Consider the following 55,013-nt stretch of genomic DNA (forward strand, 5'->3'; position numbering starts at 1 on the left):
AAACGCCAAGCTCTGCTAGTCAGGCGCCGACCCCACTTTCATGGAAGGCAAGGCACGCATGATCCCGCGCTATTCGCGGCCGGAAATGGCTGCAATCTGGTCGCCAGAAACCAAGTTCCGCATCTGGTTTGAAATCGAGGCGCATGCCGCAGACGCGATGGCCGAGCTCGGCATCGTGCCGAAGGAAGCCGCAAAGACCATCTGGGACAAGGCCGGCAGCGCCACGTTCGATATCGACCGCATCGACGAGATCGAGCGCGAGACGAAGCACGACGTCATCGCCTTCCTGACGCATCTGGCAGAGATCGTCGGACCCGAGGCCCGCTTCGTCCACCAGGGCATGACCTCCTCCGACGTGCTCGACACCTGCCTCAGCGTCCAGCTCGTGCGCGCCACCGACATCCTGCTCGACGATCTCGACAAATTGCTCGCCGCCCTCAAGAAGCGCGCCTTCGAGCACAAGGACACCGTCACCATCGGCCGCAGCCACGGCATCCATGCAGAGCCGACCACATTCGGTGTCAAGCTCGCCCAGGCCTATGCCGAGTTCGAGCGCTGCCGTACCCGCCTCGTCAATGCGCGCGAAGAAATCGCCACCTGCGCCATTTCCGGCGCCGTCGGCACCTTCGCCAACATCGATCCGAGCGTCGAGGCGCATGTGGCCAAGAAGATGGGCCTCAAGCCGGAGCCCGTCTCCACCCAGGTCATCCCGCGCGACCGCCACGCCATGTATTTCGCCACGCTCGCCGTGATTGCCTCCTCCATCGAGCGGCTCTCGGTCGAGGTGCGTCACCTGCAGCGCACCGAGGTTCTGGAAGCCGAAGAGTATTTCTCGCCGGGCCAGAAAGGCTCGTCGGCCATGCCGCACAAGCGCAACCCGGTCCTGTCGGAAAACCTGACCGGTCTTGCCCGCATGGTCCGCGCCTATGCGACGCCCGCCATGGAAAACGTGGCGCTCTGGCACGAGCGCGACATCTCGCACTCTTCCGTCGAGCGCATGATCGGCCCGGATGCGACCGTCACGCTCGACTTCGCGCTCGCCCGTCTGACCGGCATGATGGAAAAGCTGGTGGTCTATCCCGAGACGATGGACAAGAATCTCAACAAGTTCCGTGGCCTCGTCCATTCGCAGCGTGTGCTTCTGGCGCTCACCCAGGCAGGTGTGTCGCGCGAAGACGCCTATCGGCTGGTGCAGCGCAATGCCATGAAAGTCTGGGAAGAAGGTGCAGACTTCCTTGAGGAACTTCTGGGCGACAAGGATGTGCGTGCGGCTCTCTCGGAAGACGAGATCCGCGAAAAATTCGATCTCGGCTACCACACCAAGCATGTGGACACGATCTTCGAGCGCGTTTTCGGCGAAAGCTGATCTTAACGCCCTGAAACGTGAAAACGCCGGCACATCACCCGATGCGCCGGCGTTTTTCTTTGTCTGGCTGGAGCAATTCCAGGAAAGCTGGAAACGCTCCAGGCGGATGACGGCTTCCTTCTCCCCGCGAGCGGGGAGAAGGTCCCGGCAGGGGGATGAGGGGCCGACGCCGCGCATGAAAATTTTGCCGTATTGTGGGTTCGCAGAACTTCGCGCCCGCCCCTCATCCTCACCTTCTCCCCGCAAGCGGGGAGAAGGGGGCCTCGAAGTCGGCGTCTGAAGCAGTTCCGGGAAAAGCGGGAACCGGTTCTCCGCGTTTCAGCGAAAACGGAAATGCTCTAAAACCGTGCCGCGTCAGTTTGACGGTGCGACCCGCACGACCGTGCCCCACGGGTCGGCGAATTCCTTCTCCGCCGCCGCATTCCTGCTCTTCAGTTCAAGCCAGGAAAGACCCGTGCGGTTCGGGTTGCGTTTGCCCGCCCCGGCGCTGCGCCAGCTGTTCGCGCCGATATGGTGGTGATAACCGCCCGTCGCCAGAAACACCGCCTGCGATCCATAGCGTGTCATCGTGTCGAAGCCCTGCGCCTCATGCCACCAGGCTTCCGCCGTCGCCGGGTCGCCGACGCGCAGATGCACATGGCCGATCACCGTGTTGTCCGGCGCGCCCTGCCAGCCCGCATCGCCATCGGGCACCGTGGAAAGCAGGCTGCCGAAATCGAGACGCTCGGTCGCCATGGCGATCCCGTCTGCCGTTTTCGTCCAGCTTTCGGGCGCACGGTCGGCATAGACCTCGATGCCGTTTCCTTCCGGGTCGGAAAGATAAAGCGCTTCGCTCACCAGATGGTCGGACGCGCCCTCAAGGCGCATGTTGCGGTCGCGGGCAAAGAGCGACCAGCGCGCCAGATCGGCCCGCTCCGGCAACAGGAACGCCGTGTGAAAGAGCCCGGCCTCACGCGGATCGTCCGGCTCCGCCGACCGGTCCTCGGCAATCTCCAGAAGGGTGCGGCCACCGACACCCAGCGCAATCGCGCCATTGTCGCCGTCCATCTCCTGAAGGCCCAGAATGTCTGAATAGAAAGCCGCCAGTTTCTGCGCGTCGCGCGCTTTCAGGCCGACACGGCCAATGCTGACCGGCGTGGTTGCGGCAAAGGGAAACCCACTCATCGCTTTATCTCCTGCGAAGCGGCAGCCGGCCTCTCTGGCGGGCGGCCTCATGTCCCCCTGAAACTGGCGTGCCATCCCCCTCTGCGCAAGCGTCCTCCCGGCGAACACGCTGTTCACCAAATAAAGCACAATTTTCAAAAACCGTTCGAAAAGCTTGCAATTCGCATCACAAACCGCACCAGCGCTTGCATGCCTCCGACACGATGGCTACATGGCCGGCCATGAAAGCTTCAGACGCCGACATCCTCATCATCCCCGGCTACACCAATTCCGGGCCCGATCACTGGCAGACACGCTGGCAGTCTCGCCTGTCCACCGCACGGCGTGTCGAACAGGAAGCCTGGTCGAAGCCGGTCCGCGAGGACTGGGTCGCCAATGTGGTGACGGCCGTCAACGAAGCGGAAAAGCCCGTCGTTCTGGTCGCCCATTCGCTCGGCGTCGCCACCGCCGTTCAAGCCATCCCCGAATTCAGGAAGCCGGTTGCGGGCGCATTCTTCGTCGCCCCGCCCGACGTTGCCAACAGCAGGATCCGGCCAAAACACCTGATGACATTCGGCCCCTATCCGCGCGATCCGCTGCCGTTTCCGTCGATCACAATCGCCAGCCGCAACGACCATTTCTGCGCATTTGACGTCGCGGAAGACATTGCCGCCGCCTGGGGCTCGCTATTTCTGGACGCGGGCGAATCCGGCCACATCAACGCCGAATCCGGCTTCGGCCCCTGGCCCGAAGGTTCCATGACCTTCGCCAAGTTCATCCAGCAGCTCTGACTTCTCTTAGGGTCAGGACCTGTTAATATGGCCCTGCCCCTAACTCTGGATGGAGTCCCGCGCAGCCTGCAGCATGGCGGGTGCGCCCTGTGCCATATAAGCTGCTTCCGACCCCATGGCGAACAGCCTGTACCCCATCGCATAGAAGCGACCGACCAGCCGTGGATCGACCACGTAGATCGCCGCATGTTTGCCGATCGCCCGCGCCTTTTCCGCAATCGTTGCAATCGCCGGCATCATGTCTTCGAGAGCCGGATCGACCGTCCTGCCGTTTGACCAGGCGATGGAGAAGTCCGACGGGCCGACCAGCACACCGTCGATGCCTTCCACTTCAAGAATGTCGTCAAGTGCCGTGAGCGCCTGCCGTGTCTCGATCATGGCGAAGGCGACCGTTCCGGCATTGGCTGTCTCGAGCCAGGTCTGCCCGTCAGTCGTTCCCGCGCGCGGCATGGCGAAGCTCGGCCCCCAGGATCGCAGCCCGACGGGCGGATATTTCATCGCGGACGCGAAGGCGCGGGCATCCTCCAGCGAGTTCACCATCGGGGCGATCACGGCTTCCGCGCCCATGTCGAGCGCCCGGCTTGCCATGTCGAAACGCCCGACAGGGATACGCACCAGCGGGTGCCTGCCGTTCAAACGGATGCCGCCAATACCGCGCAGGACGCTGTCTTCGTGATGCCCGCCATGCTGCATGTCGAGCGTGACGGCGCCGAAATCCAGTCCGGCAACGAGCTCGACTGTCTGCGAATCGGGGATGGAAGACCAGGCGGAGAAGACGCTCTCCCCCGCTTTGAGACGTGCGGCCAGCGACGGGATCGACAAGGACCTACTCGCCGTTCTTGATCTGCTCGAGCGCGGTGGCGAGCAGTTCATCCATGGTGCGGCGGATCTGGTGATCCGACTGCTGGATACCGGCTGCATCGAAATCCTTGCGCACCTTGCGGAACACGTCCTCGTCGCCGGCTTCCTCGAAATCCGAGTTCATCACTTCACGGGCATAGGCGTCAGCATCGTCACCGCTCTTGCCGAGCTTCTCAGCGGCCCACAGGCCCAGAAGCCTGTTTCGGCGTGCCATGGCCTTGAATTTCTGGGTCTCGTCGTGAACGAATTTGTTCTCAAACGCGTCTTCACGGTCTTTCATGTTGGCCATCTAGCAAATCCTCCGGCTCGGGCATCGCCTGGCGATGCGGAAACAACTGTTTGGCAAGCAAAAACCAGAAGCCCCGCTCCGGGTCAATACGCTCGTTTGGCGCATCCGCGCTTTGCCAGCAGGGCACAAACACGTTGGCGATGACAAATGGCAATTGTGGTATGAGTGGGTTTGCGCTAGAGACCGCGTGAAACGATGCATCTATGAAACTGCCGCATTGCGGAACTTCCGCGCGAAGTTTCCCTGTCTAGGCAACGGACCAGGAAAAGCCATGAACCGTCGTCGCCGCATTTATGAGGGCAAGGCCAAGATTCTTTATGAAGGCCCGGAGCCCGGCACCTTGATCCAGTTCTTCAAGGACGACGCCACAGCCTTCAACAAGAAGAAGCACGAGATTGTCGATGGCAAGGGCGTGCTCAACAACCGGATCTCGGAATACATTTTCGAGCATCTGAACCGAATCGGCATCCCGACCCACTTCATTCGCCGGCTCAACATGCGTGAGCAGCTGATCAAGGAAGTGGAGATCATTCCGCTCGAGATCGTCGTGCGCAATGTTGCGGCCGGCTCGCTCGCCAAGCGGTTGGGCATCGAGGAAGGCACCGTGCTGCCCCGCTCGATCATCGAGTTCTACTACAAGGCCGATGCGCTGGACGACCCGATGGTCTCCGAAGAGCACATCACGGCCTTCGGTTGGGCAAGCCCCCAGGAGATCGACGACATGATGGCGCTCGCCATCCGCGTCAACGACTTCCTGACCGGCCTCTTCCTTGGCGTCGGCATCCAGCTCGTCGACTTCAAGATGGAGTGCGGTCGCCTTTGGGAAAACGACATGATGCGCGTCATCGTAGCGGATGAGATTTCGCCCGATTCCTGCCGCCTGTGGGACACCACCACGCAGGACAAGATGGACAAGGACCGTTTCCGCCGCGATATGGGCGGGCTGGTCGAAGCCTATCAGGAAGTCGCGCGCCGTCTCGGCATCATGAACGAGAACGAACCGCCGCGCGGCAATGGCCCGGTCCTCGTATCCTCCAAAGACAACAAGACGCGCCACTAGGCCGTTTCAGGACATGCAGGGAGCAGCAAAGTGATCAAGGCCCGCGTCACCGTGACGTTGAAGAACGGCGTTCTGGACCCACAGGGAAAAGCCATCGAAGGCGCGCTCGATGCACTCGGCTTTTCCGGTGTCGGCTCCGTGCGTCAGGGCAAGGTTTTCGATCTGGAGATTGAGGGCGCTGACAGGGCCAAGGCCGAGAGCGACCTCAATGCCATGTGCGAAAAGCTTCTGGCGAACACTGTGATTGAGGACTACACTGTCTCCGTTACCTAAGGTTGCATAGGGAGACACACCATGGCGGAGGCGACGAACGAGTTCATGTACGAACTGCTCAAGAAGATGCAGGAGCGGTTTGACAAGATCGATTTCGCCTTGAGCGACATAAAGGCCGAGGTGAACAATCTGAGGGGCAGCATGGTCGCAATGCATGGCGACATCCATAATATCTATGGCACGCTCGCGCGTCAGGATCAGCGCCTCGACCGCATAGAACGCCGCCTCGAACTCCGTGAAATGGCCGAAGGCCCGCAAAAACCCTACGATCCCAGCCCAAGCGATCAGACCCCATGAAATCAGCCATTATCCAGCTTCCCGGCCTCAATCGCGACCGCGACATGATCGCCGCGCTCACCCGGATTTCCGGCAAGGCGCCAGTGACGGTCTGGCAGACGGAGACCGAACTGCCCGATGTCGACCTTGTGGTCATTCCCGGCGGCTTTTCCTATGGCGACTATTTGCGCTGTGGCGCCATCGCCGCGCGCATGCCGGTCATGCAGGCCGTGGCCGAGAAGGCCCGCCAGGGCGTGCTCATCATGGGTGTGTGCAACGGCTTTCAGGTTCTCGTCGAAATGGGGCTCCTGCCCGGTGCGCTGATGCGCAACGCCTCGCTGAAATTCGTGTGCCGCGAGGTGAAGCTTGAAGTCACCAACGCCAACACCGCCTTCACGCGCGGCTATCAGCCCGGTCAGATTATCCGTTGCCCGGTCGCCCATCATGACGGAAACTATTTTGCGGACGCCGAGACGCTGAAGCGTATCGAGGGTGAAGGTCAGGTCGCCTTCCGGTATGCCGAAGGCACAAACCCCAATGGCTCGGTCAACGACATTGCCGGCATCGTCAGCGACAGCGGCAATGTGCTTGGCATGATGCCGCATCCCGAAAACCTGATCGAAGCCGCCCATGGCGGCGATGACGGCCGCGCGCTGTTTGCCGGCATTCTTGGAAAGGCCGCCTGATGGGGCGCGCCGGTCCTTCCGGTCCGAACGTGCAATACCTTCTTCGCTGCGCCGCCGGCGCAGCGCTGATGTCGGTCCTGTTTCTGCTCTCCGCCTGCCAGACGGAACCGATGGGCGGCGTTCTCAACCTTCAGGTCGAGGCTCCGAGCCCCGTCGCGGCCCTTCAGAAAATCAACAGCAATGGCGCGAAATGCTGGATGCGCTCGGGTGACCGGCGTTTCCGCGATCTTCACATGATCCCCGAGCTCGACACGCGCGTCGGGCGGCCGCGGCTTCTGATCATGCGCAGCAAGAGGCAGCAGGGCCTGCCGCTCCTCGTCATCGAAGCCTCCGGCTCACCAACGACAATATCGACCTATGGTCCGCTGGCTTCGACGCACGCCGGGGCACAGATCAACGCCGACATCATGCGCTGGTCCGGCGGCGAGGCGAACTGCTGAAGCAGAACACGGGCGAAAATGGCGTAAAATGCGATTTCAATCGCTTTAAGCCTAAACTTTAAATTTAGATTCTCGAACTATTGCAAGCGCTCGGAACATTTCCCGGGGGAAACCGCATGGCAAAAATCCTGAATGTCGCCGGCCTTGTCGTCGGACTGTCCGCCCTTGTCGTGCAGTTTGCCCTGACGATACCCGCTTCCATGGAAGCAGGGCGCAGCCTTGCCGGTTCCGTCATCCACTATTTTTCGTATTTCACGATTCTCACGAACATTCTGGTGGTTCTTGTCCACTTGGCTGCGCTGTTGGGTGCACCACGCTTCTTCACGCAGGCCTGGGTGCGTGCCGGCGTCGCCGTATCGATCCTTCTGGTGACCATCGTCTACTGGCAGCTTTTGTCTGCGCTCTGGCAGCCGGAGGGCCTGTTCCTCCTCTGCGATATCGCGCTTCATTACATCGCACCGGTGATTTACCTGGTCTGGTGGCTCACGGCCGGCACGGATGGCAGCCTTTCCTGGCGCCACCTGCCGCTGTGGCTCGCCTATCCGCTGATCTATGTTGCCTATGTTCAGGTCCGCGCACCGATTGCGGGCGAGGTTCCCTATTATTTTCTGGACGCCCGCCTGAACGGGTGGCCGAGCGTTCTCGTCTATCTCGCCGCCATGTTGCTGACCTTTGCATTCCTCGGCCGCCTCGCCATGCTGGCAGACCGCATCATTGCCGGCGGAAAGCCCGCCCGAAAGGGCGATGCCATCGCGCCGACCAGAACAGCGTCCTGAAGCCCCGAGGCGGTCTTAACGCCCGGAATTGCACTGAAGCAGAGACGCTGAACCGTTCATCGTTTCACGGAAACGGTGAAGCTTCTAGTCCCAGAACGGGCGGAGCCCTTCCCGGCGCGCCTCGTCGCGCGAGATACCGACATCGCGCAATTGCTCGTCCGTAAGCTGCAGCAGCGCCAGCCTGCTGCGTCGCTTGCCGAGCCAGTTCTCCACCCGTTCCAGAACAGACCGCAGTACGAAGCCGGAAGCCCTTCGCCCCAATGGCGGCGCAGACGGCCTGCGCCCATTATCGATTGTCTTGATTGCACCCATTGCATCACTCCTTTTTTCTTGAATGGAGCGATTGAACCTATGCATTGACTCAAAAAACGGCGCAATATAGATAATTGTCACCATGACAAATTGGCTTCCGAACCTTCAGCGGGGCGCTGGCCCCCTCTATGTGCGCCTCGCCGACCAGATCGAGCGCGACATCGAGAACGGCACGCTCCCGCCCGGCACAAAGCTCCCGCCGCAGCGCAACCTCGCCTATGATGTCGGCGTCACGATCGGCACCGTCAGCCGCGCCTATGCGCTTGTGCGCCAGCGCGGTCTTGTGTCGGGCGAGGTCGGCCGCGGCACCTATGTTCTCGAGCGCATCCGTTCTTCCCGGTCCGCCGGGGCGAACGGCGAGCCATTCGGTGGCACCCGCGCCTCGGTGCCGGAGCCCGGCAAGACCCGCATGGATTCCACTGCAGCGCCCAATGTCGGCCAGGCCGACGCCCTGACGCGGATCACCGAGAGGATCGCCCGCGATCATCCGGCCGACATTGCAAGCTATACGCGCTCCCTGCCCGCGCGCTGGCTCGATGCCGGCAGCCAGTGGCTCGCGCGCGGCGACTGGACCCCGCATCCCGACAGCATCGTTCCCACGCTTGGCGGCCATGCCGGCATTCTGGCAACCATCGCCGCCATGACCGTGCCGGGCGACCGCATCGCCTTCGAGGAATTCACCTATTCGCACATTGCCCGCAGCGCCACGGTGATCGGCCGCCGCCTGCTTTCGGTCGCCATCGACGAGGAGGGCATGGTGCCGGAGGATTTTGAACGGGTCTGCGCCCAGCAGCATCCCCGCATGGTGTTTCTGGTTCCCTCGCTCCACAATCCGACGCTCGCCATCATGCCGGAGACACGCCGGCGCGCCATTGTCGAGATCGCCAGAGTGCACAATGTCTGGCTGATCGAGGACAACATCTACGGCGCCCTCCTCGACAGCACTCCGCCACTCTTCGCCACTCTGGCGCCCGAGCGCACCTTCCATGTGGGCAGCCTGTCCAAATCCGTTGCGGCCGGCGTTCGCGGCGGATGGGTCGCCACACCCCCGCCCTATGCCTCGCGTGTGCTCACCGCCCACAAGATGATCACGGGCGGCATCCCCTTCCTGCTTGCCGAGCTCGCCGCCCAGCTTGTGCTGTCGGGGGAAGCCTTCGACATTCACGACCGTGTGCGTGCGGAGATCGGCGCGCGTCAGGCGATCGCCGCATCCCTCTTCGCCGGCAGGGATTTCACGTCGCATCCCAACGCGCCGTTCCTGTGGCTGAAACTGCCTGAACCCTGGCTGTCGAGCACGTTTAAGCAGGCGGCCATGGAAGAAGGTGTGCTGATCGACGATGAGGACGAGTTCAAGGTCGGCCGTGCCGGCGCCACGCTCCACCGCGCCCGCATCGCCTTCACCGTGCCCGAGAGCCACGACAGCGTGACGCGCGGACTGACGACGCTCAGGAGCCTTCTCGACAACCCGATCAGCGGATTTGACAATTACGGTTGATGAAAACCGGCATTGGGAAGTGGATTATCGGGCCGCAATACTGTAACGCAGCCTCGAGACAACCGTTGCAACCCCTTCGCAGGGACCATGCCGACCACATGACCATTCCCAATCGCATCCCCATCACCGAAGACCTCATCGCCGCCCACGGCCTGAAGCCCGACGAGTATCAGCGCATCCTCGACCTCATCGGCCGCGAGCCGAGCTTCACGGAGCTTGGCATTTTCTCGGCCATGTGGAACGAGCACTGTTCCTACAAGAGCTCGAAGAAATGGCTGCGCACACTTCCCACAAAGGGGCCGCAGGTCATTCAGGGTCCTGGCGAGAACGCCGGCGTGGTCGACATCGGGGACGGGCAATGCGTGGTCTTCAAGATGGAGAGCCACAACCACCCCTCCTACATCGAGCCCTATCAGGGCGCGGCCACCGGCGTCGGTGGCATTCTGCGCGACGTGTTCACCATGGGTGCGCGCCCCGTTGCGGCCATGAACGCGCTGCGCTTCGGCGCACCCGACCACCCGAAGACAAAGCATCTTGTGGCCGGTGTCGTTTCCGGCATTGGCGGCTACGGCAATTCGTTTGGCGTTCCCACCGTCGGCGGCGAGGTCAATTTCGACGCCCGCTACAATGGCAACATTCTGGTCAATGCCTTTGCAGCCGGCATCGCCGAGACCAACGCCATCTTCTACTCCAAGGCCGAAGGCGTTGGCCTGCCCGTCGTCTATCTCGGCGCCAAGACCGGCCGCGACGGCGTCGGCGGGGCGACCATGGCCTCTGCCGAGTTCGACGAAGGCATCGACGAGAAGCGCCCCACCGTTCAGGTCGGCGATCCGTTCACCGAAAAATGCCTGCTCGAAGCCTGTCTGGAACTGATGGCCACCGGCGCCGTCATCGCCATTCAGGACATGGGCGCTGCCGGCCTCACCTGCTCTGCGGTCGAAATGGGCGCCAAGGGCGATCTCGGCATCGAGCTCGATCTCGACTGCGTGCCCGTGCGCGAAGAGCGCATGAGCGCCTATGAGATGATGCTGTCGGAAAGCCAGGAGCGCATGCTCATGGTGCTGCGCCCTGAAAAGCGCGACGAGGCCGAGGCCATCTTCCGCAAATGGGGGCTCGATTTCGCCATTGTCGGCAAAACCACCGACGATCTGCGCTTCCGCATCCTGCATCAGGGCGAGGAAGTGGCAAATCTTCCCATCAAGGAGCTCGGTGACGAGGCCCCCGAATATGACCGCCCTTGGGTCGAGCCGAAGCCGCAGGCACCGCTCGCTGGCCCGGTGCCGGAATCCGATATTGCCGAAAGCCTTCTGAAGCTTCTCAATTCGCCCGACCTCTCCTCCCGCCGCTGGGTTTGGGAGCAGTATGACACGCTCATTCAGGGCAATTCGCTTCACCTTCCAGGAGGTGACGCCGGCGTGGTGCGCGTCGACGGACAGGAGAAAAAGGCCCTCGCCTTTTCCTCTGACGTCACGCCGCGCTATTGCGAGGCCGATCCCTATGAAGGCGGCAAGCAGGCCGTGGCCGAATGCTGGCGCAACATCACCGCCACCGGCGCCGAGCCGCTCGCTTCCACCGACAATCTCAATTTCGGCAATCCGGAGAAGCCCGAAATCATGGGCCAACTCGTCCACGCCATTAAAGGCATCGGCGAGGCCTGCACCGCGCTCGGTTTCCCCATCGTGTCGGGCAATGTGTCCCTCTACAACGAGACGCTTGGCGAGGCGATCCCGCCCACGCCCACCATTGCCGGCGTCGGCCTGATCCCGGACTGGCAGCAGGCATCCCGCGCCGCCTTTGCCGCTGCGGGTGAATCCATTGTCCTGATCGGCGCACCGGAAGGCTGGGGCACCCATCTCGGGCAGTCCGTCTATCTGCGCGACATTCATGGCCGCGCCGAGGGCCCGCCCCCACCGGTCGATCTCGCCCACGAGAAGCGCGCCGGCGATCTGGTGCGCGGCCTGATCCGTTCAGGTGCATTGACCGCCACCCATGACTGCTCGGATGGCGGTCTTGCCGTCGCACTTGCGGAAATGGCGATTGCCTCTGGCATCGGCGCCACCATCGATGCCCCCGAAGACGCCATCCCGGCCTTCTTCGGTGAGGATCAGGGGCGTTATGTCGTGACCACGGCAAATGCCGATGCCGTTCTTTCAAAAGCCGAAGCAGCCGGCATATCCGCCGTCGTGATCGGCGCAACCGGCGGTGATGTGCTCGCACTGGGCGGATCGACGCCTGTCGCGGTCACGGCCCTGAAAGAGGCACACGAAGCGTGGTTCCCGAACTTCATGGACTGACCCGGCATCTTCCCCGGCTCCCACAGAATGGAGCCGGGGCGCTTTGCGCCACCAATTGACCTTGCCCCCCGGAATCGCCATATCTCAGGGGAACGGACTGTTTTGGAGAATCGCCACCCCATGGCTATGAACGCTGCCGATATCGAACGCCTCATCAAGGAAGGTATCCCCGACGCCCAGGTCACGATCCGCGACCTGGCCGGTGACGGGGACCATTATGCGGCGGAGGTCGTGGCGGAAAGCTTCCGGGGCAAGTCCCGCGTTCAGCAGCACCAGATGGTCTACAATGCCCTGAAGGGCAATATGGGCGGAGCGCTCCATGCACTCGCCCTTCAGACCAGCGCTCCGGATTGAGTGGACCCAAAAGTTTTTATCGGGTGGCGTTGCACCTCAATGGATGGTGCAATACATAACGGTTAACGAGTGAAACGCCGGGCCTTTACCCCGGTCAGATGAGGATTTGCGATGACCGGCATCAACGAATTCATCGATAACGAAGTCAAAAGCAGCGACGTTGTTCTTTTCATGAAGGGCACGCCCGGTTTTCCGCAGTGTGGCTTCTCCGGGCAGGTGGTCCAGATTCTCGACTATCTCAATGTCGAATATAAAGGCGTCAACGTTCTGACCTCGGACGAACTGCGCCAGGGCATCAAGGATTACTCCAACTGGCCCACCATCCCGCAGCTTTACGTAAAGGGCGAGTTCGTGGGCGGATGCGACATCATCCGGGAAATGTTCCAGGCCGGCGAACTGCAGGCCTTCCTCAATGAAAAGGGCGTGGCTGCCAAAGGCGCCGCCTGATTTAACACCGGAATAGCGCCCGCCCGCCGGGCGCCTCCTTTTTTCAAGATGCGTTGGCACCCGCCAGCGCATTTTTTCGCGTCGCTGACATGTTCGAACATCTCTGCCGGCGTTCATTGCGGTTCAGGGCTGGATTTCCGCCGCCTGTAGCACTTCCAGGAGAAGTGAAATCGCTCTTGTGAGGCTGACGCCTTGCACCTGCCGTGCCGCCGTGGAACTGCGTCGGCACCGGCGTTTGTTGCGCATGCCTGATGTTCGTTGGAGAGAGATATGGACAAGCCTGTTTCGGATGAAGCCTTACAACCGCAGAAAACGCTGGGTCGTGCGGAATTCATCGCGCTTGCGGCCGCGCTCATGTCGCTCAACGCGCTTGCCATCGACATCATGCTGCCGGCATTGCAGCAGATTGGCGCTGAACTCGGCGTGGATGACGAGAACGCGCGGCAATACATCGTCACCGCCTATCTGGCCGGCCTTGGCGGCGGGCAGCTCATCTTCGGCCCGATTTCAGACCGTTTCGGCCGCCGCGCACCGCTTTTCGTCGGCCTCGCACTCTATGTTTCCGCAGCGCTGATCGCAGCCATATCTCCCAGTTTTGCCGTCATTCTGGCGTTGCGCTTCCTGCAGGGAATCGGCGCGGCGACGACGCGGGTCATTGCCGTTTCGGCGATCCGCGACGTTTTTGGCGGACGCCAGATGGCCGAGGTTCTTTCCATGGTCATGATGGTCTTCATGGTCATACCGGTCATTGCCCCCAGCATCGGCCAGCTCATCATGATCTTCGGCGACTGGTCGGAAATCTTCATTGCCATGGCGGTGCTCGCCATCGTCTTCGGCACCTGGGCTGCGATCCGCCTGCCCGAAACCCTCGCACCCGAAAACCGGCGAGAGCTGACCTTTTCCTCGGTGACTCGGGGGTTCGGCTATGTGCTCACGAACCGCATCGCGCTCTGCTATACGCTGGCAACCACCAGCATTTTCGGTTCGCTGTTCGGCTTCATCAGCTCCGCGCAGCAGATCTACACCGACACGTTCGATCTGGCGGACTGGTTTCCGATCCTCTTCGCAATCGGTGCCGGCCTGATGGCGATCTCCTCATTCACCAATTCGCGCCTGGTCGGCCGTATCGGCATGCGCCGCCTCTCCCACACGGCCCTTGTGGGCTTCACCGCAGTCAGCCTGCTCTGGCTGGTTCTGGCCTCTATCGGCTACATGCCATTTGCCCTGTTTTTCGTGCTGTTCTCGGTCGCCATGTTCCAGTTCGGCTGGGTCGGCGCAAACTTCAATTCCATCGCCATGGAGCCGCTGGGCCATGTGGCAGGCACGGCGGCTGCGACACAGGGCTTTCTTACCACGCTGGGCGGCGGGTTGATCGGCGCCTTTGTCGGTCAGATGTTCGATGGTTCAACGGTCCCGCTGGCCGCCGGTTATTTCATCACCGGGTCAATCGCCATCGTTCTCGTCCTGATCGGCGAGCGCGGACGCATGTTCCACGCCGTCAATCCGCCCGTGTGAGGCCCGCGAAATCGAAAAGCCTGCGGTCGAGAAGATGAGACGGGCGCGCATTTGTCAGCGCCCGGATCATCGTGTCCTTGCGGCCGGGCATACGGGTTTCGATGTCCGTCAGCATCGCCTTCATGGCATTGCGCTGCAGGCCATCCTGACTGCCGCAGAGATCGCAGGGAATGATCGGGAATTTCATCGCCTCGGCAAACTTCGCCAGATCCGGCTCCGCGCAATAGCTGAGCGGGCGCAGCACCATCACGTCCCCCTCGTCATTCAGAAGCTTGGGCGGCATTGCCGCAAGCCGCCCGCCGTGAAACAGGTTCATGAAGAAGGTTTCCAGAATGTCCTCGCGGTGATGCCCCAGCACCAGCGAGGAGCACCCCTCCTCCCGCGCGATGCGGTAGAGATGTCCGCGTCTTAAGCGTGAGCAGAGCGAGCAGTAAGTGCTCGATTCGGGCAGTTTCTCCGTCACCACCGAGTAGGTATCCTGATACTCGATGCGGTGCGCAATGCCGATGCTGTCGAGATAGTCAGGCAGAATGTGCTTTGGAAAATTCGGCTGCCCCTGATCCAGATTGCAGGCCAGAATTTCCACAGGCAGAAGCCCGCGCCACTGAAGCTCCATCAGCACCGCCAGGAGCCCGTAGGAATCCTTGCCGCCGGAAAGCGCAACCAGCCAGCGCTCGCCGGGCTTCACCATGGCAAAGTCCTCGATTGCCTGCCGCGCCTGGCGCAGAAGGCGCTTGCGCAGTTTGTTGAACTCGACCGAGGAAGGCATTCCCTTCATGAAGGGGGGCGTGTCTTCGGCAGCGTCCGCCCCCGCTTCCGCGACATCGATCGGTTCTTTCGGTTGCGCCAAGGTGCTATGCATGGGCACGCCTCTGTCGGTACATGTGATTTCGCGCCTTCCTATCAGAAGCCTTGCAGCAAGGCGACTTAACGAATAGGCATTTTCAACTTTCAGCGGGCATAACACGGTTCGAAGGAGATTGCGCGCGTGGCCAAACGGCTCGACATTCTGGTTCCCTTTCTCAACGAAAGGGAAAGCGTTGCCGGGTTCAGTGCCCTGGCGGGCGACCTTGCCGCGCAGGTCAGGGAGCGGTTCGATCTCGACACGCGGTTCATCTTCATTGATGACGGCAGCACGGATGAAGGCGGTGCGCTTTATGGCGAGCACATGGCGGGCAACTGGTCGCTGATCACGCTTGCGCGCAATTTCGGCAAGGAAACGGCCATCCTCGCCGGTCTCGACCATTCCGAAGGCGACTATGTGCTCCTCATGGATGCAGACCTTCAGCACACGGTGGACGTCGCGCTCGACATGATCGGCCGCATCATCGCCGATCCCGATCTCGACATGGTCTATGCCGTGCGCTCAGACCGCGCCGAAAGCCGCACGCTCGGGCGCTATCTCGCCAACGGGTTTTACTGGCTGATCAATATGGGACAGCGTTACGAAATTCCGGCCAATGCCGGCGATTTCCGCGTCATGACCGGCCGCTTTGCCACGGCACTGCGCCAGTTGCGCGACCAGCGCCGCTTCAACAAGGGCCTTTATGCCTGGACCGGGTTCAAGCAGGAGCGCATCCTCTACAAGCCTGCAGAGCGGCAGGGTGGCGAAAGCAAATGGTCGCGGCGGCGGCTGATTGCCTTCTCGCTGGAAGGCTTCACCTCCTTCTCCGTCGTGCCGCTGCGCATGGTGTCGCTTTTCGGCACCGGGGTTGCGATGCTTGGCTTTCTCTACGGAATCAAGATTCTGCTGGAAGTGCTCTTCACCGGCGTCGCCGTGCCCGGCTATCCGAGCCTGATCGTCGCGGTGCTCGTTCTGGGCGGTCTCAACCTGGCCCTCACGGGCCTCGTCGGCGAATATGTCTGGTCGGCGCTCAGCGAGGCGAAGAACAGACCCAATTACATCGTCAAATCCATCACGGGCTCCGATGCCGCGCCCCGTGCGAAGCCGGGCAAGACGCGCAAGGCGGCCCATGGCTGATCCCGGCGCGCGCTCGATCTGGCTGATTGCCGACGATTACGGCTTTTCTCCCGGCGTCAGCGAAACCATCCGCACGCTGCTTGAGGCCGGTCGCCTGAGCGGCACGGGCTGCATGACGCTGTTCGACGACTGGCGGGATCATGCGCGCGCCCTGGCGGCGACGGATGGCCGGTTCGTGATCGGCATGCACCTCACCCTCACGGACTTCGCCGCCCTTTCCACCGGCCGGACCATGCCGGACCTGAAGCGGCTGCTCACCGACCACGACGTCGAGGCAATCGGCATGGAAGCCAACGCACAGCTTGCCCGCTTCCGCGAATCCTTCGGTCGCGATCCCGACTTCATCGACGGCCACCAGCACGTTCATTTCCTGCCTCCCGTGCGGCAGTGGCTTGCAGGGCGTTTTGCCGATCTTCCGACCGCAAAACGCCCATGGCTGCGCGGTGCGCCGACTCTGCGGGCAGCGCCTGCTCTCGTAAAGGCAAAGGTCATCGTCGCCCGCCTGCTGGCCCGCGGCTTCGATGCCGAGATGCGCCGGCATGGCTTTGTCGTCGAGGGACCGCTCTGCGGCTTTTATGACTGGCGCCGGCCCGGCGCCTTTGCCCGGGCGCTCGATCTCTTCATTGACAGGGCGCCCGATGGCAGCGTCGTCATGTGCCATCCCGGAACGGTGGACGATGTTCTGCGCCGGCGTGACGTATTCACCGATGCCCGCAATGAGGAGCGCGACGCCCTTGCCTCGGAAGACTTTCCGCAGCGCCTTGAAAGCGCATCGCTTCGCCTGAAGCGAGCGGCGTCATGACCGAAGAGGGAAACCGCGGGCTTTCGACCAAACTCAGCCGCTTTGCAATTGTCGGCATCCTGAACACGGTGATCGACTTTGCCACCTTCAGCGCTCTTGTCGCGCTGTCATTTCCGGCACTGGTCGCCAATTTCCTCGGCTGGGCCGTCGCCGTGAGCTTTTCCTTCGCGGTCAATTCACGCTGGACATTCGAGCGCGGCGAACGTTTCAGCCTGCACAGGGCGTTTGCGAAATTCGCTGTCAGCGGCAGCATCATCTCGCTCGGATCCTCGACCCTCGCGGTCTATCTCCTGCCGCCGCTGACGGGCCTTTTCGCCGCCAAGCTCATCGGCATTCTCGTCGGCGCGATCCTCAATTTCTTCGCTGCCCGCTGGTCCATCGAAAACCGGGTAATTTGAAGCGGTTTTGGGCGAAACGAGAGGGTTTCGTCTCGAATTTCGTGAAAACAGAGCTTTTTCGGGAAAAGCGAATTACGTGCCGAAACCGGCCGGCGGCACGAAGAAAACGCGCACTGTCCAGCGTCGTTCTCCACCAAACCCGGGGACGGTCAGGTCCTGCGTATCGGCCCCAACGCCCGACAGTTCCACCGCCCTGGCAAGGCAACCTTTCTGGCCATCGAAACAGGCGATCGCCATGCCCTTCACGGCCACATCCTCGGGCGTAATCCACGGTGTCAGTGCGTAGGAATTCGCTTGCATCGAATAGGGGCGCGACGCGGCATAGAAGGTCGTGCCGCTGGCCAGAATCTTGTCTCCGGCAACATAGGCGAGTGGTGTGTCGTAGCGGGCATTCCACGCATTCTCGATCTCACCGGCGAGTGCACGAACCGGGACGTCGTTATAATGCGAGGTGTTCTGCGCCTCCTGCGCATAGATGAGCGGCGACAACGCCAGAAGACAGGCACCGTAGAGCACGACGGCAGCGGGAATGGCAGGTTTCTGCACTTCCAGGCGCCCGGGTTTCACAAACAGTATGAGGAAAATCGGCGCCGAAAAATAAAGCGGCAGCGCCCAGACCGAACTGAACTGCACGGTGAACACAATGCCGAGAAGAAGCGTGAGCGCCAGCGCGCCGAACCCGGTCCATAAGAGCGCCCGCCCCTCCAGTGTCTCCCGCAGGGCGAGGAACGGTGCGGTGTCGAACCAGGGGCCGCGCCCATTGCGCAGGATCGCGATCAGAAGAACGAGGACAACCGGCAGAAGATAGGCCAGCAGGGCAGCCAGGAACCGGGGCGTGGATGTCACTCCGATAAGCGCCGACCCGTCTCCCTGCTCGGAAACGTAGGTCAGCGGCAGAAAATCGTTTCTGAACAACCAGATCAGGTGGGGGGTGATCAGTGCGATGAAGACAAGACTTGCCACCCAGACGCCGGGCTTCAGGAGCAGCGAGCGCGCCTCTCGGTCGAACAGGACATGAAGGCAGATGGCTCCCAGAAGCGCTGCTGAAAAATATTTGATCAGCATTGAAGCAGCGGCAAGGGCACCGAGAATCACTGCATCGGTGAGGCGGCGCTTTTCCAGAAAGCGCAGATAGAACCACACCGTCGCCGCCCAGAACGGCAGCATGGCCGAATTGGCGTTGTACTTGATGGCGAGAAATGTGACCGGCGGCAGAAAGAAGAAGAGTGCCGTCGCCAGGAAGGCCCGCCACGGATCGAGAAACCGCACCGCGATCCGCCAGCTCGCAAACATGAGCGCCGCGCCGTTGACCGCCGACAGGAGATAATAGGCCCAGTCGACGTTTGGGAACACTGCAAACCAGGCTGCCGTGATCCAGGCGAAGAGCGGCGGATGCTTGTAATAGCCCTGCTCCCAGGCGATGCCCCAGGAGTAGTTTTCAAGCATGTCGCCAAAACCGTCGAGATTAAGCTGGGTCAGGCTGGCATAGACCGTCCACAAGGCGACGAAGAAGGCCAGCAACAAGCCCATTCGCACACTGGACGCCCTGGCCAGTCCTGTCATGACAGTACCCCGCGAAACCCGTGAAAGACAAAAAAGAAGGCGCCCGGCCAATGGCAGGACGCCCCCTTTCCGAATTACCTGCCGAAAGGTATCAGCGCGAGTAATACTCGACAACCAGGTTCGGCTCCATATGCACCGCATAGGGCACGTCGGAGATCGAAGGCATGCGCAGATAGGTGGCGACCATCTTGTTGTGGTCGACTTCAACATAGTCCGGCACATCGCGCTCGGCGAGCTGCACAGCCTCCAGAACGATGGCGAGCTGCTTGGACTTTTCCTTGACCTCGATCACGTCACCGGCCTTGCAGCGGTAGGACGGGATGTTGACGCGGCGGCCGTTGACCAGAATGTGGCCGTGATTCACGAACTGACGCGCAGCGAAGATCGTGGGAACGAACTTGGCGCGGTAGACGATGGCGTCGAGGCGGGACTCCAGGAGACCGATCAGGTTCTCGTTGGTGTCGCCCTTGCGGCGGTTGGCCTCGTCATAGGTCTTGCGGAACTGCTTTTCCGAAATGTCGCCGTAGTGGCCTTTCAGCTTCTGCTTGGCACGCAGCTGCAGACCGAAATCCGAGAGCTTGCCCTTGCGGCGCTGACCGTGCTGGCCGGGGCCATATTCACGACGGTTAACCGGGGACTTCGGACGGCCCCAGATGTTTTCGCCAAGACGGCGATCGAGTTTGTACTTTGCGGACTGGCGTTTGCTCATCGCATTCCCTTTCACATCAAAAACCCCGGAGCTAAGACTCCGGACGAAGGAAACGCGCCCTCCTCTGGCTTCCGTTTTCGAAACCTGACAGGACATGCCGCGCACGCTGATGCGGCCATGCCCACGGGACACGTTAAAAAGCGCGGCAGCCAGAAGCCATCGCGCTTGTGCGGGGTCAATATGGGAGAGCGGCGCACTTGTCAACCGAAACGCTAATCCAGATAGCGTTTGGGATGCAGGGGGCGAATATCCGTCAGCCCGACATCGTGATGCATGGCCTCGGGGATGTCCCTCGGGTCGATTCCGCGCACACCGGAGCGCCTTCTGCGCGCGCCCAGCTTAGTGCCCCATTTCAGGAGAGAACGCCAGAGCGTCGCGGCCTCATTGGCATCATGCAGGAAAACGTGTGTCATCGGAGTTCCCGACCTCTCATAGAAAAGCTGTGTTGATTTCCTGGCCGAATGTCGTTCTTCTGAAGCCGGAATTCCAATTGAAAGACGACCGGGTATCATAAGGAGATTTTATCCATGTCCGGTGCACTCCTTCCGCCACTGGCAGCCGTTCGCGCCTTCGAGGCCGCATCACGCCATGGCAGCTTTACAAAGGCCGGCGAGGAACTGGGCATGACCCAGGCCGCCGTCAGCTACCAGATCAAGATTCTGGAAGACCGGATCGGCACGCCCCTTTTCGTGCGCCGGCCGAGACAGGTGACCCTGACGGAGACAGGCCAGCGGTTTGCGCCGGCCGTCAGCGACGCCTTTGAACGGCTTTCTGCCGCCTATGCCGACGCGCGCGGGATGATGGAAGGCACTTTCACCATCAGCACGGCACAGACCTTCGCCACCAACTGGCTTGTGGAGAACATCGACACCTTTCAGGAGATGCACCCGACGTTATCGGTGCGGCTGGAAACAACCCAGCGGCTTGCAGCCTTCGACACCGAGGATGTCGACGTCGCCATTCGCGGCGGGCACGGCCCCTGGCAAGGACTGGAGCGCCATCTGCTTGTCGCAGCCGACTTTACCCCGATGCTGAGTCCGCGCCTTGCAGAGACCATTGGCGGCATCTCAACGCCGGAAGACCTGCTCAAACTTCCCCTGCTCGACCTTGGCGACCCATGGTGGACCATCTGGTTCGGCGCCATCGACATCAAGATCGACAGTGACGACCGCCCCCCTATGGCCAAGCTCGGCGGACAGAGCATGCTGGCACGGGCAGCCATTGCGGGGCGCGGGGTGGCGATGCTCACTCCAGCGCTCTACAGAACGGAGCTGGAAGCCGGGCTGTTGCTAAAACCCTTCGAGCGCACGGAAGCGGACGGTCTCGGGTATTGGCTCGTCTATCCGGAGGGGCGACGCAACGCACCGAAGATCCGCGCGTTCCGCGACTGGATTCTCAGGTCCCTCCAGGAAGAAGAGGCGGGCCGGAAGAGCCGTTGACGACAACAGGCGCAGAAATATGTGTGTGTTCCGGCCCGCAGGTGCCGGGTCAGCGCGCGATGAAACCGAAACCGGTGACGAGGCGGCGGTAGCCTTCAACCGGCGCACCGGAGGTGAAATGCGCGATATCCTGGCCATTCCCGTCTGAGGACGGAGCCGGCAGATTTGCCGAAAGGGCGAGTGCGCGCCTTGCAATTGCCTCGGATGTGTCGATCCAGTCCACCGGCCAGGGGGCGGTCTTTCGCATGCGATTGACCAGAAACGGATAGTGTGTGCAGGCCAGCACCACGATGTCGGTGCGCTTTCCATCCTGCTCCACGAAACAGGGGGCTATCTCCCGCTCGACGGCCGCCTCGTCCACGTGCCCCTCACGCATATACTGTTCGGCAAGGGCGGCGAGATTTTCGCTGCCGACCAGCCGCACATGGCACTTTGCCGCGTAATCGCGGATCAGGTCGCGCGTGTATTGCCGCTTGACCGTGCCGGGTGTGGCGAGAACGGAAACCAGCCCAGACCGCGTGCGCTCGGCCGCCGGCTTGATGGCCGGTACCGTGCCCACGAAAGTTTCTCCGGGAAACGCCTCGCGCAGCCGGTGAATGGCGAGGGTGGACGCCGTGTTGCAGGCGATGACCGACATGACCGGCCGATAGGTCTCGAGAAGTTCGGCGAAGAGGCCGACCATGCGCTCAAGCAGGGCGCCCTCCTCCCAGGCGCCATAGGGAAAAGCCGCGTCGTCGGCCACATAGACATAGGGGCGGCGAGGCAGGAGAATGCGCGCTTCCTTGACAACCGACAGGCCGCCAATGCCCGAATCGAAGAAGAGAATGGGCCGGGTTTCCATCGCTACCCCCGGTCCGGTGCGCCGGAGCCACGCGGATTCTTCGGCGAAAATTTTTCCAGCGAGCTCAAAACCCCACGCAACACCGCAAGCTCCTCCACGGTGAAGCCCGGCCGCGTGAAGAGGGCGCGCAGGTTTTCCATCATCTTCGGCTTCTTGTCCTCGGTGCGAAAATAGCCGCGCTCGTCCAAAACCCTGTCGAGATAGCCCATAAGGCTTTCAATATGGAGCTTTTCGGCGGGCTCGAGCGTGCTGTCGGGTGGCTGGACAGCCTGATCGCCCGTCTTGATCCATTCATAGGACATGAGGAGCACAGCCTGCGCGATGTTGAGCGAGGCAAAGGCCGGATTGACCGGGAAAGTGACGATTTCGTCGGCGAGCGCCACCTCCTCATTGGTGAGACCCCAGCGCTCACGCCCGAAGAGAATGCCGGTCTTCTGGTCCGCGGCAAACCGGCTGCGCAGATCCGCAGCAGCCTCGACGGGACCGCGCACGGGCTTGAAATTGTCGCGCGGGCGCGCTGTCGTCGCCAGGACGAAATTGAGATCGGCGACCGCATCTGCCGGTGTCTCGAAGACCGTTGCCGCGTCAATCACGTGATCGGCCCGGCTCGCTGCCGCGCGCGCCTTCTCATTCGGCCAGCCGTCCCGCGGGCTGACGAGCCGAAGCTCGGCCAGGCCGAAATTGGCCATGGCGCGTGCCACCATGCCGATGTTCTCGCCCAGTTGCGGCTCCACCAGAATGATCGCCGGGCCTTCCGCGAGCATGTCCTGCTGTTTGTCTGTTCCTGCCATGATGGGCTGCTGTTACCCGCTTCACGCGCCGTGGTAAAGCACGCATTGCTCAGTTTGCGAACATGGCGCTGCGCACGAGTTCGGGAATGATCGCAACAGTCCTGAGGGCGTCCTTCAGCGTTTTCTGCTGGCCTGAAGCGAGCCGGTCGACAGCGATATGGTTGGAGAGCGGAATTCCGGCGGCGATGTCCTCCACCTGCTGCTCGAGCACCCGCGCAATGAGAAAACGGTGAGCATCGCGCAGCGCAAGCAGGTCGCTGCGCGGCATCGCCGGCAGTTCAGCCAGCGCCTCCAGCCGGGCGCGGGTCGATGCATGCGGCAGATGATGGCGAATGGCCAGTGCCCTTGCGAGTGCTGCAATGGGAAAAAGGCCGTGCAGTTTCAGATCCAGTCGCCCGTTTTCCTGCCGGAAGCCGCCGAAAAGTGTGAATGGACTGCCGACATTGCGCACGCTTTCGCCCAGCAGCTTGGCGAATTCGACGCGCTCTGCACCCTTTTCCCAGGCATGGCCAGCCAGAGCGGTGACCAGCGCTTCCTCACCATAGACCGCCCGGAGATCGTAGAAGATATCGACGTTGAGAAGGTCCTGCGGGCGCGCTTTGGCGACCCAGGCGTCTACGCGCGCCCGCCAGGTTTCCACCGAGCCGCGCCAGGCGGGATTGCGGGCCATCACGCCGCCCCTGCAAAGCGGTATTGCCGCCATGTGCAGATAATCGGTGAACTTTTCGGCAAAGACCGCAAACCATTTGTCTTCAGGCCCGTCGGGATCACCTTCGGCGAAAATCACTGCATTGTCCTGATCGGCGGCCAGCAGGCTTTCGCCACGACCTCCCGAGCCCAGCACCATGACGGCGTAGGAGACCGGCGGCGCACCAAGCCCGTCCGCCTGCATCTCCTGCAGCGCCATGCGGCAGGCGTTCGCCGTGATGGAACACAGGATGCCGGAAATGATCTCGGCAATGATGCGCGCATCGATTTCCTCGTCGAGAAGCGCAGAAGCGATGACTGCGACGCGTGACCAGGCCCCGGCGAGATCGGCCGGCGTCGTGGCGGTCTCAATGCGCGCCTGAAGATCGACGGCAGCGCCTGCCCGGAATTTTAGAAAATCGCGGGCCGAAATCACGCCGGACAGATGCCCCTCGCTGTCGGACACCGCCAGATGGCGAACCTTTTCCCGGCTCATCAGGCCGAGCGCCTGATAGAAGAAGGCATCGCCCTGCACTGCGATCACCGGCTTTGAGGCAATCGCCGAAACACGACCGGCAAGCGCCTCCCCCCCTCCGGACGCGACCGCCCGCAGCACATCCCGCTCGGTGACGATCGAATATTCGGCGATGGAGCCGCCGGACCTCCCGTCTGCAGAGAGCAGCAGGGAGCTGATCCGGTGTTTTGCCATGAGGCGGGCGGCCTCCAGCACTGCCAGGTCTTCATGCGCGACAACGGGCGCGCCCGTGGCCGCTTCACGAACCCGGTGGCGGAAGGCGTAGGGATCGATGGCTTCAAGCGCATGGCTGGGTGCGCCGTTGCGGCGCAGGAAAGGTTCGCTCCAGCCGGCTTCCGCCTGCTGGCGCAGGGCCTGCGACCGCAGGCTCGAGGCGCGCTCAGCCTCGGCGACCGTTCGAATGCCGCGTTCTGCGAGATGAGGCGCAAGCGCGATAAAGATCTCGCCGGCAATGCGCGCATCCGCCGTCGCCGTGTGACGGCCTGACGTATCCACCTCGAGCCACGCGGCAATCGCTTCCAGCGAAGCGTCGGGCAGGTGCGGATTGACGAGACCGGCAAGCATGCGCACGCAGAGCGTCCGCGGGGCCTGCCAGAGGAGCCCTGCCCTGTGGGCCTCTCTCTCCAGAACAGCCAGGTCGAAGCCGAGCGCATAGCCGATGAGCAGACGGCCTTTGCGATACGCTTCGAAACGCGGCCAGGCATCGGCAAATCCCGGTGCAGTGCGCAGCATCTGGCCGGTGATGCCATGAATGGCAGTGGAACGCGGCGGGACGGGGACGCCAGGATCGACCAGTGTTTCGAACGCATCGCCCGGCTGCAGGCGCCCATTCACCAGTGCCACGCCGCCAAGCTGCAGGATACGCGCTTCCCGGACATCGAGCCCGGTGGTCTCGGTGTCGAATGCCACCGCGTTGGCGGCGATCAGAGGCGTGGCGTCCGTGACGGGTCTCACGACAGGGTCCCTTCATTGAACTGATGAAACTGTGCATCAAAAGCAGCGCGGTTTCACGAAGGAATAGCGCGTTCGGGACCAAAGTCTGAGGCGGGCGCTACTGAAGCGCCCGCCCCGTGCGAAAGCGCAGTGCGCCGTCGACAGGTGCCCCCGGTCTGGGCAGGCCGGCTTCGTCCCAGTCATTCCAGCCCGGAAAAGGCAACGCCGCCTCCTGCGGCAATGTTTCAAGCCGGGCTTCCCAGGCGGCGCGACTGGCATTGAGCCGGAGCGCCTTCTCCTGATCGTCGTCATACCGGTAGCCATGGCCTGCCACACCGAAGGTGAGAAAAGGCGGCAGGACGGAGAAGCCCATATAGTTGAGCGAGTAGTGGATCGGCCACAGAAGCAGCTCGATATCGCCGCTGCGTCCACCCGGCGCGAAAGATGTCTCGGGCGCACCGGTGGTGACGGAAAGCACGGCGCGCCTGCCGCGAAAAAAACCGCGATCATAGCGTTTCGATCCGCTGTAAAGCAGGCCGTTGACGAAGACCCGATCGAACCAGCCCTTGAGGATCGCCGGCTGTGCGTGCCACCAGAGCGGAAACTGGAAGATGACCAGGTCCGCGCGCTCGATACGCGCGATCTCGCGGCGGACGTCGGCGGGAAGTGTGCCCCTTTGGCCGGCATGGCGCTGCTCGGCAAGTGCCGCGAAATGATCCGGATCCTGGCGATCTGCATAGTGCGCGGCGCCTTCGACCGGGTCGAAGGCCTCGCCATAGAGATCCGAAACCTCGACGGTATGCCCCAGCGCTTCCAGGCGCGCGGCGGTGTCGTCTTTCAGCGTGCCATTGAAGGAGGCTGGTTCGGGATGGGCGAATACGATCAGCGCGTGCATCGGTCGACTCCTGCATTGTGTTTGGTCTGGAGAGGATCTAGGCTGTTTGTTTCTGCAATTCGACTGGCAAAAATTGAAAGCCCCGCTTGCAAAAATGAAAGATGAACTTGAATGGAACGATCTGCGGCTTGTGCTGGCCGTGGGACGGGCGGGCTCACTGACGGGTGCGGCCAAGGCGCTTGGCCTCAGCCATCCAACGGTGTTCCGCAGGCTTGGCGAGCTGGAGCGGCGCATCGGCGTGACGATGTTCGAACGTTCACGCCACGGCTACGCACCGACCGCCGCAGGTGAAGAGGCGATCGCGGCTGCAGGGCGTATGGAGGCGGAAGTGCACGCGCTCGAGCGCGAGGTTATCGGGCGCGATCTTCGCCCGTCCGGCGCGGTGAGCGTGACCACCACGGATACGCTTCACGAATGCTGCCTCGCGCCCATCCTGGCCGATTTTTGCGAACGCTATCCGGACATCGAGCTGGACCTCGTGCTTTCGAACAGCGTTTTGAACCTGACCGAGCGCGAGGCCGATATCGCCATCAGACCGGCGAACCAGCCGCCCGGCCATCTTGTGGGACGCAGGATCGGGCTTGTCCGCCAGTCGATCTATGCGCGGCGCGGCCTGCTCGACGCACCCTGGCGGCAATCACGGCTGGGCTGGGTGGGGCCCGGCCGCCACATGGGCTACGCGGCGCTTGAAAGCTGGATGGAGGCTGAACGGCTTTCGGAGCGCAGCCGGATGCGTGTGAACACCACACCCGGCATGTTGAGCGCGGTGAAGAACGGCGCCGGGCTTGCCGTCCTTCCGGATTACGCGGCCGCAGATGATCCCGATCTGGAATGCGTGGAAGCGGTCCCGGCACTGGATGTGGATCTGTGGCTTCTCACGCACCCCACATTGCGGCGCGCCGCGCGCATCCGCGCGCTGATGGACTTTGTTGCCAGCGCCACACGGGACCGCTTCTGAAGCGCTTATGGCGCAGCGCTGAAGACAAGTGCCGCGTTGACGCCGCCAAAGCCGAAGGCGTTGGACAGCACATGGCGCAGCTTCCTGCGACGCGGCGCACCGGCCACGAGGTCGAACCGCGCGGCGGCTTCATCCGGGTTCTCCAGGTTGAGCGTCGCCGGCACAACGCCGTCACGGAGGGACAGCACGGAGAAGATCGCCTCGATGGCCCCGGCGGCCCCCAGAAGATGACCGGTCGCCGACTTGGTGGAGGCGATGGCAATATCTCTGCCCCGGTCGGCAAAGAGGCTCTTGATGGCCGCAATCTCCGCTGCATCGCCCACCGGGGTCGATGTGCTATGAGCGTTGATGTGGTCGATGTCTGCGGGCGTCAAACCGGCCATGGACAGCGCGTGACGCATGGAAACCGCAGCGCTGCGCCCGTCGGGGTGTCCGGCCGTAAGGTGATAAGCGTCCGCCGTGGTGCCGTAGCCGGCCAGAATAGCAAGCGGTATGGCCCCGCGGGCGCGCGCGTGGCTGAGACGCTCGATAACCAGCATGGCGCTGCCCTCTGCCAGAACGAAGCCTGCCCGATCCCGGTCGAAGGGACGCGATGCCTTTTCGGGTGTTTCGTTGTAGCTCGTGCACAGCGCGCGGGCGGCTGAAAATCCGCCGACGGAAATCGGGTCGATGGAGCCCTCCGCCCCACCACACACAACCACATCGGCCTCGCCCGTCATGATAAGACGCAGGCCATCGCCGATAGCCTGTCCGGCTGCCGCACAGGCCGTGACCGGCGCACCGATGGGACCGGTGAAGCCATAACGGATCGACACCCAGCCGGCGGCGAGATTGGCGAGAAAGGCGGGCACCGTGAAGGGTGAGAGGCGGCGCGGCCCCCTGGTGAGAATGGTCTCCACTGCCTCGGCCATGAGCGGCGAACCGCCCACGCCGCTGCCGATGACGGTGGCCGTGCGGGCGCGCTCCGCCTCGCCCTGGGGCGTCCAGCGGGCCTGTTTCAGCGCTTCATCCGCAGCGGCAAGGCCATACTGGATGAAGCGGTCCATCTTCTTGATGTCCTTCGCGTCGATATGATCGCGTGGGTCGAAGCCATGCGGGTCACGTTCCCTGGGCGGCACAAGGCCGGCAATGGTGCAGGCATAGGCGCTGACATCGAAGCGGTCGTTGCGGACAACGCCGCTTTTGCCTTCGAGCAAACGCTGCCAGTTTGTCTCCACACCGACGCCAAGCGGGCTCACGGCCCCCATGCCCGTCACCACCACGGGGTCGTTCTGCGTCATGAGCTATCTCCTTTGATGTATCTACACTAGTGTATCTACACTATATTGTTCAAACGATGTCTGCCATTCTCCGTGGCACGCATGTTCAGACGTTCACGTGGGCTCAGTCAGCTTGACCGGCGGTAAGCTGCTTCAGCGCGGCCAACACCCGTTCGCTGTCATCTTCGCCGAGGAGCGCGCGAACCTCTGCCTGAGCGCTGCGCCAGTGCGGGACCAGTTCTTCGACCAGCGCCGCTCCCTTCCCGCTTAGCAGGAAGCGGCGGCCATTGCCCTTTAGCGCCGGCTCGGTCCGCACCAGCCCCCTGCGGACCAGCAGCTCCAGATTGCGCAACAGCGTGGTGCGGTCCATTGCCACCCGCTCGGCCATGCGGCTGACCGGCTCGTCGCGCCCGGCCCGCAACACCATCAGAACCGAGAACTGGATGACCGAGACACCGTAGGGTTTGAGACGTTCATCGTAACGCCGGGTCATGGCGCGGGCGGCCATGACGGTGTTCAAAAGCAGGCAATCGGCCATGTTGTATCTGGAGGGATCGCGTCTCATGCCGGCACCGTACAGTGTAACTACACGGCGTCAAGTGCAAAACACACCTCCCCGCTTTGCGCTTTCAACAAGGAATGCTATAGGGCAGCCGACCTTTGCGTGGCCTCTCCTTGCCGCGCCGTTTCACACCACAATTGCGGAGCTTTTTCATGGGTAAGATCAAGGTGGACAATCCGGTCGTCGAGCTCGACGGCGATGAGATGACGCGGATCATCTGGCAGTTCATCAAGGAAAAGCTGATCCATCCCTATCTCGACATCGATCTGAAATATTACGATCTCGGCATCGAGGCCCGTGACGAGACCGACGACCAGATCACCGTCGATGCGGCCAACGCAATCAAGGAATACGGCGTCGGCGTGAAGTGCGCGACCATCACGCCGGACGAGGCGCGCGTCGAGGAATTCGGCCTGAAGCGCATGTACCGTTCGCCGAACGGCACGATCCGCAACATTCTCGGCGGCGTGATCTTCCGCGAGCCGATCATCATGAAGAACGTTCCGCGCCTGGTTCCGGGCTGGACGCAGCCGATCATCGTCGGCCGCCACGCCTTCGGCGACCAGTACCGCGCCACCGATTTCAAATTCCCCGGCAAGGGCAAGCTGACGATCAAATTCGTCGGCGAGGATGGCGAGACCATTGAGCACGAGGTGTTCGACGCTCCCTCTTCCGGCGTTGCGATGGCCATGTACAATCTGGACGATTCCATCCGCGACTTCGCCCGCGCCTCGATGAACTACGCACTGATGCGCAAGGTGCCGTGCTACCTCTCCACGAAGAACACGATCATGAAAGCCTATGACGGGCGCTTCAAGGACATCTTCCAGGAGATCTACGAGACCGAGTTCGAGGACAAGTTCAAGGAAGCCAAGATCACCTATGAGCACCGCCTGATCGACGACATGGTCGCCTCGGCGCTCAAATGGTCGGGCGGTTATGTCTGGGCCTGTAAGAACTACGACGGCGACGTGCAGTCCGACACCGTGGCACAGGGCTTTGGTTCGCTCGGCCTGATGACCTCGGTGCTGATGACGCCGGACGGCAAGACGGTGGAGGCCGAAGCCGCGCACGGCACGGTGACGCGCCACTACCGCCAGCACCAGAAGGGCGAGGAAACCTCGACCAACTCCATCGCCTCGATCTTCGCATGGACGCGTGGCCTTGCCCACCGCGCCAAGCTGGACGACAACAAGGAGTTGGCGAAGTTTGCCGCCACGCTGGAAAAGGTCTGCATCGACACGGTGGAATCCGGTCACATGACCAAGGATCTGGCGCTGCTCATCGGCCCCGATCAGCCCTGGCTCTCGACCACCGGCTTCCTCGACAAGATCGATGAGAACCTGCAGAAGGCGATGAGCTGAGAGGCTCTTCGCGAGTTCAGCGCGCTTTGAAGATCGAAACGGCCGGAACCGCGCGTTCCGGCCGTTTCTCATTGGGCAGCAATGAAGGGGCGCAGGCGGCCGGTCGAGCCGACAATCCCGAAATGGTCCAATACCTTATGAGGGGGGATGCCCCTCGAACTGCGGAGCCTCATCGCAGATCCCATACCAACCGGGCTTTTCTGATGTGAACTCGTGGAACTTGACCTTGAGATCGATATCCGTATCCAGCGCGTTCGCCGCGATGGGGAAGGTTTCGCTCTGGGACAGTATCTCGCCAAGAGACGTTCCGCAGACCCTGCAGAAACAGCGGCCGTACTGATAAGGCGGTCCCGGCCTGTAGAGCGCGACGTTCTCCCTCCCCTCAAGCCATTTCAGGTCTTCGCGCTTTATGAAAGCGATGGTGCTGGCGCCGACTTTTCGACATCGCGAGCAGTGGCAGGTGCCCATCATGGACGGCTTCGCCAGCAACTCGAACTTCACGGCTCCGCAACAGCAGCTCCCTTTGATCATGGCTTATCCTTATATCGCCCGTGGAATCAAAAAGAACATTACGTGAACAATTTTTCTCAGGCAATGAATACGGCATCGGTGAAGCGCAGGAAATTCATGACATCGAAAGCCAGGCATTGCGCCTCTTCACGCTCGACAAATATGCCCCATCCCTGCGAGATAAGGTCAACGGCAATCACCCTGGAGCGATGAATGCGCGGCGCGATAAAATCCTTGTGGCGGCACAACAGGCTGCTCTTCATCGCCTTCTGCGCCGCCCTTCTCGTCACGCTGTTTCTGGCCGCGCGCACCGTCGCCTTCTATGCCTACTGGTCGAGCCACCGTTCGGTGCCGGTCGAGGAGTGGATGACGATTGGCTATGTCGCCCGCTCGTGGGAGATCCCGCCGCAGGAACTGCGCGGCCTGCTCGACCTTTCGACGGAAAACCATGACCGGCGCAGTATCGCGCAAATCGCAAGGGAGCGTGAGGTTCCAGCCGATACCCTCATCCGCGAGGTGGAACAGGCCGTGGAGACACTGCGTGCCAAGGGCGGGGAAACGGCGCAGTGACAGAGGAGATTCTTGCTCTTTTCGCGCTTTACGGCCTGCCCGGCATCTGCGTGATCCTGGCGGCTGGCCAGTTTGGCGTTCCGCTCCCGACCTCGATCCTTCTGATGACGGCAGGTGCGCTGATTGCCGATGGTGACCTGAGCGCGGCCCAGGTTTTCGCCTGGGCGCTTGCGGGTGCGGTTCTCGGCGACCAGTCGGGCTATGCGGTGGCGCGCCTCGGCGGACGCAGCCTGCTCGGCCGCATGTTCAGGGGTGGCGCATCCGACACGGGAAACTTCGCCCGGGCGGAGCGCTTTTCGGCGAAATGGGGCGGGTTCGGCGTTTTCTTCAGTCGCTGGCTGGTGAGCCCGCTTGGCCCCTGGATCAACCTGACCAGCGGGCTGACGCGCTATCACTGGGGCAAGTTCCTGCTTTGGGACCTGGCGGGAGAAACCGTTTGGATCATTGGCTATCTGTCGATCGGCTACGCTTTCAGCCGCTCCATCGCCAGCATTGCCGAGCTTCTGGCCAATCTGGGCTGGCTGATCGGCGCTGCCGCCTTGACGGTGCTCCTGGGCGTGCTGGTGCGGCGCGCGGTGAAAAGGCACCGCGGGCGAGGCGCGGGCGGAACACGCAGCGGCTGAACGCGGATAAGAAAACGCCGCGCATCCGATGGGACGCGCGGCACTTGATGTTCATGCGATTTGAGAGCTGGTGGCCAGTCAGCCTTCCATCGCAGCCTTGACGGCGGCGATGGCCTCGGCGGCCTTCGAGCCATCGGGCCCGCCGGCCTGCGCCATGTCGGGACGACCGCCGCCACCCTTGCCGCCTATGGCGGCGGAGGCGACGCGGACGAGATCGACGGCGCTGAAACGCTCGATGAGGTCCTTGGTGACGCCAACCACGACACTGGCCTTGCCCTCTTCGGAGGTTCCCACAAAAACCGTGACGCCGGAGCCGAGCGATGCCTTGCCGTCATCGGCCAGCGGTTTCAGGTCTTTTGGCGAAATGCCATCGACCACGCGCCCCATGAAGCCGACACCGGCGACCGTTTCCGTGCCGGCATCGGATGCGCCGGAACCGCCGCCGCCAAGCGCTAGCTTGCGCTTGGCTTCGGAAAGCTCGCGCTCCAGCCTGCGGCGTTCTTCCAGCACGCTCTCCAGTCGTGCGGGCACATCAGCGGGCGCAACCTTGAGCGCGCCGGCGGCAAGCTTCAGCTGTTGCTCCTGCTGGCCGAGATAATGCCGCGCGGCATCGGCCGTCAGCGCCTCGATGCGGCGCACGCCCGAAGCGACAGCGCCCTCGGAGACAATGCGGATCAGGCCGATGTCGCCGGTGGCTCTCACATGTGTGCCGCCGCACAGCTCCAGCGAATAGGTCTTGCCGGCCTTTTCGCCCTCGCGCGCGGTTCCCATGGACACGACCCGAACCTCATCGCCATATTTCTCGCCGAACAGGGCCATGGCACCGGCTTCGATCGCCTCGTCGACGGCCATGAGATGGGTCTCGACCGGCGCATTCTGCAACACGATGGAATTGGCGATGTCCTCGATGCGGGCGAGTTCGTCGTCCGAGATGGGCTTGGGATGCGAGAAGTCGAAGCGCAGGCGCTCGGGTGCCACGAGCGACCCCTTCTGCGCCACATGCGTGCCCAGCACCTCGCGCAGCGCCTCGTGCAGAAGATGCGTGGCCGAGTGGTTGGCCCGGACGCGCGCACGGCGGGCGTGATCGACCTTTAGCGCAACGACGTCACCAATCCCGACCCGACCGCTCTCGACGCGGCCGAAATGAACGAGAAGCCCGTCGCCCTTCTTCTGGGTGTCGGCCACTGCAATGGAAAAGCCCTCGCCGGTGATCACGCCGGTGTCTCCCACCTGGCCACCGGATTCGCCATAGAACGGGGTCTGGTTGGTGACAATGGCCACTTCATCGCCATCGGCTGCGTGATCGACCATCGCGCCATCGCGCACAAGGGCGGAGACCACGCCTTCGGCTTCCTCGGTCTCGTAGCCGAGAAAATCACTGCCGCCGGTCTTGTCCTTGACGGCGAACCAGACGGCCTCGGTGGCCGCTTCGCCGGAGCCTGCCCAGTTTGCGCGCGCCTCGGCCTTCTGACGCTCCATGGCGTCGTTGAAGCCGGTCAGGTCCACATGGATGCCGCGCTGGCGCAGCGCATCCTGCGTCAGGTCGAGCGGGAATCCGTATGTATCGTAAAGCTTGAAAGCGGTTTCGCCGTCGAGCAGGTCGCCCTCGCCCATCTCGCTGGTGGCGTCGGACAGCAGCGTCAGGCCGCGCGCCAGCGTCTTGCGGAAGCGGGTTTCCTCGAGCTTCAGCGTTTCGGTGATGAGGGCCTCGCCGCGCACCAGTTCCGGATAGGCGCGGCCCATCTCACGCACAAGCGCCGGCACGAGGCGCCACATCAGCGGGTCTTTCGAGCCGAGAAGCTGCGCATGGCGCATGGCGCGACGCATGATGCGGCGCAGCACATAGCCGCGCCCCTCATTGGATGGCAGAACGCCATCGGCGATCAGAAAGCTGGACGCGCGCAGATGATCGGCAATGACCTTGTGGCTCGCATGCTGCGCGCCCTCGGCACGCACGCCGGTCGCCTCCTCGGACGCGTGGATGAGCGCGCGGAAAAGATCGATGTCGTAATTGTCATGCACGCCCTGCAGGACAGCCGCCACGCGCTCGAGCCCCATGCCGGTGTCGATGGAGGGCCGAGGCAGGTCAACCCGCTCGTCCGGCGTCACCTGCTCGAACTGCATGAAAACGAGGTTCCAGATCTCGATGAAACGGTCGCCATCCTCATCCGGGCTTCCGGGCGGGCCACCGGGAATGTGGTCGCCGTGATCGTAGAAAATTTCCGAGCACGGGCCACAGGGGCCGGTGTCACCCATGGCCCAGAAATTGTCACTCGTGGCAATGCGGATGATGCGGTCGTCGGGCAGGCCGGCGATCTTCTTCCAGAAATCGGCCGCCTCGTCATCCGTGTGGTAGACAGTGACAAGAAGACGCTTCGGGTCGAGGCCGAATTCCTTCGTGACAAGGTTCCACGCAAGCTCGATGGCGCGGTCCTTGAAATAGTCGCCGAAGGAGAAATTGCCCATCATCTCGAAGAAGGTGTGATGGCGGGCCGTGTAGCCAACATTGTCGAGGTCGTTGTGCTTGCCGCCGGCGCGCACGCATTTCTGGGCCGTTACGGCGCGATCATAGGGTCGCGTCTCCAGCCCGGTGAACACGTTCTTGAACGGCACCATGCCGGCATTGGTGAACATCAGGGTCGGGTCGTTGCGCGGGACAAGCGGGCCGGAGGCCACGATCTCGTGTCCGTTCTTCTTGAAATAGTCGAGAAAGGTCGACCGGATGTCGTTGACGCCACTCATGATTCAGCCTTTGCGAGAAGCCCGCCCAGACAAGCGGGGAACAGAAGCCCGCCTTTTAACGTCAGCGCCGGGACCTGTCCAGAAATCCCGTCAGCATAAGGCGACACAGGTGGCTGACGCCGGCTTATAAAAAACACCGCCAGCAGGTGGCGGTGTTCTGATTTCATCGGATTGAAGCGCGCTGGCCCCGCGGCGTTGTCCGGACCAGCGAGACTGGGATTCTATTCCTCAGCATCCCCGCCGTCCTGGTCACCCGGTCCGGTATCATCGAGGAATTTTTCGGCAATCAGGCCTGCATTCTGGCGCAGGGCCAGTTCGATCTCCTGCGCTGCCTCGGGATTGTCATGCAGGAACTGCTTGGCGTTCTCACGCCCCTGCCCCAGGCGCTGCGAATTGTAGGAGAACCAGGCGCCTGACTTTTCGACAATACCGGCCTTCACGCCGAGATCGATCAGCTCGCCCGTCTTGGAGACGCCCTCGCCATACATGATGTCGAACTCGACCTGCTTGAAGGGCGGGGCCATCTTGTTCTTCACCACCTTGATACGGGTCTGATTTCCGACCACCTCATCACGATCCTTGACGGAACCGATGCGGCGAATATCAAGACGGACCGAAGAGTAGAATTTGAGCGCATTGCCGCCCGTGGTCGTCTCCGGCGAGCCGAACATGACACCGATCTTCATGCGAATCTGGTTGATGAAGATCACCATGGTCTTCGACCGGGAGATGGAGGCGGTCAGCTTGCGCAGCGCCTGGCTCATCAGGCGGGCCTGCATGCCCGGCAGGGAATCGCCCATCTCTCCTTCGATTTCGGCGCGCGGCGTCAGGGCCGCAACCGAATCGACCACGATCACGTCAAGCGCACCGGAGCGCACGAGCGTGTCGCAGATCTCAAGCGCCTGCTCGCCCGTGTCGGGCTGCGAAATCAGAAGGTTTTCCAGATCGACTCCCAGCTTGCGGGCGTAGACCGGATCGAGTGCATGCTCGGCATCGATGAAGCCGCAAATGCCGCCCTTCTTCTGCGCTTCGGCGACCGTGTGCAGCGCCAGCGTCGTCTTACCGGAGCTTTCCGGACCGTAAATCTCGATAATGCGGCCACGCGGCAGTCCGCCGACGCCCAAGGCAATATCGAGGCCCAGCGACCCGGTGGAGATGGTCTCGATCTCGACCACCTGATCATTGGCGCCGAGCCGCATGATCGATCCCTTGCCGAAGGCACGTTCGATCTGCGATAGCGCCGCATCCAGAGCCTTGGTTTTGTCCACCGAATTATCCTCTACAAGCCGCAATGAATTCTGAGCCATGATACAACACCCCTTCGAGGTCAATGGAGGCGGTTCCGCCAAATCCGCGATAGCCATCTGTACCCTTTTTGTTCTATTTTTGCAATAGGCATTAGAGCATTGAAAAAGCTTGATAAATGTAATTTGTTCTATTTTTGTGCACCTGAGATCACAATCATTGATCCCATGCGCACGCCTGATGCCCGGCGGGAGAACGGACGGACATTCCCGCATCGGGCGATTCGGAAAGTGGCCCGATGAACCTGGTCAACCCGCCCCGTCTGCTTGCCGTCGGCGGCGCTCATATGGACCGACGCGGACGTCTCGACGCACCGCATATCCCCGCCACCTCCAACCCGGGACGCATGCGCGAAGATGTCGGCGGAGGCATATTCAATGCCGCGCGCATGGCGGGCCGGCGCGGCGTGGCCGTGTCGCTCCTTTCCCTGCGTGGCGGGGATGCGGCGGGCGACACCGTGGCAAGAGCCATTGAAGAAGCCGGGTTCGAGGATCTCTCGGCGACATTTCTCGACCGCGCGACGCCGAGTTACACAGCGATCCTCGATCATGACGGCGAGCTTATCACGGGCCTGGCGGACATGGCGCTCTATGACATGGCTTTCGCCAGACAGATGCGCCGCTCGAAAACGCGGGAGGCCGCGAGCCGCGCGTCCGCCATACTCTGCGACGCCAACATGCCGGCAGAGGCGGTGGCACGGCTTGCCGCCATTCGCAGCACCTCACCGCTTTACGCTATCGCCGTTTCGCCGGCAAAGGCCGGGCGGCTCGTACCGCACTTCGCCGATCTGGCTGCGCTCTTTCTGAATGCACGCGAGGCGCGGGGCCTTGCCGGGCTTGAAACCGGTGCCCCAGTCCGGCAGGCGGTGGATTCGCTTCGCGATCTTGGCCTGCGCGCCGCCGTCATCACCGACGGCAGCAGGGCCGTGACCGTCTTTGACGGTGAAAATCACTGGCAAATCGAGCCCCCGCTTGTGGAGACGGTCGTTGATGTGACCGGTGCCGGCGATGCACTGACCGGTGCAAGCATCGCCGCGCTGATGCGCGGCCTGCCCCTTCAGGAGGCCGCGCGCGAGGGCGTGGCCGCCTCCGGGCTTGCCATTGCCTCCGCCGCGGCAGCGCCCGAATTCGACGACAGCGCATTCAACGCGGCGCTTGCGCGGGTGCCCGCGCCGCGTTCTGTTTCTTAGGATCAGGACCCTAAAGGAGTTTTTCCCGTGCGTTCCAACAACATTATCGACGTCCACGCGCCCATCGCCGAAGCCTTTGCCAAAGGCAGGCCGGTGGTGGCGCTGGAAAGCACCATCATCACCCATGGCATGCCCTGGCCGCGCAACAACGAGATGGCCGGAGACGTGGAAGCACTGATCCGCAAAGAAGGCGCCGTGCCCGCCACCATCGCCGTTATCGACGGGCGACTAAAGATCGGCCTGTCGGACCAGGAGCGCGAAAAGCTGGCCCAGGCAAAGGACCCGATGAAACTGTCGCGCGCCGATCTCGCCTTCGCCATCGCCGAGGGCAAGAGCGGCGGCACGACGGTCGCCGCGACCATGATCGCCGCGCGCATGGCCGGCATAGCCGTGTTCGCCACCGGCGGCATTGGCGGTGTTCACAAGGGGGCGGAGACGAGTTTCGACATCTCCGCCGATCTGGACGAACTGGCACGCACGCCGGTGATCGTCGTCTCTGCCGGCCCCAAGGCGATCCTCGACACGGAGAAGACGCTGGAAGTTCTGGAGACACGCGGCGTTCCCGTGATTGCCTACGGGACCGACACGATGCCGGCGTTCTGGTCGCGCAATTCGCCCTACCCCGCACCGCTGCGCCTGGACACGGCCGAGGCGATCGCGCGCTTCCAGGCGACGCGTACGGCGCTCGGCATCGATGGCGGCATGCTGATTGCCAATCCGGTGCCGGCCGAAGAGGAGATTGCCGCCGATGTGATGGCCGGGCATATCGCAACGGCTCAGCGGGACGCGGACGAGAAAGGCATATCGGGCAAGAATGTGACGCCGTTTCTGCTCGCCCGCATTCTGGAACTGACGGACGGAGCAAGCCTCGTCACCAACATCGCACTGGTGAAAAACAACGCGCGGCTTGCGGCCCGGATCGCCACGGCGCTGGCCGCCGAATAAAGAACGCCAAATACGAAAAAGCCGCCGGCGGGCGCTGGCGGCTTTTCCTGTCTCGTGTCAGGCCTGCGTTATCAGGCGCCGGTCAGCGGCGACAGGCGGATTTCCACGCGGCGGTTCTGTGCGCGGCCTTCCGGCGTCGCGTTGGAGGCGATCGGCTGAGCCTCGCCCTGGCCGATAATCGCAAAACGCTGGCTGCTCGCGCCCTGACCAATCAGGTAATTGGCAACGGCCCCGGCGCGGCGCTGGGAGAGTTCCAGATTGTAATTTGCATCGCCCGTCGAATCGGTGTGACCGAACACGTCGACCAGCGTGCGATTGTATTTCTGCAGAACCAGCGCAACCGAATTGAGCGTCGAGTAGAAGGCCGGCTGAATGTTGGCCGAATCGGTGGCAAAGGTGATGTTGGAGGGCATGTTGAGGATGATGTAGTCGCCCTGGCGGGTGACGCTCACGCCCGTGCCCTGCAACTGGCCGCGCAACTGCGCTTCCTGCTGGTCCATATAGGAGCCGACCGCGCCGCCGGCCAGTGCGCCGATGCCGGCGCCGATCAGCGCGTTACGGCGGTCATCGCCACCGGCAAGAAGTCCAACGCCTGCACCCGCCAGCGCACCGAGCGCAGCCCCGCCGGCCGTGTTGGAGATTTTCTGCTGACCGGTATAGGGATCCGTGCTGGTCACGCAGCCGGCAGAAAACCCTGCCACGAGCGCAACCGCGATGGATTTCTTCAACATTGTCCGTATCCTCACTTTTAAAATACCTGCGACCTGAATCGCGCGCAAATCGCCCCTCAAGCCCCCGTGTATCACAAATCGGGCAAAATTCGGCGCAGCTTTCGCCAAACTATAGGCAAAGTTGAGGAAAATGCATCCCGTTAGAGAGGCGATCGCATCAATCGTTTCTGTAGAGCAGCCAGTTCTTCATGAACTTGCCTTTCGGGATGCTCGAGAACAGGGTCACGCGGTTGCGGCCATCGACCTTGGAAGCATAAAGGGCCTGATCCGTCTTGGCGTAGAGTTCGTCCGCATTGGCGGCATCGCTTGCCATGCAAACCCCGAGCGAAATACGAATGGGCCCGCATTTGCGGGCGCCCGAACCAATAATGAACTCTGCCTTCTCGACAGCCAGGCGCACCGTCTCGGCAAGCTTTACGGTCGCCTCCTCCGATAAGCCTTCAACGATTATGGCGAACTCCTCGCCGCCGGTGCGCGCGACGAAGCAGTCATCCGTGCACTGGGTTTTGAGTATCTGGGCCACGCCCTGGAGTATCTTGTCGCCGACCGGGTGACCATATTGATCATTGATGGCCTTGAAACCATCTATGTCTGCCAGAATCAGCGCATGGAACATGATCGAGCGCTGTTCGTCGAAAATGCCGGCCATGCGCTTGTCGAACGCCCGCCTGTTCCAGATCCGGGTCAGGGGGTCGGTGTCGGCAAGCCGCTTGTAGCGCTTGAGCTGGGAACGCATCTCTTCAAGCTCAGTGGATTTTTCCTCCATGGCCTGCGTTATCTGGCGTCCCTGCGCGATCGTGGTCTCGGTTGCGGCAGCCATGATGCCCACGATCTTGCGCATGATGTCGTGCGAGATCTCGCTGCGCCCCTTGAGCCCACTGGAGGTCTGGTCGAGGATGACACCGAACTTCTCCAGGGAACTGCGTTCACGACCAAGCAGCGACAGAATTTCCTGGGCGCGCGACGCGATCTGCTCCTGCGCATTCTCGACAACGGTCTGCCGACTGTTCTGTGTGAAGTATTTTAGCGACAGCTTGTCCAGGGCTTCCTGGGTCGGGCGACCGTTCAGTGCTTCAAAATCACGGACGAGATCGCGGTTCGTACCGGTGAAGACCTCGTAGAAGATTTCGTAATTGCGCGGCAGACCGATCACCCCCATGCGGCGCATGGAGCCTGCAATCATACCGGCAATGTCGGTGGGCCCCTTTTCCGGGGCGCCTGAGACCTGCAACATGCGCTATCCACCTTCCCCCAAAGGCATGGGTGCCCGACACCGCGCAGCCGCGGAGCCCATGACAACCTTGGGTACCCTATTTTACATCAGCTAACGCAGGGTTAACCTGCATTCTCCCGAAGGCATTCAGCCCCGGTCCCAGACGGGTGAGAAGTCGTAATCGCAGATTCGGCTTCCTCTCTGCCGCAGGGCCGAGATGGCCCCCATTTCCCCAGCGTCGAGAGAGAAATCGAATATGTCTGCATTCTCGACCAGACGACCCGGATTGCTGGTGCGCGGAATGGCGACCACGCCATCCTGCTGCGTATGCCAGCGCAAGACGATCTGTGCCGGGGTCTTGCCGTAACGTGCGGCCGGGCCTGCGACTGCCGGTTGCGAGAAGAGATCACCGCCGCGCGCCAGCGGGCAATAGGACACCATCGCCATCCCGGCACTGCGGCACGCCTCGTGCACCCGATCCTGATTCAGGAAAGGGTGATACTCGACCTGATTGGCCACGAGCGGAGCGTCGGAAAAACGCACGGCCTCTGCCAGAAGGGCTGTCGGAAAATTCGACACGCCGATATGGCGCGCAAGCCCGCCTGCGCGGACACGGTTGAGAGCCTGCATGCTCTCGGCCAGATCGACATTCGGGTTCGGCCAGTGGATCAAGAGAAGATCGACATGCTCGAAACCCAGTCGTGCCAGGCTGTCTTCCGCCGAGCGCTCGAGGTCGCCACCGCCGATGTCCGTCCACCAGACCTTGGTGGTCAGAAACACCTCCTCCCGCTTCACTCCGGAGGCACGAATGCCTTCGCCGACGGCTTCCTCGTTATCGTAAGCAGCGGCGGTATCAATGTGGCGGTAACCGACCTTCAGTGCCTGTGAAACGAGCTCGGTGCAGGCCTGTCCCTTCAAAGTCCAGGTCCCCATTCCCAGAACCGGGATGGATGCGCCGTTCGCCTCAACCGTCTGCATTGAATACCTCTCCGTCTTTCGGCCACTTTTAACGCCGACTAATATAATCACAACATAAAACAATGATTATACCCGGGGCGAACAAAGGATGCGGCATCGAGCGGCAGGCAAATCACGCATCGAAGCCATCGACATTGCCCGTGGCGCCGCACTTGTCGCCATGGCGGTCTATCATTTCGGATGGGACCTCGAATTCTTCGGCTATCTGGATGCCGGAACCACCATCACCGGCGGGTGGCGCCTGTTTGCGCGCAGCATTGCAACGTCATTTCTGTTCCTGGTCGGCGTCAGCCTTTATCTCGCCCACGAGAACCAGATTCGCCGGAGAGCTTTCCTCAAACGCCTGACCATGATCGCCGCGGCTGCGGCGGCGATTTCAGTGGCCACGTGGTTTGCCTTCCCTCAGGGCTTCATTTTCTTCGGCATCCTGCATCATATCGCCCTTGCAAGCCTGCTCGGCCTCGCATTCCTGCGTTTTCCCGCCTGGGCCCTGCTGGCGCTTGCCGCCGGATGTGTGGCCGCGCCGCACTTTCTCAGCGCGCCGTTCTTCGACGCACCGGCCCTCTGGTGGGTCGGGCTTTCCACGTTCCGCCCGCCGTCAAACGACTACGTGCCGCTGGTTCCCTGGTTCGGTGCCGTCCTCGCCGGCATGGGGGCCGCCCGCATCGCCAGAGATACGGGGTTCTTTCACGTGCTGGCACTGATTAAGCCGGCGCGCTGGCACCTGCCCTTCAGCTTCGCCGGTCGCCATAGCCTCGCCTTCTACCTCCTGCACCAGCCGGTTCTGATCGGCTGTGTGTGGGTTCTCGCCCAGCTCTGGCCGCCGGCAATGGAACCTGTCGAGCTTCGCTTCACAGCGGCATGCGCGCGCCAGTGCGCGGAGACGCGCGATGCAGGTTTTTGCGCCACCTATTGCACCTGCTTCACCAACACGCTCAAAGCCGAAAACCGCCTGGAGGGCATGATGTCAGGGGCGTCTGGAAACGAAGCGCAAAGCCGCTTGAGCGAGATCGCCACCGAATGCACTATGCGTGCAGAAACGGGGAGCGATTCTGTGCAGCGGGACCTTTCGAATGAGCGACCATGAACGGCAACCGGCACGCTTTCCCTGGCCGCCCGTCATCTATCTGGCGGCGATCGCCATCGCGGCAACACTCGGAATCTTCTATCCGCTGGCCTGGTTCGGCCCGCCGCTTTCCGACATCCTTTTCGCCATAGGCTGCCTGCTCATTGTCGGGTTCGTGATCCTCGACGTGCAGGCCATGCGCACGCTCCACAGGGCGGGGACGGCAATTCTGCCCACACGTGGCGCGGATGCCCTGGTGACCACCGGCCCTTTCGCCATCAGCCGAAACCCGATTTATCTGGGAAATTCGGTGCTCCTGGCAGGGATTGCCCTGGTCTTGGGCAATCCATGGTTCCTCGTGCTTCTTGTCATTGCCTGTTTCCTGACGCAGAAACTGGCGATCGAACCGGAAGAGCGGCATCTCGCACTGCGTTTCGGCAAGAAATATCGAGACTATCAAAAACGCGTGCGCCGCTGGTTCTGAACGCCTCAACCGGTATCAGGTGGTCACGCCCAGTTCCGCCAGACGTTCCACGCAGGCTTCTTCTGCACGCGAAAGCTCTTCAAGCGTGTCTTCAAGATCGCGGCGCTTCTGGCGCAAATCCTGCTGCTTTTCGGAAATCCGCGAAAGCATGAGCTTGAGCTGTCCGATCTCGCCGGGCGGGGCCTTGTAGACCTCTATGATCTCGCGAATCTCGGCAATGGAAAAACCGATGCTGCGTCCACGCAGTATCTGCCGGACGAGATGGCGGTCGGACGGGCGGTAGAGACGCGTCCGCCCACGTCGAACCGGCTTGATCAACCCTTCATCCTCATAGAAGCGCAATGTCCGGGTGGAAATGCCGAACTCACGCGTCAGCTCGGTGATGGAGTAGTAATCGCGCATCGCGCCCTGCCCTTTGATGACGGCTCCCCTGTCGCCCATCCCGGACGGTGCCCCAATGGTGAGTGCCGCGTTATTCTTTTACTGGATCATGCAGCAAGCCCCAGCCTGCCGACGTCCACCCCGCCCAGCCTTCAATCGAGAGCATTTGTTCAACGAGGAGGAGCAAAGTCGCACGGTTCTTACGTAAAAGTCAATTTGCCGGACGGCATGTATGGAGACATTGCAGGGGACATCCGCCGGTGGGTGGGCGCGCAACCGGAAACGGGCTTTAAACGGGCAATCGCGAACGGGACAGCTGCATAAGGGTCCGTCCGTACGACGGCAGCCGGACCCGCCTCCGCCCAAGGGCGTTCGGGCTGACGGCAGCCCATTCCCATGGACAGGCGCCGGAGCGGGCGTGGCCCTACGGCGTCCTATCCCCCTCGGCTATGAAAGAAGACCAGTTCGCACAGGTTCAGCCGCGCGGGCGAAACGCTTTCGAACAAGGACCAATCGGCTTGCAACTTCGCCCTGCCCATAGCGCCAGCGAAACCGTAGTCGACGGTTCCTATGCCTGGTTCCGCATGACGATCGCGCTGCTTCTGGGCACATTCGGCACGGTGGGTCTGTGGGCCTTCATCGTCGTGCTTCCGCCGATTCAGGCTGAGTTCGGTGTCGACCGTGCGGCGGCGTCCCTGCCGTATACCAGTTCCATGATCGGCTTTGCGCTTGGCAATGTGCTTATCGGGCGGTTTGCAGACCGGATCGGCGTGGCGCTGCCCGTGGCACTCGCGGGTGCAGCCCTTGGCGCTGGCTTCATCGCCTCGAGCTTCACGACCGCACTCTGGCAGTTTGTGATCCTGCAGGGACTGATCGGGCTTGCTGGTTCGGCCTGTTTCGGCCCGCTTCTGGCGGACATTTCCCACTGGTTCGAGAAGCGGCGGGGCATCGCCCTGGCGTCGGTCGCCTCCGGTAGTTATCTCTCCGGCGTCCTTTGGCCGACCGTCATCAAGTTCGCGCTGGAACACACGAGCTGGCGGATAACGTTTCTCGGCATTGGCATTTTCTGCGTCGTCAGCATCGTGCCGCTGGCCCTGCTGATGCGGGTCAGACCCGATGTGAACCAGGCCGACGATATCGCAGCCGCCCATTTGCGGCGCCCGGGCGGACGAAAGCCGATCGACCTGTCGCCGCGCACGCTGCAGGGGCTTCTGGTGTTCGCCGGGCTGGGCTGCTGCGTCGCCATGGCAATGCCGCAGGTGCACATCGTCGCCTATTGCATCGACCTGGGCTTCGACATCGCACGCGGCGCGGAGATGCTGTCGCTGATGCTGGGCGCGGGCATTGCCAACCGGCTGGTTTCGGGTCTGCTCGCCGACCGCATCGGCGGCGTGCCGACACTGCTGATCGGTTCGGTGCTGCAATGTCTGTCGCTGTTCCTTTACATACCCTTCAACGGGCTCGCCTCGCTCTACATGGTGTCGTTCATCTTCGGTCTATCGCAGGGCGGCATCGTGCCGAGCTACGCGATCATCGTGAGAGAGTACCTCCCGGCGCGCGAGGCGGGTCAGCGCATTGGTGTTGTGATCATGGCGACCATTAGCGGTATGGCGCTCGGCGGCTGGATGTCGGGCTGGATCTATGACCTGACAGGCTCCTATCAGGCCGCTTTCCTCAACGGGATTGCCTGGAATTTTGGCAATATGGCCATTGCATTCTTCATTCTCTATCGGGCGCGGCGGTCGGCAATGCCGGTGCCTGCCTGAACTAAATCCCAAACCACCAGGTGGCGAGGCCGAGGAAAGCGAGGAAGCCGACCACGTCGGTAACGGCAGTCACGAATACGGCTGATGCCACTGCCGGGTCGGCGCCGACCCGGTCGAGCAGGAGCGGGATGAGAATGCCGCCAAGGGCCGCAACGAACATGTTGATGATCATTGCCGCAGCGATGATGCCGCCGAGATTGTAGTCCTGAAACCAGGTGGCCGCGACCACGCCGATCAGCGTGGCGAACACGACGCCGTTCAGGAGGCCGACGCCCATTTCACGGCGAATGATGCGGCCGGCATTGTAGATGTCGATGTCGCGGGTGGCGAGCGCGCGCACCGTGACCGTCATGGTCTGCGATCCGGCATTGCCGCCCATGCCGGCAACGATGGGCATCAGGATGGCGAGCGCCACGACCTTCTCAATCGTATCGTCGAACAGGCCAATGACGGAAGCGGCGAGGAATGCGGTGATCAGGTTGACCATGAGCCAGGGGACGCGCGAGCGTGCCGCCGTCCAGACACGGTCGGAGAGTTCCTCGTCACCGACGCCGCCGAGGCGCAGAAGGTCTTCCTCCGCTTCCTGCTGGATGACGTCGACCACATCGTCGATGGTGAGCACGCCGACGAGGCGTTCGTTTTCGTCAACAACGGCGGCCGACAGAAGGTCGTATTTTTCAAAGATCTGCGCGGCTTCCTCCTGGTCCATCGTGGCCGGGATGGCGTGGCGCGTCTCGCGCATCACATCCTCGATCTTCACCCCGCGCTTGGTGCGCAGGATGCGGTCGAGATCAACGGCGCCCACGAGGCGGAAGGTGGGGTCTATGACGAAAATCTGCGAGAAACTTTCGGGCAGGTTCTGCTCTTCGCGCATATAGTCGATGGTCTGGCCGACGGTCCAGAACGGCGGGACCGCGACGAACTCGGTCTGCATGCGCCGACCGGCCGTTTCTTCCGGGTAGCCGAGCGAACGGCGCAGGCGCACGCGCTCGGTGAAGGGAAGTTCGGCCAGGATCTCGTCCTGGTCCTCCTGATCGAGGTCCTCCAGAATGTAGACGGCGTCGTCCGAATCGAGCTGTTCGACGGCACGTGCAACCTGCTGGTTGGGCAGGTTTTCGAGGATTTCGAGACGGATCGCCTCGTCCACCTCGGTCAGCGCGGTGTAGTCGAAATCATCGCCCATCAGCACGACGAGCGCGAGGCGCTGGTCGGGCAAAAGCGCTTCGAGCAGGTCACCGACCTCGGACTGATGAAGCGCGCCGACTTCCTGGCGGAGCGTGATTGTATCGCGGTCGGCTATGGCTGCGCCGATATGAGCGAGGAACGGCGCTGCAACCACACCGTCTGCGTCATAGATGCCCATGGCTTCCGCGCCTTCGGCGTCAGCGTTTTCGTTCAGTCCTTCCGGTTCGCTCAAATGGACCTCCCTGGCTGGGATCTAAAGCTCTGCGAACGGGCGCAGCCTTCTTCCGGCAATACAGATGCGTGTGCGACACGGCAACCGGGGTGACGTGCTTTCCGCTTGAGATTTTGATTATGCACCTGACCTGTCCGGGGCGCGGCCCGTCTGGATGGAACGCAAACGAGCCTGAAACGTTAATGTGATTAAGCCAGACAGGTTCCCCTGACCTTGCTTGCTCCAACACTTCTGGACGTTCCCATGCCCCTTCTGCGCGTTCTCCCGTTTTTCCTTATTCTCGTTGTCGGTGGCGGTCTCGTCATAGGATATGTGACGGCTCCCGGCATCTGGTATGCGGGGTTGAACAAGCCTGCATTCAACCCGCCAGACTGGGTTTTCGCACCCACCTGGTCGGTGCTTTATGTGCTGATCGCCGTGGCGGGTGCGCGTGTCTGGCTCAGAGGGCGCCGCGAACCGGCGATGCGCCTGTGGTGGCTGCAACTGTTGCTCAACTTCGCCTGGTCGCCAGTCTTCTTTTCGCTGCACATGATCGGCCCTGCGCTTGTGATCATTCTGCTGCTGGCGGCCACGGTCATCGCCTTCATCATCGCAAGCTGGCGCGTGGACCGCCTTTCGGCGCTCATGTTCCTGCCCTATGCGGCCTGGGTGCTTTTCGCCGGTGTGCTCAATGGCGCAATCCTGCTCCTGAACTAGAAATTTTCTGAGACAACCTGTCGAAACACGCCGGCGCACATTAAATGAATGTCATGAGACTGCCTGTCAGACACATGACCGTCCTGATGGTCGCAGCCGCCCTTGCGGCAGCGCTGGCTGCCGCGCCGGCCTCCGCGGACGAAACTTCGGCGCGCGAGGCAGAGCGTGCGCGGCAGGCACGCATGCAGCGTGACCTGGAACGCGGCCGCGACATGCAGGAGGACCAGCATCAGGAATGGATGCGCGGCCAGCGGGACATTCCGCGCCTGATCACACCGAACACGCCCAATCTGAATGTGCCGATCTACACGTCCCCGCCCCGGCTTCAGTGAGGACCGCGCGCCGGTCAGAGCGCGCGGTTCGGTTGTTTCAGAAGGCCCGGGGGAAATGAGGCCGCGTATGCAACGGGTTATTCAGCCGACTTGCGGGCTGCATCCAGCCAGCCATCGACCACATCGCGGTTTCCGGAAATCCATTCCGAAGCCTGCTTCTTGATGTCTTCGGGCTTGTCGGCGCCGTCATTCATTGCCGCATTCTGGGCAAAGATGTCCTCGAGCGGGATCGATGCCGATTTGAGCAGCGTTGCGACGGCCGGGTTTTCCTCAAGGAACCCGGAGTTGGCGACAGGCACGATGTCATTGGCCTCGAAGCCCATGACGCACGGATCGGCAACACAGCCATCGATGCCGGCAGCGGCGTTCTCATCCGTTGCCTCTTCGGGGACCTGGATCCAGACCACGTCATCACCGATCTTCAGCTCGTTGACGGTCCAGTTGGGCGTCCAGGTGTAGAAGAGGATCGGCTCACCGCTCTCATAGGCAGCGACAGCGTCCGCCATCGAAGCCGAATAGCTCGCCTTGATCTCGTTGACGTGATCCTTGAGGCCATACTCGGTCAGGTGATCCTCAATCGCCACTTCACAGCCCCAGCCGGGCGGGCAGGCGACGAGATCGGCCTTGCCGTCGCCGTCGCGGTCAAAGGCTTCCTTGACCTCGTCGCGCTTGAAATCGTCAAGCGTCTTGATCTCGAACTTCTCAGCCGACGCCTTGTCGACGAGGTAGCCCTGCAGCGCGCCGCCGGCCGCGACAGCACCGATGATCTCGGCAGATGCCTCGAAAGCCGGGCGATAGGTGTCGTGGATCGGGAACCAGCCGTTCACCCAGAGGTCAACATCGCCATAGCCGACCGCCTGGTAGAAGGGCGGGTTGTCGAGCGTGGTCGGGCCTTCGACCGTGTAGCCAAGCTCTTCAAACATCTGCTTGTAGATTTCGGCGTGGAACCAGCCCGTATCCCAGGTGGCCTGAGCCATCTTGATGGTCTTGCCGGCGCCGGGGCCGTCCTGCGCCATCGCCGGCATTGCGACGGAGCCGAGCAGCGCGAGCGCTGCGATTGCGGGAATGGTTTTCTTAAGACCAGTCATAATAAGCAGTCTCCATAAATTCGTGTTCATGAACTGTGGCAGCGTTCGGGGTCAGGACCTGGCCGCTGCCGTGAAAGCGGAACGCGCAGCCGCGTCCCGCGAGACGGACGGTGCCCTATGCGGCCTTGCCCGCTTTTTCTTCGTCACCCGGCTTGCCGAGCGCAAACATCGAGCGCAGCGTCTGCCAGAGCGAAGGCGACTGCACGGCTTTTTTCTCGCCGAGCGATTGCGTGATGCGATCGAGAATGATCGCCAGAAGCACGATGCCGATGCCGCCGGCGGTGGCTGCGCCAACATTCAGGCGCCCAAGGCCCGTATAGACCGTGAGGCCAAGCCCGCCGGCACCGATGAGTGCAGCGATGACCACCATGGACAGCGCCAGCATCAGGGTCTGGTTCAGACCGGCCATGATGGTGCGCAGGGCCAGCGGAAACTGCACCTCCCACAGCATCTGCCAGCGCGTGGAGCCGAAGGCTTCCGCCGCTTCGATCAGATCACCCCGGACATTGCGGATGCCCAGATTGGTGAGACGGATGATCGGCGGCAGGGCAAAAATGATCGTTGCGATGATGCCCGGCACCATGCCGACGCCGAATAGCATCACGATCGGCACCAGATAAACGAAGGACGGGATCGTCTGCATGATGTCGAGAATCGGCCGCACGACGAACAGCACACGATCACTGCGCGCACTCCAGATGCCGAGCGGAATGCCGATAATGGCGCAGAAGAGCACCGAGGTGATGATCATCGACAGGGTGGTCATGGTTTCCGGCCACAGGCCGATCATGTCGATAAAGGCGAGCGCAACAAGCGTGAAGATGGCGACGCCGCGTCCAGCGGTGCGCCAGGCGATGAGCGTGAGGCCCGCCGTGAAAACCAGCATGGGCAGCCAGTGGAAGAAGGCGTCGAGCCAGCCTAGAACGGCCGTCACCGGCGTCTGCATGGCGCGGAAGAACGGCCGGAAATTCGGCACCAGAAAGTCGCGGACGAAACTGTTCACCCAGTCGTCGAGCGGAATCTGAACGAGATCGGCGGGGCTGATCATTGGCGTTCTCCTTTCTGTGCGGAGCTGGCTTCGGCTTCATCCACAGATGCTGCCGTATCGTCGTTCTCCTCGCCCGAGAGCTGGGAAAACACCGCCTGCGGCTCGATTACCCCGGCGAGACGGCCACGCTTGTCGGCCACGGCAATGGGGTAGCCGGCACTCGCTGCACCATAGAGCTCGTTGAGTGGCGTCTCGCGCGAAACGGTCGGAACCTCCGTAACCAGCACTTCCGAAAGGTCGGTGCGGCCTTCCTCGCGGGCGGCAACCGCCAGTTCCTGATAGGTCACGAGACCGGCGATCCGGTCCTCCTCGACCACATAGAGCGCGTTGCGGTTGTGCTCCTCCATCAGGTCGAGTGCCTTTTCCGCAGCCCCCTTCTCCCCGAGTTCCACGGTAATCGGACGCTCGGCGACATGAGCAGCGTCGAACACGCGCCCCCGGTCGATGTCGCCAACAAAGGCGGCAACATAGTCATCGGCGGGATTGTCGACGATCTCCTGCGCGGTGCCGACCTGAACGAAGCGTCCGTCCTTCATGATGGCGATCTTGTCACCAAGAAGCAGCGCCTCGTTGAGATCGTGGGTGATGAAGATGATGGTCTTCTTGAGCTTTTTCTGCAGGTGAAGGAGCTCTTCCTGCATTTCGCGGCGGATCAGCGGATCAAGCGCACCGAACGGCTCGTCCATCAGCAGAATCTCGGGATTGGTGGCGAGCCCGCGCGCAAGCCCGACGCGCTGCTGCATGCCGCCCGACAGTTCGTCCGGATAGCTGTCCGCGTAGGCTGCAAGACCGACCTGCTCGAGCGCGGCCAGCGCCTTCTGGCGCCGCGACGCGGCCCCTTCTCCCTTGATTTTCAGACCGTAGGCGGCGTTTTCGGCGACCGTCTTGTGCGGAAACAGCGCGAAATGCTGGAACACCATGGTGATCTTCTCACGCCGCACCCTGCGCAGGCGTTCGGCCGAGCAGCTCGCCACGTCGTCTTCATCGATCAGAATTTTGCCATAGGTGGGTGGGATCAGGCCGTTCAATGTTCTGACGAGTGTCGACTTGCCGGAGCCGGAGAGACCCATGACCACGAAAATCTCGCCTTCGCGGACATCAAAACTGACGTCCTGCACACCGACCGTCTGCCCCGTTTCCTCGAAAATCTCGATCTTGGACTTGTCCTGCTTCAGACCTTCGAGCGCTTTTTCTGGATAGTCTCCAAATATCTTGTAAACATTCTCGACCCGTAGCTTGGGTTTCATGATTCCTCTTGGTTGATTATTTTATGGAAAATGAAATACAGGCCGAACACCTGCAAAATATTTCACATAGGCCTGCATGCTTCAGGTGCATTGTGAGACTTCATTGTGCCTCACACTTCATGTGAAAATACCAGACATGGCTACTGACATAACGCGCGTTATTTCAAATCGCAACAGTGAGTGAAAATTAATTCAGCATTCAGTCTGATTGAACCGACCGCGCCAGCCCATTAGGGTCAGGACCTATTAATATGGTCGCAATGGTCGGCCTGATCTGTGCGGATACGCGGAGCAGGACCGCAGGAAGACTTCATGTCTTTCAAGGTCTTGCGACAAAGTAGGCCGTGCAAATCAGGCCGATCCGAAGGACGCTCGATAGACCGGCGATCTGCCGCGTCAAACCCCTTGACCGGGGGGAAGACCCCGCTCTGCGGGCTTCTCCTTACATCTCTTGGTCTATCGAACGCCATTGTGATCATATTAACAGGTCCTGACCCTAGAGCGCTCCAAAGGGCAGAAGCGTTTCTTTCGTCGAAATGACCTGCTAGTGGTAAGCATGCGGGTGGGCGTGCGTGACGCCTGACAGTGCACTTTGAAGGGACGAAGAATGAACGACCGCTACGACGCCTATGCCGCTGCCACCATCGTAACGTTCGGCGCCATTGTGATCGGAGGCCTGATGGCTGCGGCGCTGGCTTTCGGAGAGCGGGATGCGTTCTTTTTTGCGCTCGGAGCAGGCACCTCGGCCTGGGGCGCGGGATATGCCATGTTCCTGGACAGGGCGCGGGTGTTCGTCGGCCTCACCGCGCTCGCCGTGGCGATGTCGATCGCGGCGGCCATTCTCCTGGGCTTCTGAACCTTCAAAAGCAAAAGGGCAGGATCCCCTGCCCTTTCAACGCGTCAATCCTGGCACGGCAATCAGGCGCGTGCTGGTTCGTCACTCACCCTTCCGGTCCAGGCCGTACGGTCGATATCGAGATCCGGGAATTTTTCCGGATCGAGCACCGGCCGCTCGACACCCGCCCTCAACTGCTCCCTGAAGTCTTTCAATATCCGCAGGCATGTGGGCAGGAGCATCATGATGGCGATGAGATTGACCAGCGCCAGAATGCCCATCATCGGATCGGAGAAGAAGAACACCGCGGTGGCACCGGGAGCCACGGCGCCAAGAAAGACGATCCCCATCACAATCGCACGCAGGGCGTTGATGGCCAGCGGGTGTTCGCTGATCACCGTCAGCGCGTTCTCACCCAGATAGTAGTTGTAGATGATCGAGCTGAAGGCGAAGAGAAGAAGGATGAAGGTCAGGAAATACTGGGTCCACTCACCCAGATGAGAGACCAGCGACTGCTGGGTCAGAACGACGCCGTCGATGGCTTCGGCGCCTGGCGTGTAGACATCCCCCAATAAGATCACGAACGCCGTGCAGCTGCAGATCACGATCGTGTCGATGAAAACCGAGAAGGACTGGGTGATGCCCTGGCTGATCGGGTGGCGGACATCGGCCGTGGCCGCCACATTGGGAGCCGAGCCGAGACCGGCCTCATTGGAGAAGAGACCGCGGCGCAGGCCCTGTGCGAGTGCAGCCCCCATGCCGCCGCCAACCGCCTGTTCGAGACCGAACGCATTCATGACGATGGAATAGAGAACACCGGGAAGTTCGGTGATGTTGATGAGAATGACGATGATCGCCATCAGCAGATAGGCGACCGCCATGACGGGAACCACAATGTCCGCTGCCTTGGCGATGCGGCGGATACCGCCGAAGACGATGAAACCGGCGATGACGGTCAGCAGGAGGCCAGACCACACGCGGTCGATGCCGAGGCTTTCCTGCGCCGCGCCGGCGACCGTGTTGCCCTGAAAGGCGTTGAAGCCGATGGCGAACGCCGCGATGAGGCAGATCGCATAAAGCACGGCGAGCCATTTGTATTCGGCCCCCAGACCATGAATGATCGACCGGGCCGGGCCGCCGCGAAATGTGCCGTCCGGTTCGCGCCGCTTGTAGAGCTGCGCCAGGGAACATTCCACCAGGCTTGTCGCCATGCCCACCAGGGCAATCGCCCACATCCAGAACACTGCGCCTGGCCCACCGAGCGTGATGGCCACGGCGACGCCGGCTATATTGCCGCCGCCGACCCGCCCGCCAACGGAAACGAGGAGAGCCGCACGCGCGGAGATCGCATTGGGGTCTCCGCTTTGGTTTTTGGAAGAGAGGACGCGGAACATGCGTCTGAAAAACTGGAGCTGAACGAAACCGGTCAGCGCGGTGATGAAAATGCCCAGGACGACAAGGATGGGGATCAGCGACCATCCCCAGGTTAAGTCTCCGATAACGCCAAATAAGTTCTCGATGAAAGTCACTGTCGCACCCTCGCTTTTCGCAAATGGACCTCTGTCCCCACTGCTGATGTGCGACAGAATAACCCACAATCAAAAGCGGCACACCAGAAGAAATACACCTTCCAAAGCCAACTGGTTTGGAAGCGTTTTCCGTAGGAAGAACCCGTATTGCATCGCACTGGGAATGCCTGCAGCGCAAGGAGTGCCGGCCGCTTAACGCTTTCGTAACGCTCATGGGCGGCAGGCCGGGCTACCTCGATTAGCCTACTCGTCCCAACGGTCAGGTTGTGTTATTTCACCAGCACAATTCAGCTTGAAAATCGACCCGAACAAAAATGACGTTCCCTGGGGGGAAAGCATGTCGCTCGCATTTGAGACCTGCGCGCCGGTCGACATTGTCGCCGAGGCGCAGACCTGCCGAGACGCGTTAGAGCCGGCACTGAAACGCATTGTAGCGTCCGCCCGGGAGCGCGGCTGGAGCCACCAGCAGGTTCATCTGGCGCTCATGGAAATCGCAATCGCCTCGATAAAGACCGAGCAGCTCGACATGGTCACACTTGCCCGCATGCGGCGCACCGCCTGGCGCGCCACCGCCCCCGCTGCCGACTGACCGGACCTTCGTTTCGCTTCACCGGGACAGCACAGTCTAGGCAACGCACGCCGGCATTTGGGCCGGCGCGTCAATCCGTGTATGTCTGTGCGGCAGATGACGATCCCGAAAAGCGTGCTCCTGCCGCAAAAGCGACCCTGCAGCGTCGATTGCCCGGTGGCGCAGGATGCCCGAAAGCCGCGATCCTCACGCTTGGCGAAAGACATGTAGAAGAACAGGGCCAGATGCTCGACCAACCAGAGAAAACACCTTTGCAGCAGCGCAAACGGGAAGTGCAGACGCCGGTGCGCTTCGACGCCGGACGGAATGCACGCGCCAAGATCGGCTTCGTCCTCCTGCCGAACGACCAACTGGTGGAAGAGGACATGGTACGCATGGCCCCGCCCGGGGTTGGCGTCTATTTCTCCAGAGCCCGCATGCCGCATGAAATTTCCACCGCCACGCTTGCCCAACTCACCGGGAGCCTTGCCGAAACCGCCGGGCGCATTCTGCCCGACGACAGCCTCGACGTGGTCTGCCTCGCCTGCACCTCCGGAACCGTGGCTGTCGGCGAGATTCGGGTCTGCGATGAACTGAACAGGGGCGCGCCGAATGCCCGCGCCACCTCGCTCATGGGCAGCGTGACCAGGGCGCTGGAGGCGCTGCAGGTGCGTCGCATCGCCGTCGGCACGCCCTACGCACACGAACTGACCGACACTGTGGTGGGCTATCTGCAGGATGAAGCCGGTTTCGAAATCACCGCCTATGCGGGGCTTGGTCTTGATTACGACCGCGACATGGTGCGGGTCACGCCCGACTATCTGCTCGAATTCGCCGCCAGTCTCGATACGCCGGAGGCGGAGGCCCTCTTGATAAGCTGCAGCGCATTGCGGTCACTTGAGATCGTCGAAGCGCTCGAAGAGAAGATCGGCAAGCCGGTCGTCGTGAGCAATCAGGCAATGATGTGGAACTGCCTGCGGCTGGCCGGCATCGAGGATCCGCTCCCAGGCTATGGCGCGCTTTTTCGCTATTTCTGACCGCCGGCTGCGGCGGCCACCACCTGGAATTCTTAAGACCGGGAAGAAATCGTGATGCAGCGTTTTTCGGATCGGGGGATTACCCTGCAGACGAAATGCAGCGCGAAGCGATTGACATGCTCCTGGAGTTCCTGAACGCACTGACCCTCATGATTTCCTTCGTGGTGCTTTCAACCGCGACGGTGGAGTTCCTGTCACGCGTGGTCAGCCGCACCTATCTTCGCAGACAGCCTGCCCCGCCTGCCCGTCACGCGGTGTGAGCTGACTGGTGGTGTGAACTGACTGGCCGCATTTTCCGCTGTCCGGGCTTTTCCATGAACAGACAGAAAATCTTGGGACAAACAAAAAATCTCCCCCGACGCAAGTCGAAGAAGATTCCTTGTTCACTCAATCGATGAACGAGAGTGAAGCGCCCCACCCCATTACCCCCAACGGCCGGGACGACTCTCGTTAGCACGCACACAAACTTCGCGAATTAACACAGGTTAAGTTTGTCAGTCATTGCTGGGGATACCGGGCCGGTTGCCTGCCAGAAAACCGGCCGTCGGTTGTCGGGTTGCATGCCACCGCCGCATCCCGTCACGACAGTTTTCCCAAAACGGCCTCGGATTGCGGACA

The 55,013-nt window shown here is 61.9% G+C and carries 58 protein-coding genes; 32 read left to right on the plus strand and 26 right to left on the minus strand.

The genetic code is table 11. From position 1 onward, the window contains the following. The first annotated feature begins 58 nt into the window (after positions 1–58). Positions 59–1,366, plus strand: a complete 1,308-nt coding sequence (gene purB / locus KUG85_RS03990; RefSeq protein ID WP_223004498.1) for an adenylosuccinate lyase — start codon at positions 59–61, stop codon at positions 1,364–1,366. 354 nt (positions 1,367–1,720) lie between these two features. Here purB and KUG85_RS03995 read toward each other — a convergent pair whose 3' ends face one another. Beyond that, on the minus strand, positions 1,721–2,530 hold the full coding sequence (locus tag KUG85_RS03995) for a VOC family protein (RefSeq protein WP_223004210.1): 810 nt from the start codon (positions 2,528–2,530) through the stop codon (positions 1,721–1,723). 221 nt (positions 2,531–2,751) lie between these two features. On the opposite strand from KUG85_RS03995, the gene KUG85_RS04000 reads away from it, so the two are divergent. Continuing rightward, positions 2,752–3,300 (plus strand): RBBP9/YdeN family alpha/beta hydrolase, encoded by a 549-nt coding sequence (locus KUG85_RS04000; protein WP_065817771.1) that lies wholly within the window; start codon positions 2,752–2,754, stop codon positions 3,298–3,300. Positions 3,301–3,339: 39 nt separating this feature from the next. Here the strand turns inward: KUG85_RS04000 and KUG85_RS04005 are convergent, their stop codons facing one another. Then, positions 3,340–4,122, minus strand: coding sequence for an HpcH/HpaI aldolase family protein (locus KUG85_RS04005; protein ID WP_255606243.1), 783 nt, complete (start codon positions 4,120–4,122; stop codon positions 3,340–3,342). Between the two features lie 4 nt (positions 4,123–4,126). Continuing rightward, positions 4,127–4,450 carry a DUF1476 domain-containing protein gene (locus KUG85_RS04010; protein ID WP_065817612.1) on the minus strand — a complete coding sequence of 108 codons (324 nt, stop codon included), beginning with the start codon at positions 4,448–4,450 and terminating at the stop codon, positions 4,127–4,129. Between the two features lie 271 nt (positions 4,451–4,721). On the opposite strand from KUG85_RS04010, the gene purC reads away from it, so the two are divergent. From purC to KUG85_RS04040, 6 genes are all read left to right on the plus strand, one after another. After that, entirely contained in the window at positions 4,722–5,510 is a 789-nt protein-coding gene (gene purC / locus KUG85_RS04015) for a phosphoribosylaminoimidazolesuccinocarboxamide synthase (protein WP_065817613.1), read from the plus strand. Positions 5,511–5,540: 30 nt separating this feature from the next. Further along, positions 5,541–5,783, plus strand: coding sequence for a phosphoribosylformylglycinamidine synthase subunit PurS (gene purS / locus KUG85_RS04020; protein WP_065817614.1), 243 nt, complete (start codon positions 5,541–5,543; stop codon positions 5,781–5,783). Between the two features lie 21 nt (positions 5,784–5,804). Beyond that, positions 5,805–6,080, plus strand: coding sequence for a hypothetical protein (locus tag KUG85_RS04025; protein ID WP_223004212.1), 276 nt, complete (start codon positions 5,805–5,807; stop codon positions 6,078–6,080). Then, complete coding sequence (gene purQ, locus KUG85_RS04030; RefSeq protein ID WP_223004213.1) at positions 6,077–6,745, plus strand: phosphoribosylformylglycinamidine synthase subunit PurQ; 669 nt, start codon at positions 6,077–6,079, stop codon at positions 6,743–6,745. The genes KUG85_RS04025 and purQ overlap by 4 nt, the downstream gene beginning before the upstream one ends. Positions 6,746–6,774: 29 nt before the next feature. Then, positions 6,775–7,185: a hypothetical protein gene (locus tag KUG85_RS04035; protein WP_255606244.1), complete on the plus strand. Its 411-nt coding sequence runs from the start codon at positions 6,775–6,777 to the stop codon at positions 7,183–7,185. Between the two features lie 116 nt (positions 7,186–7,301). After that, complete coding sequence (locus KUG85_RS04040; protein ID WP_223004215.1) at positions 7,302–7,961, plus strand: Pr6Pr family membrane protein; 660 nt, start codon at positions 7,302–7,304, stop codon at positions 7,959–7,961. 84 nt (positions 7,962–8,045) lie between these two features. Here the strand turns inward: KUG85_RS04040 and KUG85_RS04045 are convergent, their stop codons facing one another. After that, positions 8,046–8,273, minus strand: coding sequence for a DUF1127 domain-containing protein (locus tag KUG85_RS04045; RefSeq protein WP_223004216.1), 228 nt, complete (start codon positions 8,271–8,273; stop codon positions 8,046–8,048). Between the two features lie 82 nt (positions 8,274–8,355). Between KUG85_RS04045 and KUG85_RS04050 the strand changes: the two genes are divergently transcribed. The 5 genes from KUG85_RS04050 (at position 8,356) to KUG85_RS04070 (ending at position 14,378) form a co-directional block, all read left to right on the plus strand. Then, positions 8,356–9,768, plus strand: coding sequence for an aminotransferase-like domain-containing protein (locus tag KUG85_RS04050; RefSeq protein WP_223004217.1), 1,413 nt, complete (start codon positions 8,356–8,358; stop codon positions 9,766–9,768). 98 nt (positions 9,769–9,866) lie between these two features. Further along, a complete protein-coding gene (purL, locus tag KUG85_RS04055; protein WP_223004218.1) occupies positions 9,867–12,062 on the plus strand; it encodes a phosphoribosylformylglycinamidine synthase subunit PurL in 2,196 nt (731 codons plus the stop codon). Between the two features lie 120 nt (positions 12,063–12,182). Next, on the plus strand, positions 12,183–12,416 hold the full coding sequence (locus KUG85_RS04060; protein ID WP_025031168.1) for a BolA family protein: 234 nt from the start codon (positions 12,183–12,185) through the stop codon (positions 12,414–12,416). Between the two features lie 111 nt (positions 12,417–12,527). Further along, complete coding sequence (gene grxD, locus KUG85_RS04065) at positions 12,528–12,863, plus strand: Grx4 family monothiol glutaredoxin (protein WP_007009784.1); 336 nt, start codon at positions 12,528–12,530, stop codon at positions 12,861–12,863. Positions 12,864–13,133: 270 nt separating this feature from the next. Continuing rightward, positions 13,134–14,378, plus strand: coding sequence for a multidrug effflux MFS transporter (locus tag KUG85_RS04070; protein ID WP_083213077.1), 1,245 nt, complete (start codon positions 13,134–13,136; stop codon positions 14,376–14,378). On the opposite strand, the gene ttcA is transcribed toward KUG85_RS04070, so the two are convergent. Then, a complete protein-coding gene (ttcA, locus tag KUG85_RS04075; RefSeq protein WP_223004219.1) occupies positions 14,362–15,240 on the minus strand; it encodes a tRNA 2-thiocytidine(32) synthetase TtcA in 879 nt (292 codons plus the stop codon). The two genes, KUG85_RS04070 and ttcA, sit on opposite strands and share 17 nt — an antisense overlap. A 126-nt stretch (positions 15,241–15,366) precedes the next feature. On the opposite strand from ttcA, the gene KUG85_RS04080 reads away from it, so the two are divergent. The 3 genes from KUG85_RS04080 to KUG85_RS04090 are packed head-to-tail and all read left to right on the plus strand — an operon-like array spanning position 15,367 to position 17,559. Continuing rightward, positions 15,367–16,359, plus strand: coding sequence for a glycosyltransferase family 2 protein (locus KUG85_RS04080; RefSeq protein ID WP_223004220.1), 993 nt, complete (start codon positions 15,367–15,369; stop codon positions 16,357–16,359). Further along, positions 16,352–17,161, plus strand: a complete 810-nt coding sequence (locus tag KUG85_RS04085; protein ID WP_223004221.1) for a ChbG/HpnK family deacetylase — start codon at positions 16,352–16,354, stop codon at positions 17,159–17,161. The genes KUG85_RS04080 and KUG85_RS04085 overlap by 8 nt, the downstream gene beginning before the upstream one ends. Then, positions 17,158–17,559, plus strand: a complete 402-nt coding sequence (locus tag KUG85_RS04090) for a GtrA family protein (RefSeq protein WP_223004222.1) — start codon at positions 17,158–17,160, stop codon at positions 17,557–17,559. The genes KUG85_RS04085 and KUG85_RS04090 overlap by 4 nt, the downstream gene beginning before the upstream one ends. Positions 17,560–17,631: 72 nt before the next feature. Here the strand turns inward: KUG85_RS04090 and KUG85_RS04095 are convergent, their stop codons facing one another. The 3 genes from KUG85_RS04095 to KUG85_RS04105 all read right to left on the minus strand — a co-directional run bounded on the left by KUG85_RS04095 (position 17,632) and on the right by KUG85_RS04105 (position 20,244). Beyond that, positions 17,632–19,122: a glycosyltransferase family 39 protein gene (locus tag KUG85_RS04095; protein WP_255606245.1), complete on the minus strand. Its 1,491-nt coding sequence runs from the start codon at positions 19,120–19,122 to the stop codon at positions 17,632–17,634. Between the two features lie 91 nt (positions 19,123–19,213). Continuing rightward, complete coding sequence (gene rpsD / locus KUG85_RS04100) at positions 19,214–19,831, minus strand: 30S ribosomal protein S4 (protein ID WP_223004223.1); 618 nt, start codon at positions 19,829–19,831, stop codon at positions 19,214–19,216. Positions 19,832–20,043: 212 nt separating this feature from the next. Then, positions 20,044–20,244 (minus strand): hypothetical protein, encoded by a 201-nt coding sequence (locus KUG85_RS04105; RefSeq protein ID WP_065817627.1) that lies wholly within the window; start codon positions 20,242–20,244, stop codon positions 20,044–20,046. Positions 20,245–20,358: 114 nt separating this feature from the next. Here KUG85_RS04105 and KUG85_RS04110 point away from each other — a divergent pair, with 114 nt between their 5' ends. Then, on the plus strand, positions 20,359–21,270 hold the full coding sequence (locus tag KUG85_RS04110; RefSeq protein WP_223004224.1) for a LysR substrate-binding domain-containing protein: 912 nt from the start codon (positions 20,359–20,361) through the stop codon (positions 21,268–21,270). Between the two features lie 49 nt (positions 21,271–21,319). Here KUG85_RS04110 and murI read toward each other — a convergent pair whose 3' ends face one another. From murI to KUG85_RS04130, 4 genes are all read right to left on the minus strand, one after another. After that, positions 21,320–22,111, minus strand: coding sequence for a glutamate racemase (gene murI, locus KUG85_RS04115; RefSeq protein ID WP_223004225.1), 792 nt, complete (start codon positions 22,109–22,111; stop codon positions 21,320–21,322). Positions 22,112–22,113: 2 nt separating this feature from the next. Continuing rightward, positions 22,114–22,902 (minus strand): RNA methyltransferase, encoded by a 789-nt coding sequence (locus KUG85_RS04120; RefSeq protein ID WP_223004226.1) that lies wholly within the window; start codon positions 22,900–22,902, stop codon positions 22,114–22,116. A 49-nt stretch (positions 22,903–22,951) separates the two neighbouring features. After that, a complete protein-coding gene (locus KUG85_RS04125) occupies positions 22,952–25,078 on the minus strand; it encodes a DUF294 nucleotidyltransferase-like domain-containing protein (protein WP_223004227.1) in 2,127 nt (708 codons plus the stop codon). A 97-nt stretch (positions 25,079–25,175) separates the two neighbouring features. After that, the gene (locus KUG85_RS04130; protein ID WP_223004228.1) at positions 25,176–25,952 is read right to left on the minus strand and encodes an NAD(P)H-dependent oxidoreductase; all 777 of its coding nucleotides are present in this window, start codon (positions 25,950–25,952) and stop codon (positions 25,176–25,178) included. A gap of 94 nt (positions 25,953–26,046) precedes the next feature. Between KUG85_RS04130 and KUG85_RS04135 the strand changes: the two genes are divergently transcribed. Then, positions 26,047–26,910: a LysR family transcriptional regulator gene (locus KUG85_RS04135; RefSeq protein ID WP_255606246.1), complete on the plus strand. Its 864-nt coding sequence runs from the start codon at positions 26,047–26,049 to the stop codon at positions 26,908–26,910. A 5-nt stretch (positions 26,911–26,915) separates the two neighbouring features. Here KUG85_RS04135 and fabF read toward each other — a convergent pair whose 3' ends face one another. Further along, entirely contained in the window at positions 26,916–28,190 is a 1,275-nt protein-coding gene (gene fabF, locus KUG85_RS04140) for a beta-ketoacyl-ACP synthase II (RefSeq protein WP_223004230.1), read from the minus strand. Positions 28,191–28,293: 103 nt separating this feature from the next. Then, positions 28,294–28,734, minus strand: coding sequence for a MarR family winged helix-turn-helix transcriptional regulator (locus KUG85_RS04145; RefSeq protein ID WP_255606247.1), 441 nt, complete (start codon positions 28,732–28,734; stop codon positions 28,294–28,296). Positions 28,735–28,883: 149 nt separating this feature from the next. Here KUG85_RS04145 and KUG85_RS04150 point away from each other — a divergent pair, with 149 nt between their 5' ends. Then, entirely contained in the window at positions 28,884–30,095 is a 1,212-nt protein-coding gene (locus KUG85_RS04150; RefSeq protein WP_065817634.1) for an NADP-dependent isocitrate dehydrogenase, read from the plus strand. Positions 30,096–30,230: 135 nt separating this feature from the next. Here the strand turns inward: KUG85_RS04150 and KUG85_RS04155 are convergent, their stop codons facing one another. Beyond that, the gene (locus tag KUG85_RS04155; protein ID WP_255606248.1) at positions 30,231–30,626 is read right to left on the minus strand and encodes a GFA family protein; all 396 of its coding nucleotides are present in this window, start codon (positions 30,624–30,626) and stop codon (positions 30,231–30,233) included. Between the two features lie 192 nt (positions 30,627–30,818). Between KUG85_RS04155 and KUG85_RS04160 the strand changes: the two genes are divergently transcribed. Both KUG85_RS04160 and KUG85_RS04165 read left to right on the plus strand, forming a co-directional pair. Further along, the gene (locus KUG85_RS04160; protein ID WP_141686056.1) at positions 30,819–31,175 is read left to right on the plus strand and encodes a hypothetical protein; all 357 of its coding nucleotides are present in this window, start codon (positions 30,819–30,821) and stop codon (positions 31,173–31,175) included. Further along, positions 31,172–31,798 (plus strand): DedA family protein, encoded by a 627-nt coding sequence (locus tag KUG85_RS04165; protein WP_223004231.1) that lies wholly within the window; start codon positions 31,172–31,174, stop codon positions 31,796–31,798. Before KUG85_RS04160 ends, KUG85_RS04165 begins: the two co-directional genes overlap by 4 nt. A 78-nt stretch (positions 31,799–31,876) precedes the next feature. On the opposite strand, the gene alaS is transcribed toward KUG85_RS04165, so the two are convergent. Both alaS and recA read right to left on the minus strand, forming a co-directional pair. After that, the gene (gene alaS / locus KUG85_RS04170) at positions 31,877–34,540 is read right to left on the minus strand and encodes an alanine--tRNA ligase (RefSeq protein WP_223004232.1); all 2,664 of its coding nucleotides are present in this window, start codon (positions 34,538–34,540) and stop codon (positions 31,877–31,879) included. Positions 34,541–34,761: 221 nt separating this feature from the next. After that, entirely contained in the window at positions 34,762–35,847 is a 1,086-nt protein-coding gene (gene recA, locus KUG85_RS04175) for a recombinase RecA (protein ID WP_007009803.1), read from the minus strand. A 236-nt stretch (positions 35,848–36,083) separates the two neighbouring features. Here recA and KUG85_RS04180 point away from each other — a divergent pair, with 236 nt between their 5' ends. Both KUG85_RS04180 and KUG85_RS04185 read left to right on the plus strand, forming a co-directional pair. Beyond that, a complete protein-coding gene (locus KUG85_RS04180; protein WP_223004233.1) occupies positions 36,084–37,034 on the plus strand; it encodes a carbohydrate kinase family protein in 951 nt (316 codons plus the stop codon). 27 nt (positions 37,035–37,061) lie between these two features. Further along, positions 37,062–37,979, plus strand: coding sequence for a pseudouridine-5'-phosphate glycosidase (locus KUG85_RS04185; RefSeq protein ID WP_223004234.1), 918 nt, complete (start codon positions 37,062–37,064; stop codon positions 37,977–37,979). 71 nt (positions 37,980–38,050) lie between these two features. Here KUG85_RS04185 and KUG85_RS04190 read toward each other — a convergent pair whose 3' ends face one another. The 3 genes from KUG85_RS04190 to KUG85_RS04200 all read right to left on the minus strand — a co-directional run bounded on the left by KUG85_RS04190 (position 38,051) and on the right by KUG85_RS04200 (position 40,901). Continuing rightward, on the minus strand, positions 38,051–38,710 hold the full coding sequence (locus tag KUG85_RS04190; protein WP_007009806.1) for an OmpA family protein: 660 nt from the start codon (positions 38,708–38,710) through the stop codon (positions 38,051–38,053). 157 nt (positions 38,711–38,867) lie between these two features. Then, positions 38,868–39,944, minus strand: coding sequence for a GGDEF domain-containing protein (locus tag KUG85_RS04195; RefSeq protein ID WP_223004235.1), 1,077 nt, complete (start codon positions 39,942–39,944; stop codon positions 38,868–38,870). 126 nt (positions 39,945–40,070) lie between these two features. Continuing rightward, positions 40,071–40,901 carry an aldo/keto reductase gene (locus tag KUG85_RS04200; protein ID WP_223004236.1) on the minus strand — a complete coding sequence of 277 codons (831 nt, stop codon included), beginning with the start codon at positions 40,899–40,901 and terminating at the stop codon, positions 40,071–40,073. Positions 40,902–40,989: 88 nt separating this feature from the next. On the opposite strand from KUG85_RS04200, the gene KUG85_RS04205 reads away from it, so the two are divergent. After that, positions 40,990–41,988, plus strand: a complete 999-nt coding sequence (locus KUG85_RS04205; RefSeq protein WP_223004237.1) for a DUF1624 domain-containing protein — start codon at positions 40,990–40,992, stop codon at positions 41,986–41,988. Beyond that, positions 41,975–42,451, plus strand: coding sequence for a methyltransferase family protein (locus tag KUG85_RS04210; protein WP_223004238.1), 477 nt, complete (start codon positions 41,975–41,977; stop codon positions 42,449–42,451). The genes KUG85_RS04205 and KUG85_RS04210 overlap by 14 nt, the downstream gene beginning before the upstream one ends. A 15-nt stretch (positions 42,452–42,466) precedes the next feature. Here the strand turns inward: KUG85_RS04210 and KUG85_RS04215 are convergent, their stop codons facing one another. After that, positions 42,467–42,853 carry a MerR family transcriptional regulator gene (locus KUG85_RS04215; protein WP_007009810.1) on the minus strand — a complete coding sequence of 129 codons (387 nt, stop codon included), beginning with the start codon at positions 42,851–42,853 and terminating at the stop codon, positions 42,467–42,469. Positions 42,854–43,416: 563 nt separating this feature from the next. On the opposite strand from KUG85_RS04215, the gene KUG85_RS04220 reads away from it, so the two are divergent. Beyond that, entirely contained in the window at positions 43,417–44,598 is a 1,182-nt protein-coding gene (locus KUG85_RS04220; RefSeq protein WP_223004502.1) for an MFS transporter, read from the plus strand. A 1-nt stretch (position 44,599) separates the two neighbouring features. On the opposite strand, the gene mgtE is transcribed toward KUG85_RS04220, so the two are convergent. Continuing rightward, the gene (gene mgtE, locus KUG85_RS04225; protein ID WP_051556252.1) at positions 44,600–45,961 is read right to left on the minus strand and encodes a magnesium transporter; all 1,362 of its coding nucleotides are present in this window, start codon (positions 45,959–45,961) and stop codon (positions 44,600–44,602) included. A 297-nt stretch (positions 45,962–46,258) separates the two neighbouring features. Between mgtE and KUG85_RS04230 the strand changes: the two genes are divergently transcribed. Continuing rightward, positions 46,259–46,711, plus strand: coding sequence for a TspO/MBR family protein (locus KUG85_RS04230; protein ID WP_223004239.1), 453 nt, complete (start codon positions 46,259–46,261; stop codon positions 46,709–46,711). Positions 46,712–46,764: 53 nt separating this feature from the next. Further along, the gene (locus tag KUG85_RS04235) at positions 46,765–47,043 is read left to right on the plus strand and encodes a hypothetical protein (RefSeq protein WP_223004240.1); all 279 of its coding nucleotides are present in this window, start codon (positions 46,765–46,767) and stop codon (positions 47,041–47,043) included. A 77-nt stretch (positions 47,044–47,120) separates the two neighbouring features. Here the strand turns inward: KUG85_RS04235 and proX are convergent, their stop codons facing one another. The 3 genes from proX to KUG85_RS04250 form a co-directional block, all read right to left on the minus strand. Further along, entirely contained in the window at positions 47,121–48,131 is a 1,011-nt protein-coding gene (proX, locus tag KUG85_RS04240) for a glycine betaine/L-proline ABC transporter substrate-binding protein ProX (protein ID WP_223004241.1), read from the minus strand. A gap of 115 nt (positions 48,132–48,246) precedes the next feature. Then, positions 48,247–49,179: an ABC transporter permease gene (locus KUG85_RS04245; RefSeq protein ID WP_065817647.1), complete on the minus strand. Its 933-nt coding sequence runs from the start codon at positions 49,177–49,179 to the stop codon at positions 48,247–48,249. Beyond that, on the minus strand, positions 49,176–50,426 hold the full coding sequence (locus KUG85_RS04250; protein ID WP_007007878.1) for a quaternary amine ABC transporter ATP-binding protein: 1,251 nt from the start codon (positions 50,424–50,426) through the stop codon (positions 49,176–49,178). Before KUG85_RS04250 ends, KUG85_RS04245 begins: the two co-directional genes overlap by 4 nt. Before the next feature lie 607 nt (positions 50,427–51,033). Between KUG85_RS04250 and KUG85_RS04255 the strand changes: the two genes are divergently transcribed. Continuing rightward, a complete protein-coding gene (locus KUG85_RS04255) occupies positions 51,034–51,282 on the plus strand; it encodes a hypothetical protein (RefSeq protein ID WP_065817648.1) in 249 nt (82 codons plus the stop codon). Positions 51,283–51,344: 62 nt separating this feature from the next. Here KUG85_RS04255 and KUG85_RS04260 read toward each other — a convergent pair whose 3' ends face one another. Continuing rightward, positions 51,345–52,790 (minus strand): alanine/glycine:cation symporter family protein, encoded by a 1,446-nt coding sequence (locus KUG85_RS04260; protein WP_223004242.1) that lies wholly within the window; start codon positions 52,788–52,790, stop codon positions 51,345–51,347. Positions 52,791–53,127: 337 nt separating this feature from the next. Here KUG85_RS04260 and KUG85_RS04265 point away from each other — a divergent pair, with 337 nt between their 5' ends. The 3 genes from KUG85_RS04265 (at position 53,128) to KUG85_RS04275 (ending at position 54,655) form a co-directional block, all read left to right on the plus strand. Beyond that, positions 53,128–53,379 carry a hypothetical protein gene (locus KUG85_RS04265; RefSeq protein ID WP_223004243.1) on the plus strand — a complete coding sequence of 84 codons (252 nt, stop codon included), beginning with the start codon at positions 53,128–53,130 and terminating at the stop codon, positions 53,377–53,379. Positions 53,380–53,603: 224 nt separating this feature from the next. Next, positions 53,604–54,395 carry a maleate cis-trans isomerase family protein gene (locus KUG85_RS04270; protein ID WP_223004244.1) on the plus strand — a complete coding sequence of 264 codons (792 nt, stop codon included), beginning with the start codon at positions 53,604–53,606 and terminating at the stop codon, positions 54,393–54,395. A gap of 95 nt (positions 54,396–54,490) precedes the next feature. Continuing rightward, positions 54,491–54,655 (plus strand): hypothetical protein, encoded by a 165-nt coding sequence (locus KUG85_RS04275; protein WP_223004245.1) that lies wholly within the window; start codon positions 54,491–54,493, stop codon positions 54,653–54,655. Positions 54,656–55,013 lie beyond the last annotated feature (358 nt).

It is taken from the genome of Nitratireductor rhodophyticola (assembly GCF_019891355.1).
GTDB lineage: Bacteria > Pseudomonadota > Alphaproteobacteria > Rhizobiales > Rhizobiaceae > Nitratireductor > Nitratireductor rhodophyticola.

Coding starts and splice junctions, on each gene's coding strand:
- purB (WP_223004498.1), top strand. CDS start 59: ATGATCCCGCGCTATTCGCGGCCGGAAATGGCTGCAATCTGGTCGCCA.
- KUG85_RS03995 (WP_223004210.1), bottom strand. CDS start 2,530: ATGAGTGGGTTTCCCTTTGCCGCAACCACGCCGGTCAGCATTGGCCGT.
- KUG85_RS04000 (WP_065817771.1), top strand. CDS start 2,752: ATGAAAGCTTCAGACGCCGACATCCTCATCATCCCCGGCTACACCAAT.
- KUG85_RS04010 (WP_065817612.1), bottom strand. CDS start 4,450: ATGGCCAACATGAAAGACCGTGAAGACGCGTTTGAGAACAAATTCGTT.
- purC (WP_065817613.1), top strand. CDS start 4,722: ATGAACCGTCGTCGCCGCATTTATGAGGGCAAGGCCAAGATTCTTTAT.
- KUG85_RS04025 (WP_223004212.1), top strand. CDS start 5,805: ATGGCGGAGGCGACGAACGAGTTCATGTACGAACTGCTCAAGAAGATG.
- purQ (WP_223004213.1), top strand. CDS start 6,077: ATGAAATCAGCCATTATCCAGCTTCCCGGCCTCAATCGCGACCGCGAC.
- KUG85_RS04040 (WP_223004215.1), top strand. CDS start 7,302: ATGGCAAAAATCCTGAATGTCGCCGGCCTTGTCGTCGGACTGTCCGCC.
- KUG85_RS04045 (WP_223004216.1), bottom strand. CDS start 8,273: ATGGGTGCAATCAAGACAATCGATAATGGGCGCAGGCCGTCTGCGCCG.
- KUG85_RS04050 (WP_223004217.1), top strand. CDS start 8,356: ATGACAAATTGGCTTCCGAACCTTCAGCGGGGCGCTGGCCCCCTCTAT.
- purL (WP_223004218.1), top strand. CDS start 9,867: ATGACCATTCCCAATCGCATCCCCATCACCGAAGACCTCATCGCCGCC.
- KUG85_RS04060 (WP_025031168.1), top strand. CDS start 12,183: ATGGCTATGAACGCTGCCGATATCGAACGCCTCATCAAGGAAGGTATC.
- grxD (WP_007009784.1), top strand. CDS start 12,528: ATGACCGGCATCAACGAATTCATCGATAACGAAGTCAAAAGCAGCGAC.
- KUG85_RS04070 (WP_083213077.1), top strand. CDS start 13,134: ATGGACAAGCCTGTTTCGGATGAAGCCTTACAACCGCAGAAAACGCTG.
- ttcA (WP_223004219.1), bottom strand. CDS start 15,240: ATGCATAGCACCTTGGCGCAACCGAAAGAACCGATCGATGTCGCGGAA.
- KUG85_RS04085 (WP_223004221.1), top strand. CDS start 16,352: ATGGCTGATCCCGGCGCGCGCTCGATCTGGCTGATTGCCGACGATTAC.
- KUG85_RS04090 (WP_223004222.1), top strand. CDS start 17,158: ATGACCGAAGAGGGAAACCGCGGGCTTTCGACCAAACTCAGCCGCTTT.
- KUG85_RS04095 (WP_255606245.1), bottom strand. CDS start 19,122: ATGACAGGACTGGCCAGGGCGTCCAGTGTGCGAATGGGCTTGTTGCTG.
- rpsD (WP_223004223.1), bottom strand. CDS start 19,831: ATGAGCAAACGCCAGTCCGCAAAGTACAAACTCGATCGCCGTCTTGGC.
- KUG85_RS04105 (WP_065817627.1), bottom strand. CDS start 20,244: ATGACACACGTTTTCCTGCATGATGCCAATGAGGCCGCGACGCTCTGG.
- KUG85_RS04110 (WP_223004224.1), top strand. CDS start 20,359: ATGTCCGGTGCACTCCTTCCGCCACTGGCAGCCGTTCGCGCCTTCGAG.
- murI (WP_223004225.1), bottom strand. CDS start 22,111: ATGGAAACCCGGCCCATTCTCTTCTTCGATTCGGGCATTGGCGGCCTG.
- KUG85_RS04120 (WP_223004226.1), bottom strand. CDS start 22,902: ATGGCAGGAACAGACAAACAGCAGGACATGCTCGCGGAAGGCCCGGCG.
- KUG85_RS04130 (WP_223004228.1), bottom strand. CDS start 25,952: ATGCACGCGCTGATCGTATTCGCCCATCCCGAACCAGCCTCCTTCAAT.
- KUG85_RS04135 (WP_255606246.1), top strand. CDS start 26,047: ATGAAAGATGAACTTGAATGGAACGATCTGCGGCTTGTGCTGGCCGTG.
- fabF (WP_223004230.1), bottom strand. CDS start 28,190: ATGACGCAGAACGACCCCGTGGTGGTGACGGGCATGGGGGCCGTGAGC.
- KUG85_RS04145 (WP_255606247.1), bottom strand. CDS start 28,734: ATGAGACGCGATCCCTCCAGATACAACATGGCCGATTGCCTGCTTTTG.
- KUG85_RS04150 (WP_065817634.1), top strand. CDS start 28,884: ATGGGTAAGATCAAGGTGGACAATCCGGTCGTCGAGCTCGACGGCGAT.
- KUG85_RS04155 (WP_255606248.1), bottom strand. CDS start 30,626: ATGATCAAAGGGAGCTGCTGTTGCGGAGCCGTGAAGTTCGAGTTGCTG.
- KUG85_RS04160 (WP_141686056.1), top strand. CDS start 30,819: ATGCGCGGCGCGATAAAATCCTTGTGGCGGCACAACAGGCTGCTCTTC.
- alaS (WP_223004232.1), bottom strand. CDS start 34,540: ATGAGTGGCGTCAACGACATCCGGTCGACCTTTCTCGACTATTTCAAG.
- recA (WP_007009803.1), bottom strand. CDS start 35,847: ATGGCTCAGAATTCATTGCGGCTTGTAGAGGATAATTCGGTGGACAAA.
- KUG85_RS04180 (WP_223004233.1), top strand. CDS start 36,084: ATGAACCTGGTCAACCCGCCCCGTCTGCTTGCCGTCGGCGGCGCTCAT.
- KUG85_RS04190 (WP_007009806.1), bottom strand. CDS start 38,710: ATGTTGAAGAAATCCATCGCGGTTGCGCTCGTGGCAGGGTTTTCTGCC.
- KUG85_RS04195 (WP_223004235.1), bottom strand. CDS start 39,944: ATGTTGCAGGTCTCAGGCGCCCCGGAAAAGGGGCCCACCGACATTGCC.
- KUG85_RS04200 (WP_223004236.1), bottom strand. CDS start 40,901: ATGCAGACGGTTGAGGCGAACGGCGCATCCATCCCGGTTCTGGGAATG.
- KUG85_RS04205 (WP_223004237.1), top strand. CDS start 40,990: ATGCGGCATCGAGCGGCAGGCAAATCACGCATCGAAGCCATCGACATT.
- KUG85_RS04210 (WP_223004238.1), top strand. CDS start 41,975: ATGAGCGACCATGAACGGCAACCGGCACGCTTTCCCTGGCCGCCCGTC.
- KUG85_RS04215 (WP_007009810.1), bottom strand. CDS start 42,853: ATGCGCGATTACTACTCCATCACCGAGCTGACGCGTGAGTTCGGCATT.
- KUG85_RS04220 (WP_223004502.1), top strand. CDS start 43,417: ATGACGATCGCGCTGCTTCTGGGCACATTCGGCACGGTGGGTCTGTGG.
- mgtE (WP_051556252.1), bottom strand. CDS start 45,961: ATGGGCATCTATGACGCAGACGGTGTGGTTGCAGCGCCGTTCCTCGCT.
- KUG85_RS04230 (WP_223004239.1), top strand. CDS start 46,259: ATGCCCCTTCTGCGCGTTCTCCCGTTTTTCCTTATTCTCGTTGTCGGT.
- KUG85_RS04235 (WP_223004240.1), top strand. CDS start 46,765: ATGAGACTGCCTGTCAGACACATGACCGTCCTGATGGTCGCAGCCGCC.
- proX (WP_223004241.1), bottom strand. CDS start 48,131: ATGACTGGTCTTAAGAAAACCATTCCCGCAATCGCAGCGCTCGCGCTG.
- KUG85_RS04245 (WP_065817647.1), bottom strand. CDS start 49,179: ATGATCAGCCCCGCCGATCTCGTTCAGATTCCGCTCGACGACTGGGTG.
- KUG85_RS04250 (WP_007007878.1), bottom strand. CDS start 50,426: ATGAAACCCAAGCTACGGGTCGAGAATGTTTACAAGATATTTGGAGAC.
- KUG85_RS04255 (WP_065817648.1), top strand. CDS start 51,034: ATGAACGACCGCTACGACGCCTATGCCGCTGCCACCATCGTAACGTTC.
- KUG85_RS04265 (WP_223004243.1), top strand. CDS start 53,128: ATGTCGCTCGCATTTGAGACCTGCGCGCCGGTCGACATTGTCGCCGAG.
- KUG85_RS04270 (WP_223004244.1), top strand. CDS start 53,604: ATGCTCGACCAACCAGAGAAAACACCTTTGCAGCAGCGCAAACGGGAA.
- KUG85_RS04275 (WP_223004245.1), top strand. CDS start 54,491: ATGCAGCGCGAAGCGATTGACATGCTCCTGGAGTTCCTGAACGCACTG.